This window comes from Paraburkholderia sprentiae WSM5005, assembly GCF_001865575.2.
GTDB classification, from domain to species: Bacteria; Pseudomonadota; Gammaproteobacteria; order Burkholderiales; family Burkholderiaceae; genus Paraburkholderia; species Paraburkholderia sprentiae.
Map to the genome: position 1 here is coordinate 455,011 of NZ_CP017561.2, position 57,671 is coordinate 512,681.

Annotated in this window: 49 protein-coding genes and 1 tRNA gene (2 of these 50 only partly in view); 18 read left to right on the plus strand and 32 right to left on the minus strand. The window is 65.0% G+C overall.

Translation table 11 applies throughout. The features are described from left to right. From yajC to queA, 3 genes are all read right to left on the minus strand, one after another. Positions 1–113, minus strand: partial view of a preprotein translocase subunit YajC gene (gene yajC, locus BJG93_RS02150; protein ID WP_027196730.1) — the 5' portion only. Its footprint begins 217 nt before the window's first position; the window shows 113 of its 330 coding nt (coding positions 1–113); it begins with the start codon at positions 111–113; its stop codon lies off the left edge, out of view. Between the two features lie 193 nt (positions 114–306). Further along, positions 307–1,500, minus strand: coding sequence for a tRNA guanosine(34) transglycosylase Tgt (gene tgt, locus BJG93_RS02155; RefSeq protein ID WP_027196731.1), 1,194 nt, complete (start codon positions 1,498–1,500; stop codon positions 307–309). A gap of 114 nt (positions 1,501–1,614) precedes the next feature. Continuing rightward, positions 1,615–2,673: a tRNA preQ1(34) S-adenosylmethionine ribosyltransferase-isomerase QueA gene (queA, locus tag BJG93_RS02160; protein ID WP_027196732.1), complete on the minus strand. Its 1,059-nt coding sequence runs from the start codon at positions 2,671–2,673 to the stop codon at positions 1,615–1,617. 190 nt (positions 2,674–2,863) lie between these two features. Here queA and recG point away from each other — a divergent pair, with 190 nt between their 5' ends. From recG to ubiA, 6 genes are all read left to right on the plus strand, one after another. Then, entirely contained in the window at positions 2,864–5,218 is a 2,355-nt protein-coding gene (recG, locus tag BJG93_RS02165; protein WP_027196733.1) for an ATP-dependent DNA helicase RecG, read from the plus strand. Between the two features lie 103 nt (positions 5,219–5,321). Next, positions 5,322–6,281: a LysR substrate-binding domain-containing protein gene (locus tag BJG93_RS02170; RefSeq protein ID WP_027196734.1), complete on the plus strand. Its 960-nt coding sequence runs from the start codon at positions 5,322–5,324 to the stop codon at positions 6,279–6,281. A gap of 363 nt (positions 6,282–6,644) precedes the next feature. Beyond that, the gene (locus tag BJG93_RS02175; protein WP_027196735.1) at positions 6,645–8,099 is read left to right on the plus strand and encodes a catalase; all 1,455 of its coding nucleotides are present in this window, start codon (positions 6,645–6,647) and stop codon (positions 8,097–8,099) included. A gap of 29 nt (positions 8,100–8,128) precedes the next feature. After that, positions 8,129–8,290, plus strand: coding sequence for a hypothetical protein (locus BJG93_RS02180; protein ID WP_167544148.1), 162 nt, complete (start codon positions 8,129–8,131; stop codon positions 8,288–8,290). Between the two features lie 154 nt (positions 8,291–8,444). After that, on the plus strand, positions 8,445–8,942 hold the full coding sequence (locus BJG93_RS02185) for a Dps family protein (RefSeq protein ID WP_027196736.1): 498 nt from the start codon (positions 8,445–8,447) through the stop codon (positions 8,940–8,942). Positions 8,943–9,117: 175 nt separating this feature from the next. After that, a complete protein-coding gene (gene ubiA, locus BJG93_RS02190; protein WP_027196737.1) occupies positions 9,118–9,981 on the plus strand; it encodes a 4-hydroxybenzoate octaprenyltransferase in 864 nt (287 codons plus the stop codon). Between the two features lie 60 nt (positions 9,982–10,041). Here ubiA and proC read toward each other — a convergent pair whose 3' ends face one another. The 6 genes from proC to BJG93_RS02220 all read right to left on the minus strand — a co-directional run bounded on the left by proC (position 10,042) and on the right by BJG93_RS02220 (position 17,174). Continuing rightward, the gene (proC, locus tag BJG93_RS02195) at positions 10,042–10,857 is read right to left on the minus strand and encodes a pyrroline-5-carboxylate reductase (protein ID WP_027196738.1); all 816 of its coding nucleotides are present in this window, start codon (positions 10,855–10,857) and stop codon (positions 10,042–10,044) included. A gap of 84 nt (positions 10,858–10,941) precedes the next feature. Further along, positions 10,942–11,664: a YggS family pyridoxal phosphate-dependent enzyme gene (locus BJG93_RS02200; protein ID WP_027196739.1), complete on the minus strand. Its 723-nt coding sequence runs from the start codon at positions 11,662–11,664 to the stop codon at positions 10,942–10,944. Between the two features lie 36 nt (positions 11,665–11,700). Then, positions 11,701–12,927: a glycolate oxidase subunit GlcF gene (gene glcF, locus BJG93_RS02205; protein WP_027196740.1), complete on the minus strand. Its 1,227-nt coding sequence runs from the start codon at positions 12,925–12,927 to the stop codon at positions 11,701–11,703. Between the two features lie 8 nt (positions 12,928–12,935). Continuing rightward, on the minus strand, positions 12,936–14,024 hold the full coding sequence (gene glcE / locus BJG93_RS02210; RefSeq protein ID WP_027196741.1) for a glycolate oxidase subunit GlcE: 1,089 nt from the start codon (positions 14,022–14,024) through the stop codon (positions 12,936–12,938). Between the two features lie 190 nt (positions 14,025–14,214). After that, positions 14,215–15,708 (minus strand): FAD-linked oxidase C-terminal domain-containing protein, encoded by a 1,494-nt coding sequence (locus BJG93_RS02215; RefSeq protein ID WP_027196742.1) that lies wholly within the window; start codon positions 15,706–15,708, stop codon positions 14,215–14,217. A gap of 47 nt (positions 15,709–15,755) precedes the next feature. Then, the gene (locus BJG93_RS02220; RefSeq protein WP_027196743.1) at positions 15,756–17,174 is read right to left on the minus strand and encodes an FAD-linked oxidase C-terminal domain-containing protein; all 1,419 of its coding nucleotides are present in this window, start codon (positions 17,172–17,174) and stop codon (positions 15,756–15,758) included. A 270-nt stretch (positions 17,175–17,444) separates the two neighbouring features. Here BJG93_RS02220 and BJG93_RS02225 point away from each other — a divergent pair, with 270 nt between their 5' ends. Beyond that, positions 17,445–17,999: a cob(I)yrinic acid a,c-diamide adenosyltransferase gene (locus BJG93_RS02225; protein ID WP_027196744.1), complete on the plus strand. Its 555-nt coding sequence runs from the start codon at positions 17,445–17,447 to the stop codon at positions 17,997–17,999. Positions 18,000–18,053: 54 nt separating this feature from the next. Here BJG93_RS02225 and BJG93_RS02230 read toward each other — a convergent pair whose 3' ends face one another. The 6 genes from BJG93_RS02230 to BJG93_RS02255 all read right to left on the minus strand — a co-directional run bounded on the left by BJG93_RS02230 (position 18,054) and on the right by BJG93_RS02255 (position 27,162). Beyond that, complete coding sequence (locus BJG93_RS02230; protein ID WP_008923434.1) at positions 18,054–18,386, minus strand: helix-turn-helix domain-containing protein; 333 nt, start codon at positions 18,384–18,386, stop codon at positions 18,054–18,056. Further along, positions 18,383–18,727, minus strand: a complete 345-nt coding sequence (locus tag BJG93_RS02235; protein ID WP_027196745.1) for a type II toxin-antitoxin system RelE/ParE family toxin — start codon at positions 18,725–18,727, stop codon at positions 18,383–18,385. The genes BJG93_RS02230 and BJG93_RS02235 overlap by 4 nt, the downstream gene beginning before the upstream one ends. Positions 18,728–18,929: 202 nt before the next feature. Continuing rightward, on the minus strand, positions 18,930–20,003 hold the full coding sequence (aroG, locus tag BJG93_RS02240; protein WP_027196746.1) for a 3-deoxy-7-phosphoheptulonate synthase AroG: 1,074 nt from the start codon (positions 20,001–20,003) through the stop codon (positions 18,930–18,932). Positions 20,004–20,328: 325 nt separating this feature from the next. After that, a complete protein-coding gene (tldD, locus tag BJG93_RS02245; protein ID WP_027196747.1) occupies positions 20,329–21,795 on the minus strand; it encodes a metalloprotease TldD in 1,467 nt (488 codons plus the stop codon). A gap of 87 nt (positions 21,796–21,882) precedes the next feature. Further along, on the minus strand, positions 21,883–22,746 hold the full coding sequence (locus tag BJG93_RS02250; protein ID WP_027196748.1) for a carbon-nitrogen hydrolase family protein: 864 nt from the start codon (positions 22,744–22,746) through the stop codon (positions 21,883–21,885). Between the two features lie 153 nt (positions 22,747–22,899). Then, entirely contained in the window at positions 22,900–27,162 is a 4,263-nt protein-coding gene (locus BJG93_RS02255) for a YhdP family phospholipid transporter (RefSeq protein WP_027196749.1), read from the minus strand. A gap of 265 nt (positions 27,163–27,427) precedes the next feature. On the opposite strand from BJG93_RS02255, the gene glnE reads away from it, so the two are divergent. Next, complete coding sequence (gene glnE / locus BJG93_RS02260; RefSeq protein WP_027196750.1) at positions 27,428–30,223, plus strand: bifunctional [glutamate--ammonia ligase]-adenylyl-L-tyrosine phosphorylase/[glutamate--ammonia-ligase] adenylyltransferase; 2,796 nt, start codon at positions 27,428–27,430, stop codon at positions 30,221–30,223. A gap of 106 nt (positions 30,224–30,329) precedes the next feature. On the opposite strand, the gene recN is transcribed toward glnE, so the two are convergent. Next, on the minus strand, positions 30,330–31,997 hold the full coding sequence (gene recN, locus BJG93_RS02265; protein ID WP_027196751.1) for a DNA repair protein RecN: 1,668 nt from the start codon (positions 31,995–31,997) through the stop codon (positions 30,330–30,332). Between the two features lie 67 nt (positions 31,998–32,064). After that, positions 32,065–32,967 carry an NAD kinase gene (locus tag BJG93_RS02270; RefSeq protein ID WP_027196752.1) on the minus strand — a complete coding sequence of 301 codons (903 nt, stop codon included), beginning with the start codon at positions 32,965–32,967 and terminating at the stop codon, positions 32,065–32,067. 210 nt (positions 32,968–33,177) lie between these two features. On the opposite strand from BJG93_RS02270, the gene hrcA reads away from it, so the two are divergent. The 3 genes from hrcA (at position 33,178) to BJG93_RS02285 (ending at position 35,860) form a co-directional block, all read left to right on the plus strand. Continuing rightward, complete coding sequence (gene hrcA / locus BJG93_RS02275; protein ID WP_027196753.1) at positions 33,178–34,197, plus strand: heat-inducible transcriptional repressor HrcA; 1,020 nt, start codon at positions 33,178–33,180, stop codon at positions 34,195–34,197. A 176-nt stretch (positions 34,198–34,373) separates the two neighbouring features. Beyond that, a complete protein-coding gene (gene hemH / locus BJG93_RS02280) occupies positions 34,374–35,444 on the plus strand; it encodes a ferrochelatase (RefSeq protein ID WP_027196754.1) in 1,071 nt (356 codons plus the stop codon). 8 nt (positions 35,445–35,452) lie between these two features. After that, positions 35,453–35,860 (plus strand): RNA-binding S4 domain-containing protein, encoded by a 408-nt coding sequence (locus tag BJG93_RS02285; RefSeq protein WP_027196755.1) that lies wholly within the window; start codon positions 35,453–35,455, stop codon positions 35,858–35,860. Here the strand turns inward: BJG93_RS02285 and BJG93_RS02290 are convergent. Next, positions 35,832–35,993 (minus strand): hypothetical protein, encoded by a 162-nt coding sequence (locus BJG93_RS02290; RefSeq protein ID WP_162842037.1) that lies wholly within the window; start codon positions 35,991–35,993, stop codon positions 35,832–35,834. The two genes, BJG93_RS02285 and BJG93_RS02290, sit on opposite strands and share 29 nt — an antisense overlap. A gap of 372 nt (positions 35,994–36,365) precedes the next feature. Here BJG93_RS02290 and grpE point away from each other — a divergent pair, with 372 nt between their 5' ends. The 4 genes from grpE (at position 36,366) to pabB (ending at position 42,531) form a co-directional block, all read left to right on the plus strand. Then, positions 36,366–36,953: a nucleotide exchange factor GrpE gene (gene grpE / locus BJG93_RS02295; protein ID WP_027196756.1), complete on the plus strand. Its 588-nt coding sequence runs from the start codon at positions 36,366–36,368 to the stop codon at positions 36,951–36,953. A 319-nt stretch (positions 36,954–37,272) separates the two neighbouring features. Continuing rightward, positions 37,273–39,222, plus strand: coding sequence for a molecular chaperone DnaK (dnaK, locus tag BJG93_RS02300; RefSeq protein WP_027196757.1), 1,950 nt, complete (start codon positions 37,273–37,275; stop codon positions 39,220–39,222). Between the two features lie 267 nt (positions 39,223–39,489). Further along, positions 39,490–40,626: a molecular chaperone DnaJ gene (dnaJ, locus tag BJG93_RS02305; RefSeq protein ID WP_027196758.1), complete on the plus strand. Its 1,137-nt coding sequence runs from the start codon at positions 39,490–39,492 to the stop codon at positions 40,624–40,626. Between the two features lie 18 nt (positions 40,627–40,644). Further along, positions 40,645–42,531 carry an aminodeoxychorismate synthase component I gene (gene pabB / locus BJG93_RS02310; protein WP_027196759.1) on the plus strand — a complete coding sequence of 629 codons (1,887 nt, stop codon included), beginning with the start codon at positions 40,645–40,647 and terminating at the stop codon, positions 42,529–42,531. 48 nt (positions 42,532–42,579) lie between these two features. Here the strand turns inward: pabB and panB are convergent, their stop codons facing one another. The 6 genes from panB to hda are packed head-to-tail and all read right to left on the minus strand — an operon-like array spanning position 42,580 to position 47,744. After that, entirely contained in the window at positions 42,580–43,395 is an 816-nt protein-coding gene (gene panB / locus BJG93_RS02315; protein ID WP_027196760.1) for a 3-methyl-2-oxobutanoate hydroxymethyltransferase, read from the minus strand. Between the two features lie 36 nt (positions 43,396–43,431). Further along, entirely contained in the window at positions 43,432–44,112 is a 681-nt protein-coding gene (locus BJG93_RS02320; RefSeq protein WP_027196761.1) for a deoxynucleoside kinase, read from the minus strand. Beyond that, entirely contained in the window at positions 44,109–44,651 is a 543-nt protein-coding gene (gene folK / locus BJG93_RS02325; protein WP_027196762.1) for a 2-amino-4-hydroxy-6-hydroxymethyldihydropteridine diphosphokinase, read from the minus strand. The genes BJG93_RS02320 and folK overlap by 4 nt, the downstream gene beginning before the upstream one ends. A 51-nt stretch (positions 44,652–44,702) precedes the next feature. Further along, positions 44,703–46,316: a polynucleotide adenylyltransferase PcnB gene (gene pcnB / locus BJG93_RS02330; RefSeq protein WP_027196763.1), complete on the minus strand. Its 1,614-nt coding sequence runs from the start codon at positions 46,314–46,316 to the stop codon at positions 44,703–44,705. Continuing rightward, positions 46,313–46,999 (minus strand): histidinol-phosphatase, encoded by a 687-nt coding sequence (locus BJG93_RS02335; RefSeq protein ID WP_027196764.1) that lies wholly within the window; start codon positions 46,997–46,999, stop codon positions 46,313–46,315. The genes pcnB and BJG93_RS02335 overlap by 4 nt, the downstream gene beginning before the upstream one ends. Then, positions 46,992–47,744 (minus strand): DnaA regulatory inactivator Hda, encoded by a 753-nt coding sequence (hda, locus tag BJG93_RS02340; protein WP_027196765.1) that lies wholly within the window; start codon positions 47,742–47,744, stop codon positions 46,992–46,994. The genes BJG93_RS02335 and hda overlap by 8 nt, the downstream gene beginning before the upstream one ends. A 278-nt stretch (positions 47,745–48,022) precedes the next feature. On the opposite strand from hda, the gene purM reads away from it, so the two are divergent. After that, positions 48,023–49,090: a phosphoribosylformylglycinamidine cyclo-ligase gene (gene purM / locus BJG93_RS02345; RefSeq protein ID WP_027196767.1), complete on the plus strand. Its 1,068-nt coding sequence runs from the start codon at positions 48,023–48,025 to the stop codon at positions 49,088–49,090. Between the two features lie 124 nt (positions 49,091–49,214). On the opposite strand, the gene miaA is transcribed toward purM, so the two are convergent. Further along, positions 49,215–50,159 (minus strand): tRNA (adenosine(37)-N6)-dimethylallyltransferase MiaA, encoded by a 945-nt coding sequence (miaA, locus tag BJG93_RS02350; protein WP_027196768.1) that lies wholly within the window; start codon positions 50,157–50,159, stop codon positions 49,215–49,217. Between the two features lie 45 nt (positions 50,160–50,204). Then, on the minus strand, positions 50,205–52,262 hold the full coding sequence (mutL, locus tag BJG93_RS02355) for a DNA mismatch repair endonuclease MutL (protein WP_027196769.1): 2,058 nt from the start codon (positions 52,260–52,262) through the stop codon (positions 50,205–50,207). A 194-nt stretch (positions 52,263–52,456) separates the two neighbouring features. On the opposite strand from mutL, the gene BJG93_RS02360 reads away from it, so the two are divergent. Beyond that, a complete protein-coding gene (locus tag BJG93_RS02360) occupies positions 52,457–53,128 on the plus strand; it encodes a VTT domain-containing protein (RefSeq protein ID WP_027196770.1) in 672 nt (223 codons plus the stop codon). 118 nt (positions 53,129–53,246) lie between these two features. On the opposite strand, the gene BJG93_RS02365 is transcribed toward BJG93_RS02360, so the two are convergent. Continuing rightward, on the minus strand, positions 53,247–54,065 hold the full coding sequence (locus BJG93_RS02365; RefSeq protein WP_027196771.1) for a mechanosensitive ion channel family protein: 819 nt from the start codon (positions 54,063–54,065) through the stop codon (positions 53,247–53,249). Positions 54,066–54,314: 249 nt separating this feature from the next. Then, positions 54,315–54,974, minus strand: a complete 660-nt coding sequence (locus BJG93_RS02370; RefSeq protein ID WP_027196772.1) for a hypothetical protein — start codon at positions 54,972–54,974, stop codon at positions 54,315–54,317. 355 nt (positions 54,975–55,329) lie between these two features. On the opposite strand from BJG93_RS02370, the gene BJG93_RS02375 reads away from it, so the two are divergent. Further along, positions 55,330–55,653 carry a hypothetical protein gene (locus BJG93_RS02375; RefSeq protein ID WP_027196773.1) on the plus strand — a complete coding sequence of 108 codons (324 nt, stop codon included), beginning with the start codon at positions 55,330–55,332 and terminating at the stop codon, positions 55,651–55,653. 273 nt (positions 55,654–55,926) lie between these two features. On the opposite strand, the gene BJG93_RS02380 is transcribed toward BJG93_RS02375, so the two are convergent. The 4 genes from BJG93_RS02380 to tolB form a co-directional block, all read right to left on the minus strand. Then, positions 55,927–56,002 (minus strand) — tRNA-Lys (locus BJG93_RS02380). Positions 56,003–56,186: 184 nt separating this feature from the next. Then, complete coding sequence (gene ybgF / locus BJG93_RS02385; protein ID WP_027196774.1) at positions 56,187–56,936, minus strand: tol-pal system protein YbgF; 750 nt, start codon at positions 56,934–56,936, stop codon at positions 56,187–56,189. 20 nt (positions 56,937–56,956) lie between these two features. After that, entirely contained in the window at positions 56,957–57,463 is a 507-nt protein-coding gene (pal, locus tag BJG93_RS02390; protein ID WP_027196775.1) for a peptidoglycan-associated lipoprotein Pal, read from the minus strand. Positions 57,464–57,495: 32 nt separating this feature from the next. Further along, positions 57,496–57,671: the end of a Tol-Pal system beta propeller repeat protein TolB gene (gene tolB / locus BJG93_RS02395; RefSeq protein ID WP_027196776.1), read on the minus strand. It continues 1,117 nt past the right edge of the window; 176 of the gene's 1,293 nt are visible here — the last part of the coding sequence; the start codon falls outside the window, past its right edge — the gene reads right to left on this strand; it ends in the stop codon at positions 57,496–57,498.

Consider the following 57,671-nt stretch of genomic DNA (forward strand, 5'->3'; position numbering starts at 1 on the left):
ATGATGAAGTACAGCACGCCGAACATCAGGATCAGCGGCAGGAAGCTCATCAGGTTGGATTCGATACCGCCTGCTGCAGCGCCTTGCGCGAAGGCATTTGAAATGAACGACACGTTGGTCTCTCCGTTATCAGTCAAACGAACAAAAAAATCAGCCGATTATTCTACCACCGGCCCTATGCGCGCCGGCGCGGCGAATCGGCTTTGCGATCAACCGTTTAAAGCTCCGACTCCGGCGAATTCAGCGACCGGCGAAAGTAAATTGTAAGTTATCCGCGTGCGACACGCGAATCCGCATGCCGGGTCTTCAGGACGACGGTTCGACGCCGCGCGCGCGGTTTTCGTGGAAGCGCTTGCGGAATGCGTCGAACAGCTTCGCCTCGATCGCATCGCGCATTTCCTGCATCAGTTCCAGGTAGTAATGCAGGTTGTGGATCGTGTTCAGCTGCGCGCCGAGGATTTCGCCGACGCGATGCAGATGGTGCAGATAGCCGCGCGTGAAGTTGCGGCAGGTGTAGCAGCCGCATTGCTCGTCGAGTGGGCGCAGCGAGTTCTTGTGCGTCGCGTTGCGGATCTTGACGTCGCCAAAGCGCGTGAAGAGCCAGCCGTTGCGCGCGTTGCGCGTCGGCATCACGCAGTCGAACATGTCGACGCCGGCCGCGACCCCGGCCACCAGATCTTCCGGCGTGCCGACGCCCATCAGGTAGTGCGGCTTGTCGGCGGGCAGCTTGGGGCCGATGTGGTTCAGGACCCGCATCATGTCTTCCTTCGGTTCGCCGACCGACAGACCGCCGATCGCGAGGCCGTGGAAGTTTTTTTCCGCGAGCCCGGCGAGCGACTCGTCGCGCAGGTCCTCGAACATCCCACCCTGCACGATGCCGAACAGCGCATTCGGATTGCCCAGGCGCTGGAACTCGTCGATCGAGCGTTGCGCCCAGCGCATCGACATGCGCATCGATTCTGCCGCTTCCTTGTGCGAGGTCGGGATGTTGTTGGTCGCGTACGGCGTGCATTCGTCGAACTGCATCACGATGTCCGAGTTCAGCACCTTCTGGATCTGCATCGACACTTCCGGCGACAGGAACAGCCGGTCGCCGTTGATCGGCGACGCGAACGTAACGCCGTCCTCGGTGATCTTGCGCAGATCGCCGAGCGAGAACACCTGGAAGCCGCCCGAGTCGGTCAGGATCGGCTTTTTCCAGCCCATGAAGCCGTGCAGGCCGCCGTGGGCGTCGATCGTTTCGAGGCCGGGGCGCAGCCACAGGTGAAACGTGTTGCCGAGGATGATCTGCGCATGCATTTCATCGAGCTCGCGCGGCTGCACAGCTTTCACGGTGCCGTACGTGCCGACCGGCATGAAGATCGGCGTTTCGACCACGCCGTGATTGAGCGTGACGCGGCCGCGGCGCGCGAGGCCGTCGGTGCCGAGCAGTTCGAATTTGAGGCCATTCTCCGGGCGCTCGTGGGCAGGACGTTGCGACGATGGATGACCAAGGGTCATGGGGATCACTCCTGTGCTACCGGAAGACAGTCCGGCGCAATCGATGAAAACCGCCACGACGAAGCGCGGCGGCTAGGAAAACTGCCGATACGTTGAAACGGTGTCCGCGCCGGCTTATGCATCGCGCCGCGTGAGCAGCATCGCGTCACCGTAACTGAAAAAGCGATAGCGCTCGTCGATCGCATGACGATACGCGGCGCGAATCGTCTCGACGCCCGCGAATGCCGACACCAACATCAGCAGCGTCGACTTCGGCAAATGGAAGTTCGTGACCAGGCGGTCGACCACCCGAAAGCGGTAACCCGGCGTGATGAAGATATCGGTTTCCGCGCTCGCCGCGGCGAGCGGATGGCCGGCGGCTTCGGCGTCGCGCGCGGCGGCTTCGAGCGCGCGCATCGAGGTCGTACCGACCGCGATCACGCGATTGCCGCGCGCTTTCGTCGCGGCGATCTTGTCCGCGAGCGCTTGCGGCAGGTGATACCACTCGCTGTGCATCTTGTGCTCGGCGATGTTCTCGACCCGCACCGGCTGGAACGTGCCCGCGCCGACGTGCAGCGTCAGCGTTGCGCGTTCGACACCGTTTGCGTCAAGCCTGGCGAGCAGCGCGTCGTCGAAGTGCAGGCCGGCGGTCGGCGCGGCGACCGCGCCCGGGTTTTGCGCGAACACGGTCTGATAGCGGGTTTCGTCGGTCGCGTCGGGGTCGTGCTCGATGTAGGGCGGCAGCGGCAGACGGCCGTACTGCTCGATCAGCGTCAGACAGTCGTCGGGGAAATGCAGCGTGTAGAACTGATCGACGCGCTCGCCGACGGTGACGTCGAACGCATCGGCGAGACGGATCGTCGTTCCCGCCTGCGGGCTCTTGCTCGCGCGGACCTGCGCGAGCGCGCTGCGCTCGCCGATCAGGCGCTCGACCAGCACTTCGATCTTGCCGCCGCTCGCTTTCTGGCCGAAGAAACGCGCCTTCAGCACTTTGGTATCGTTGAAGACCAGCAGATCGCCCGGCGCGACGCACTCGGGCAGCTCGGTGAAGCGGCGGTCGATCAGGCGCGCGGCGCCGTCGGCGACGCCTGCGGCGTCCACGTCGAGCAGACGGCTTGCGCTGCGCTCGGGCAACGCGACTTGCGCGATCAGCTCGGGCGGCAGATCGAAATCGAAATCGGAAAGCGTAAACATGCGAACGACTGGAAGCGGGTTGGGACTGATTTGGGACTGAATTGAGCCGAAGCCGGAGCCGGGCGGCTATGATGGCGGGACGCCGAAGCAGCCCGCGCGCGCCGTGAGCCGCGTCCTGCCCACGCTCGATGTGTGAAGCGCGGCACGACTTTTTTCGACAGAAGCCGATATTGTACTTGCGAAGCAGCCCATGCCTTTGTCCGACCGCCGATCGTCCGTTGCCACCCTCGAAGCGGGCGCCGAACCGCGGCGCCGTGGCGCGCGAGCGGAGGCGGGGCAACGGGATCAGGCGCAAGGGGGCGCGCGTCGCGACATGACGGCGGCTGGCCACGATGCCGGTCGCGACGGCGAGCCCACCGGCGCCGCCGCGGGCGACCCGCCGGATGAATTCGCGGCCGACCACGCAAGCGACGATAAACCCGCCGCCAAAGTCAAAGCCACGGCGAAGACCGCCGCCAAACCCGCAGCCAAAACCCCCGTCAAAACCGCCGACAAGCTCGCCAAGCTCGGGCTCACGCGCGACATCGACCTCGTGCTGCATCTGCCGATGCGCTACGAAGACGAAACCTCGCTGACGCCGATCGCTCACCTGCTGCCCGGTGGCATCGCGCAAACCGAGGGCGTGGTGTTCGACAACGAGATCGCCTATCGCCCGCGTCGGCAGCTGCTCGTGAAGCTGCGCGACGCAGACGCCGACGGCGACGAGCTCGTGCTGCGCTTTCTGAATTTCTACGGTTCGCAGGTCAAGCAGATGGCGCCCGGCGCGCGCCTGCGCGTGCGCGGCGACGTGCGCGGCGGCTTTTTCGGCATGGAGATGGTGCACCCGACCGTGCGCGTCGTCGATGAGGACACGCCGCTGCCGCAGGCGCTGACGCCGGTCTACCCGAGCACCGCGGGCGTATCGCAGGCGTATCTGCGCAAGGCGATCGACAACGCGCTCGCGCGCACGTCGCTGCCGGAGCTGCTGCCCGTGCCGGTCGCGCGCGCGTTTCTCGAGCCGCTTGGCGTGCCCGCGCTGATGGACGCGGTGCGCACGCTGCATCATCCGGGCGCGCAGTCGGACGAAACGGCGCTGATCGACGGCACCCATCCGGCCTGGGTGCGCATCAAGTTCGAGGAACTGCTCGCGCAGCAGATGTCGCTCAAGCGCGCGCACGACGAGCGTCGCGCGCGCGCCGCGCCGGCCATGCCGCGCCGCAAGCTCGGCGACGAGTCGGCGCTGGTCGCGCGTCTGCTGAAGGCGCTGCCGTTTTCGCTGACGGCCGCGCAGCAGCGCGTCGGCGGCGAGATCGCGCTCGATCTGACGCAGCCGCATCCGATGCAGCGGCTGTTGCAGGGCGACGTCGGCAGCGGCAAGACGATCGTCGCGGCGCTTGCTGCCGCGCAGGCGATCGACGCCGGCTACCAGGCCGCGCTGATGGCGCCGACCGAAATCCTCGCCGAGCAGCACGCGCGTAAATTGCGCGGCTGGCTGGAGCCGCTCGGCGTGAACGTCGCGTGGCTCGCGGGTAGTCTGAAGACCAGGGAGAAGCGCGCGGCAATCGAAGCGGCCGCGCTCGGCACCGCGCAGCTCGTGATCGGCACGCACGCGATCATCCAGGACGCGGTCGAGTTCGCGCGCCTGGGGCTCGTGATCGTCGACGAGCAGCATCGCTTCGGTGTCGCGCAACGGCTCGCACTGCGCGCGAAGGCGCAGGGCGCCGCCGACGGCGCGCCCGACTTCCAGCCGCATCAGCTGATGATGTCCGCGACGCCGATTCCGCGCACGCTCGCAATGACTTACTACGCTGACCTCGACGTCTCGACGATCGACGAATTGCCGCCCGGCCGCACCCCGATCCTCACCAAGCTCGTGTCCGACGCGCGCCGCGAAGAGGTGATCGGCCGCGTGCGCGAGGCGGCGCTGACGGGGCGTCAGGTGTACTGGGTGTGTCCGCTGATCGAAGAAAGCGAGACCCTGCAGCTGCAAACCGCGGTCGAGACCTACGAGACGCTCGTGGCCGCGCTGCCTGAACTGAAGGTCGGGCTCGTGCACGGGCGCCTCGCGCCCGCTGAAAAGGCCGCGGTCATGGACGCGTTTTCGCGCAACGAGATCCAGTTGCTGGTCGCGACCACGGTGATCGAAGTGGGTGTCGACGTGCCGAACGCGTCGTTGATGGTGATCGAGCATGCGGAGCGCTTCGGTCTCGCGCAGCTACATCAGTTGCGCGGACGGGTGGGGCGCGGCAGCGCCGCGTCGGTTTGCGTACTGCTGTACACCGGACCGCTGTCGATGACCGCCCGCGCCCGCCTGCAAACGATGCGCGAAACCACCGACGGCTTCGAGATCGCCCGCCGCGACCTCGACATCCGCGGGCCCGGCGAATTCCTCGGCGCGCGTCAATCGGGCGCGGCGATGCTGCGTTTCGCCGACCTGCAGAACGATCAGCACCTGATTGAGCCGGCGCGCGAGGCCGCCGCGACGCTGCTCGACCAGTATCCGGACATCGTCATCCAGCATCTGGCGCGCTGGCTCGGCGCGCGCGAGCAATACCTGAAAGCCTGAGCGCGAGCCGCCGGCGCAAGCGGACCGGCTAAAAGGTTGGCGAACCGACCCTATAGGTGTATAACTAGAACCTATCGAATCCTTCATACTGATTGATCCCCGAATGACGCTCACCGAATTGAAATACATCGTTGCGGTGGCCCGCGAGCGGCACTTCGGCCGGGCCGCCGAGGCGTGTTTCGTCAGCCAGCCCACGCTGTCCGTGGCCATCAAGAAGCTCGAAGACGAGCTGAACGTGCAGATCTTCGAGCGCGGCACCAGCGAGGTCAGCGTCACGCCGATCGGCGAACAGATCGTCACGCAGGCGCAACGCGTGCTCGAGCAGACGCTTGCGATCAAGGAAATCGCCAAGCAGGGCAAGGACCCGCTGGTCGGTCCGCTGCGCCTTGGCGTGATCTACACGATCGGGCCGTACCTGCTGCCGACGCTCGTCAAGCAGATGATCCGGCGTGTGCCGCAGATGCCGCTGATGCTGCAGGAAAACTACACGCTCAAGCTGATCGAGCTGCTCAAGCAGGGCGAAATCGACGTCGCGATCATGGCGCTGCCATTTCCCGAAACCGGTCTGACGCTGCGCCCGCTTTACGACGAGCCATTCGTCGTCGCGCTGCCGTCTGGTCACGCGTGGGAAAGCCGCCCGAAGATCGACCCCGACGATCTGAAGCAGGAAACCATGCTGCTGCTCGGCAGCGGCCACTGCTTCCGCGATCATGTGCTCGGCGTGTGTCCCGAACTGATGCGTTTTTCGCAGAACGCGGACGGCATCCAGAAGACCTTCGAGGGCTCGTCGCTCGAAACGATTCGTCATATGGTCGCGAGCGGGGTCGGCATTACCGTGCTGCCGCGCATGTCGGTGCACGAGGTCAAGCCGCACGCGGGCGGGATCGACGCGGGCCTGCTCAGCTACGTCGCGTTCGACGAGCCGGTGCCCGATCGCCGCGTCGTGCTGGCATGGCGCAAGAGCTTCACGCGCATGCCCGCGATCGACGCGATCTGCGAGGCAGTCGCTGCGTGCGACCTGCCTGGCGTCAAAAAGCTCGATCTGCCGACCGCCGTCAACTGATTAACCGTCGTCTCTTACAGCCGTCCTTGGAGCGGGGGCGGCCTGTCAAAAAAGGGCCTCAGCCCTATCGAATAGATTAAATTAATCAACTTCAAATATTCGATAGCAATCGCTATAGTTTCCTCCACGGATCGCCCGATCCCCCTTGGAGGACATCACCATGCAAGCGGTTTCACAACTCATCCACGCCTTTTCTGCGCGACCGTCTGCGACGCTCCCCGCGCCGAGTCTCCGTACGGTCGCGATCTCCTTGCTCGCCGACCGGGTGCTGGCGGCCTGACGCGCCTATCCATAACGGCGTGCGTCGCGCATCGATGCCGCCCGTTTTCCCTTTGATTCGATAAAAACCACACAGGAGTGCCTATGTCCGAACGTAAGCTCACCCATGCCGCCGGCGCGCCCGTCGCCGACAACCAGGACTCGATGACCGCGGGCCCGCGCGGCCCGGTCGTGCTGCAGGACGTCTGGTTGCTCGAAAAGCTCGCGCATTTCGATCGCGAAGTGATTCCTGAGCGTCGCGTGCACGCGAAGGGTTCAGGTGCGTTCGGCACGCTGACGGTGACGCACGATATCTCGCGCTACACGAAGGCGAAGGTATTCGCCCAGGTCGGCAAGGAAACGCCGCTGTTCATGCGCTTTTCGACGGTGGCCGGCGAGCGTGGCGCGGCCGACGCCGAGCGCGACGTGCGCGGCTTCTCGATCAAGTTCTACACCGACGAAGGCAACTGGGACGTGGTCGGCAACAACACGCCGGTGTTCTTCATCCGCGATCCGCTGAAGTTTCCGGACTTCATCCATACGCAAAAGCGTGATCCGTACACGAATCTGCGCAGCAATGTCGCCGCTTGGGATTTCTGGTCGCGTCATCCGGAGTCGCTGCATCAGGTGACGATTTTGATGAGCGATCGCGGCATTCCGAAGAACTACCGGCAGATGCATGGCTTCGGTTCGCACACATACTCGTTCATCAACGCGGACAACGAGCGTTTCTGGGTCAAGTTCCACTTCAAGTCGCAGCAGGGCATCGAGAATTTCACCGACGCGGAAGCCGCCCAGGTGGTCGCCAATGACCGCGAAAGCGCGCAGCGCGATCTGGTGAATAGCATCGACGCGGGCAACTTCCCGAAGTGGCGCTTCGCGATCCAGGTGATGCCCGAAGCGGAAGCGGCGAACTATCGTTTCAACCCGTTCGACATCACGAAGGTATGGTCGCAGAAGGACTATCCGTTGATCGACGTCGGCACGATCGAGCTGAACCGCAACGCGGCGAACTATTTCGCGGACGTGGAACAGGCGGCGTTCACGCCGGCAAATGTGGTGCCGGGCATCGGCTTTTCACCGGACCGTCTGTTGCAGGGACGTCTGTTCTCGTACGGCGATACGCAGCGTTACCGGCTGGGCATCAATCATCATCAGATTCCGGTGAATGCGCCGCGCGCTCCGGGCGCGCATGCGTTTCATCGCGACGGCGCGATGCGCACCGACGGCAATCTCGGCGGCAACGTGAATTACGAGCCGAGTCGCTTCGGCGACTTCGCGCAGGACGGGAACGCGTCGGAGCCGCCGCTCGCGGCGGGCGCGATTGCGCGTTACCCGCATCGCGAGGACGACGACTACTACACGCAGCCGCGCATGCTGTTCGCGCTGTTGGACGACGCGCAGCGCGAGCGTCTGTTCGGCAACATCGCGCGACATATCGACGGCGTGCCGCAGGAGATCGTCGCGCGTCAGATCGAGCATTTCCGCCACGCCGATCCGGCTTACGCGCAAGGGGTGATCGCGGCGCTCGCCGCGTTGCAGGAAGGCAGGAATCGTTAGGCGTCACGATACGCACCGGGAGAACGATCATGATTCAGATGGTGATGGCAAGCATCGGCGGTTCGGCCGCGACGCGAAGCATGCAGGCGCAACCGCAGAGGTTCATGCTGCGCAAGGTGGTGGGCTTGGCGATCGTCGCGAGCGGCTTCGCGGTGATGGCCGCGCAGGCCTTGCACGTGCTGGGCGGCTGAGCGCTGCGCCGCCAGAATGGCGGCGCAGCAAAGCTTTCGGGCACGTCTTGCGCGAACCGCGCGACATTTCACGCTACACTGTCGAACGTTTTATTTGCGATTTCGCAGACCCTCATCTGTCGACCGGTTCGTATCACTCTTCGAAGGAGTCATCATGGCCAAGAAAGAAGCCGCCGCAGCGGTACAGCACGTCAACATCGGCATCAGCGACAAGGATCGCAAGAAGATCGCAGAAGGGCTGTCGCGTCTGCTCGCCGACACTTACACGCTGTATCTGAAGACCCACAACTTTCACTGGAATGTCACGGGTCCGATGTTCAACACGCTGCATCTGATGTTCGAAACGCAGTACAACGAACTGGCGCTCGCGGTCGACTCGATCGCCGAACGCATCCGCGCATTGGGCGTGCATGCGCCGGGCAGCTATAAGGATTTCGCGAAGCTGTCGTCGATTCCCGAAGCGGATGGCGTGCCGCCCGCGGAAGACATGATCCGCCAGTTGGTCGAAGGGCAGGAAGCCGTGGTGCGCACCGCGCGCGCAATCTTCCCGTCGACCGAAGCCGCCAACGACGAGCCGACCGCCGACCTGCTCACGCAACGCATGCAGACGCACGAAAAGACCGCGTGGATGCTGCGCTCGCTGCTCGCTTGATTGGCCGCGGCTGAGCGGTCGAGTCACGTCGGATGCCGGCGCGGGCAAGGCCCAGGCCGTGTCTAGAAACGCACAAGCCTCCCCGCACGGGAGGCTTTGTTTTTTGCGCTGACGCCGCGCGATGCGCTTCCCGTAAAATGGGCACACCGTGTTCGCACTTCACCGAATTCGTCCCATGTTCGCCCGACTTCCCCTGTATCTGCGCCTCGTGCGCATGGACAAGCCGATCGGCAGCCTGCTGCTGCTGTGGCCGACGCTCAATGCACTGTGGATCGCATCCGGCGGTCATCCGTCGTGGCAATTGCTGGTGATCTTCACGCTCGGCACCGTGCTGATGCGCTCGGCTGGCTGTGCGATCAACGACTATGCGGACCGCGATTTCGACCGCCACGTGAAGCGCACCGAAAACCGGCCGCTCACGTCCGGCAAGATCAATGCCTGGGAAGCGGTTCTGCTGGCCACGGTCCTGTCGCTGATCGCGTTTCTGCTAATCCAGTCGCTCAATGCGTTGACCAGGGAGTTGTCGGTGCTGGCGCTATTCGTCGCCGGCACGTATCCGTTCATGAAGCGCTTCTTTGCGATTCCGCAGGCGTATCTGGGCATCGCGTTCGGCTTTGGCATTCCGATGGCGTTCGCCGCGGTACTGGATCACGTGCCGCTGCTCGGGTGGGTGATGCTCGTCGCGAACGTCTTCTGGGCTGTTGCGTACGATACCGAGTATGCGATGGTCGATCGCGACGACGACATCAAGATCGGTATCCGCACATCGGCGCTGACGTTCGGCCGCTTCGACGTGACCGCGGTCATGCTGTGCTATGCGGTGACGCTCGGGATCTACGTCGGTATCGGCCTGGTGCTCCGGTTCGGTCTGCTGTACTGGCTGGGCTGGGCGGTCGCTGTGGGTTGCGCGATCTATCACTACACGCTGATCCGCCATCGCGAGCGGATGCCGTGCTTTGCCGCGTTCCGTCACAACAACTGGCTCGGCGGCGCGTTGTTCGCGGGAATCGCCGCGCATTACGCGGCGGCTTCGCTTTAATTCGCGTCAGCGCTTTTCCGGCCTCAGACCGCCGCTGTTTCTTTCCGACGCCGGCTCGCGTTACTGCTTGCCGAGTTCGTCGCCCATCTCGCGCGCCCGCGCGTCGGCGGCCAATGCGCCGCGCACGATGGCATCCTTGATGCCGCTCGCGTCGAACGACGCGAGCGCCGCCGCCGTCGTGCCGCCCTTCGATGTCACGCGCTCGCGCAGCACACTCGGCGGCTCGTTCGAATTGGCCGCGAGTTGCGCGGCGCCCGTGAAGGTCGCGACCGCGAGCGCGCGGCCCTGCGCTTCGTCCATGCCGAGCTGGCGCGCGGCTTCCTGCAGCGCTTCGATGAAATAGAACACGTAGGCCGGCCCGCTGCCCGAGATCGCGGTCACCGCGTCGATCTTCGCTTCGTCGTCGAACCAGACGGTTTCGCCGACCGCGCCGAGTACCTGCGACGCGAGCGCGCGGCCCGCTTCGTCGACGCTGCTGCTTGCGACGAGGCCGGTCACGCCCATGCCGATCAGCGCCGGCGTATTCGGCATCACGCGCACGATGCGGCTATGGCCGTCGAGCCAGCGCGACATGTCGCCGATGCGAATGCCTGCGACGATGCTGACGATGAGTTGCGACGCGCGCAGATGCGGCGCCGCCGTCGCGGCGACGTTCTTCAGGATCTGCGGCTTCACCGCGAGCACGACCGCGTCGTAATCGGCGAGCGCACCGTCGGTGGCCGCGCCGGTGCGGACGCCAAATTGCTGCTCGTTGCGCTTGCGCGCGTCTTCGTTCGGATCGATCGCGTACAGGTCCGCGGGCGCCACACCGCGCTTGATGAGGCCGCCGATCAACGCCGCGGCCATGTTGCCGCCGCCGATAAACGCAATTTTCATGATGGTCCGGATAGGTTCAGGTGAGATGCGGAAATGCGCTCAGGGCTTTGCGCATCGAGGCGCGCGCGACGCTGTTGGAAAAGCTCAGCGCGAGTAATCGCGCGCGCCGAAGATCGCCGTGCCGGCGCGCACAATCGTCGCGCCTTCGAGCACGGCTGCTTCGAGATCGGCCGACATGCCCATCGACAGCGTATCGAGCGCCAGCCCGTCGTTACACAAGCGCTCGAACAGCTCGCGCAATTGGCGATGCGGCGCGCGTTGCGCGTCGAGCTCGGCGGCCGGTTCGGGAATCGACATCAGTCCGCGCAGCTTCAGCTTTGGCAGCGCGGCGATCTGTTGCGCGATAGCGGCGGCTTCGTCGCGCGCGACGCCGCTCTTTGACGCCTCACCGCTGACGTTGACCTGCAGGCACACGTTGAGCGGCGGCAGGCTGTCGGGGCGCTGTTCCGACAGTCGCTGCGCGATCTTCAACCGATCGACCGAATGTACCCAGTCGAAATGCTCGGCGACGGCCCGCGTCTTGTTCGATTGCAGCGGCCCGATGAAATGCCATTCGAGCGACGCACGCAGATCGGCGAGCGTCTGGATCTTGTCCAGCGCTTCCTGCACGTAGTTCTCGCCGAATGCGCGCTGACCGGCCGCATGAGCGGCGCGCACGGCATCGGCGGGAAACGTCTTGGAGACCGCAAGCAGCTTCACGGACTGCGCGTCGCGGCCGGCCGCTTGCGCGGCCTCGGCGATGCGCTGGTGAACGTCGGCGAGATGGCGAGCCAGGCGCTCGGCGAGATGGTGACGCAGATCGGACATGGAACGAACCGGTGTTCAGCGAAGACGATGCACCGATTATACGGACAGCATGTGCTCGACCAATTCGATCCAGTGCGCGACCGGCGTCGACGTGCCGCTTTGCAGATGCGCGATGCAACCGACGTTCGCCGACACGATCACCTGCGGCTCCTGCGCCTGCAAACGCTCGAGCTTCTGGTCGCGCAGCGCGTACGACAGGCGCGGCTGCAACAGCGAGTAAGTGCCGGCCGAGCCGCAGCACAGATGGCTGTCCGCGGGCAGGCGTACTTCGAGGCCGAGCGCGCCGAGCAGTTGCTCCACCTTGCCGCGGATCTGCTGGCCATGCTGCAGCGTGCAGGGCGGATGAAATGCGACCGTGTGCACGGCGCGGCGGCGCGTGATCGCGACGAGCTGCGCTTCGAACTCAGGCAGGATCTCAGCGACGTCGCGCGTCAGTTCGACGATGCGGCGCGCTTTCTCCGCATAGTCAGGGTCGTGGCGCAGCAGGTGCGCGTATTCCTTGACCGTGGCGCCGCAGCCCGACGCGTTCATCACGATCGCTTCGACACCCTGCTCGACGTAGGGCCACCATGCGTCGATGTTCGCACGCAGGTCGTCGAGCGCTTCGTCGTGGTAGCCGAGGTGCAGGCGGATCGCGCCGCAGCAGCCGGCTTCGGGTGCGACCAGCGTTTCGATGCCGAGCGCATCGAATACGCGCGCAGTCGCGATGTTGACGTTCGGCATCATCGACGGCTGCACGCAGCCCGCGAGCATCAGCACCTTGCGTTCGTGTTTCGCGCTCGGCCATTGGAGCGGGCGTTGACGCGCGGGCACCTTGTCGCGCAGCTTCTTCGGCAGCAGGCCGCGCACCTGCTGGCCCAGGCGCATCGCGGGCGTGAAGATCGCGCTGTTCGGCAGCACGCTCGCGAGCAGGCGCCGCATCAGCCGCTGATTGAGCGGACGCGTGACTTTCGCTTCGGTGAGCTTGCGGCCGATTTCGACGAGCCGCCCGTATTGCACGCCGGACGGGCAGGTCGACTCACAATTGCGACAGGTGAGGCAGCGGTCGAGGTGAACCTGCGTGCTGCGCGTGACCGGCGCGCCTTCGACCATCTGCTTGATCAGATAGATGCGCCCGCGCGGACCGTCGAGCTCGTCGCCGAGCAGTTGATAGGTCGGGCAGGTCGCCGTGCAGAAACCGCAATGTACGCAATTGCGCAGGATGGCGTCGGCTTCGTCGCCATCGGGCGTATTGCGAATGAAGTCCGCGAGGTTGGTTTGCATCGCGTCGCTCAGAAGTCGGGATAGAGGCGGCCGCGGTTGAATATCCGGGCCGGGTCGAATGCGTGTTTAAGGCCGCGATGGATTTTCATCAGCGGCGCGGGCAGCGGTGTAAACACGCCGGCGCTGCGGTCGTAGCCGTGCCCGCTGCGGAAGATCGTCGCGTGGCCGCCGGCCTGCTTCGCGCTGATGCGCACGGTTTGCGCGTCGGTGTCGGTGATCCACCAGCGCTGGCCGCCGCCCCATTCCATCAGTTGCGCGCCGGGCAGTTGCAGCGGCTCGGTGATCGACGGCAACGCGAGACGCCACAGCGCGGCCTTGGGCGGAATGCCCGCAAAAAACGAATCGGTCTGTTCGCGCAGGCCGGCCCAGAAGCGTTCGGCTTCGACTGCGTCGACGACTTCGCCGCCAAGCCCGGTGCGCGCGGCCTTGACCGCGGCTTCCGCACCGCCGAGCCGCACCGCGAGCGTGCCGTTGCGCCAAGCGCTGGCAGTGATCGGCAACGGCCGGCCGCCCCATTCGTTGAGCTTGCGTACCGCGTCGGTGCCGTTCATGTCGAACTTCAGCGTGGCTTCGGCCTGCGGTCGCGGCAGCACTTTGACCGACAGCTCGAGGATCAGCCCGAGCGTGCCGAGCGACCCCGCGAGCAGCCGCGACACGTCGTAGCCCGCGACATTTTTCACGACCTGGCCGCCGAAGTGCAGCACCTGGCCTTGGCCGTTCATCACGACGGCGCCGAGCACGAAGTCGCGCGCGGCGCCGACGGCCGGCCGGCGCGGCCCTGAAATACCAGCGGCGATACAGCCGCCGAAGGTGGCCTGCGGACCGAAGTGCGGCGGCTCGAACGGCAGCATCTGGTCATGCTCGGCGAGCGCGGCTTCGATTTCGAGCAACGGTGTCCCCGCGCGCGCGGTGATCACGAGTTCGGCCGGATCGTACGCGATGATGCCGCGATAAGCGCGCGTGTCGAGGATCTCACCTTCCAGCGTCTGGCCATACCAGTCCTTGGTGCCGCCGCCACGGATGCGCAACGCCCGCGCCTCCGCGCTGGCCGAACCCACGCGTTCGGACCATACCGCGACGATGTCGTCCTCTTCCATGGTGTCCTGCTCGTTGTGTTTCGTTTGATTGTACCGGGCGATGGCTCGCTGGCAAGCCGGAGCGCACCCGCATGCCGAGGCGCCGGGCATCGGGCTGGAGGGGACGGCGCAGAGCGCCGCGCAGCCCGCGCCGACGCGGGGATCGGCGCGGGTTCGGCGAACGGTGGGCGCGCAATGCGAACGCCAGCCGCTAGAAGCGCGGCAGCTCGGGATGAGGCAGCAGCCCGCCGCGCACGTGCATCTTGCCGTACTCCGCACAGCGCGCCCGTGTCGGGATGCCCTTGTCGGGATTCAGCAGGCCGGGCGCGTCGAAGGCCCGCTTGACCGCGTGGAACGTGTCGCGCTCCTCGGGCGAGAACTGCACGCACATCGAATTGATTTTCTCGATGCCGACGCCGTGCTCACCCGTCACCGTGCCGCCCAGCTCGACGCAAGCTTCGAGGATGTCGCTACCGAACAACTCGGCGCGGTGCCACTCGTCGCGGTCGTTGCCGTTGAACAGGATCAGCGGATGCATGTTGCCGTCGCCTGCGTGGAACACGTTGATGCAGCGCAACCGGTACGTCTTTTCCATCTCTTCGATGCGCGCGAGCAGCGGCCCGATACTGCGGCGCGGCACGGTGCCGTCCATGCAGTAATAGTCCGGCGAGATGCGGCCGGCGGCCGGGAACGCGTTCTTGCGCCCGGACCAGAAGCGCAGGCGCTCCGCTTCCGTGCGCGAAATCTGGATACGGGTCGCGCCGTGCTCGCGCAGCACCGCGGTCATGCGAACGATCTCGGCCGCGACTTCGTCGGGTGTGCCGTCCGATTCGCACAGCAGGATCGCCGCCGCGTCGAGGTCGTAGCCTGCGTTGACGAATTCCTCGACCGCGCGCGTGGCGGGCTTGTCCATCATCTCGAGGCCGGCCGGAATGATGCCCGCCGCGATGATGCCCGCAACGGCATCGCCGCCTTTGACGACGTCATCGAAGCTGGCCATGATGACCTGCGCCGTTTGCGGCTTCGGGATCAGCTTGACGGTGACCTCGGTGACGATCGCGAACATCCCTTCGCTGCCGATCAGCACCGCGAGCAGATCGAGCCCCGGCGCGTCAGGCGCGAGCGAGCCGAATTCGACGATCTCGCCTTCCATCGTCACCGCTCGCACGCGCAGCACGTTGTGCACGGTAAGGCCGTACTTCAGGCAATGCACGCCGCCCGAATTCTCGGACACGTTGCCGCCGATCGTGCAGGCGATTTGCGACGATGGGTCGGGTGCATAGTAGAGGCCGTACGGTGCCGCGGCCTCCGAGATCGCCAGATTGCGCACGCCGGGCTGTACGGTCGCGATGCGTGCGTACGAGTCGACTTCGACGATCTTGCGAAAGCGTGCGAGCGACACCACCACGCCGTGCCGGATCGGCATCGCGCCGCCGGACAGCCCGGTGCCCGCGCCGCGCGGCACGATGGGCACCTCGAGGCGATGGCAGATCTGCACGATGCGCTGCACCTGCGATTCGGTTTCCGGCAACACGACCGCGAGCGGCAGACGCCGGTACGCGGCGAGGCCGTCGCAGTCGTACGCGACGGTGTCTTCCTCGCGATACAGCAGACAGTGGGTCGGCAACACGGCCATCAGCGCCTGCACGACTTCGCGCTGACGCTGCGCGAGGACTTCGGCCGACAGTTCAGCGGGTGCGTTCATGTGAGTCGTCTCCTGTGGCTTGCCGCGGCCAGCGTTCGCGACGCCGGTCAGGCCGCCGCCCAGGCGAAGATCTTGCCCGGGTTCATCAGATTGCGCGGGTCGAGCGCGTGCTTGATCGAGCGCATCGTGTCGATCGCGACGTCGCCATGCTCCTCGAGTAGAAAGCCCATTTTGTGCAGGCCGATGCCATGCTCGCCGGTGCAGGTGCCGTCCATACGCAGCGCGCGCTGTACGATGCGATGGTTCAGACGCTCGGCTTCCTCGAGCTCTTCGGGCTTGTTCGGGTCGATCAGGATCGCGACGTGGAAGTTGCCGTCGCCGACATGGCCGACGATCGGGCAGGGCAGCGGTGACGCCAACAGATCCCGCTCCGTTTCGACCACGCACTCCGCGAGACGCGAGATCGGTACGCAGACGTCGGTGGTCACCGCGCGCGAGCCGGGCTTCAGTTGCAGCATCGCGAAATAGGCGTTGTGACGCGCGTTCCACAGACGGCTGCGGTCTTCGGGACGCGTCGCCCATTCGAAGCCTTCACCGGCGTTCTGCGCGGCGATTTCCTGCACGAGCTGGGCCTGTTCCTTGACGCCCGCCTCGGTGCCGTGAAATTCGAAGAACAAGGTGGGCGCTTCGCGCAGCGTCAGCTTCGAATGGCGATTGATCGAGCGAATCGCCAGCGAATCGACGAACTCGACGCGCGCGATCGGCACGCCGATCTGGATCGTCTCGATCACCGCGCGCACCGCATCGCCCATCGACGGGAACGTGCAGACCGCGGCCGACACCGCCTCCGGCTGCGGATACAGGCGCACGGTGATTTCGGTAATCACGCCGAGCGTGCCTTCGGAGCCGACGAACAGGCGCGTGAGGTCATACCCCGCCGACGACTTGCGCGCGCGCGAGCCGGTCTTGATCACTCGGCCATCGGCGAGCACGACCGTCAGGCCGAGCACGTTCTCGCGCATCGTGCCGTAGCGCACGGCGTTGGTCCCCGATGCGCGCGTGGCCGACATGCCGCCGATGCTCGCGTCCGCGCCCGGATCGATCGGAAAGAACAGGCCGGTGTCGCGCAGCGCTTCGTTCAGTTGCTTGCGTGAAATGCCGGGCTCGACGGTGACGGTCAGGTCTTCAGCGTTGATCGACAACACCCGGTTCATGTCCGACAGATCGATCGACACGCCGCCGTGCACCGCAAGCAGATGGCCTTCGAGCGACGAGCCATTGCCGTACGGAATGATCGGCACATCGTATTGGCCGCACAGCTTGACGGCGGTTTGCACGTCTTCGGTCGTGCGCGCGAACACGACGGCGTCGGGCAGTTGCGGATCGAATGGCGATTCGTCGCGGCCGTGGTGCGCGCGCACCGCGTCGGCAACGGAGACCCGATCGCCGAAAGCGGCTTTGAGCTGGTTCAGCAATTCGGCGGGAAACGGCCGGCGTAGCGGGGCCGGCGGTACGGGATGGTTCACGCATGTCTCCGGTGTCGACCGGAGTCAGCGCGACAGCGCTTGCTCCGGTCCCATGCTTTAGCTCGATCGGAGTTAGCGCTACTGCGCGTGCTCCGGTCTCGTGAATGTTTCTTTGGCTGCAGCTTGTTTGCAGCAACTGTTTCATTTTACGCCGTTCGCCCGCAAGCCGGCGCTGGACCGGCTTGCGCTCTTATAATGGCGGCGATTTCGCGATGCGTGCAATATGGATAAACGAGGTGGCCGCATCGCCACTGAATGCATGGAGACATCATGGGCAATCGCCTCAGCAAGATCGCCACGCGCACCGGCGACGACGGCACCACCGGTCTCGGCGACGGCCGCCGCGTGCGCAAGGACAGCGCGCGTATCGCCGCGATCGGCGACGTCGACGAACTCAATTCGAATCTCGGCGTGCTGTTGTGCGAGAACCTGCCCGAGAACGTGCGCGCGGCGCTGGTCGCGATCCAGCACGACCTGTTCGATCTTGGCGGCGAGTTGTGCATTCCAGGCCACACGATGATTACCGACCGGCATCTCGCGCAGCTCGACGGCTGGCTCGCCGATTACAACGCCGCGCTGCCGCCGCTGAAGGAATTCATTTTGCCGGGCGGTTCGCGCGCGGCCGCGCTTGCGCACGTGTGCCGTACCGTTTGCCGCCGAGCGGAGCGCGCAATCGTCGCGCTCGGCGAGCACGAGGCGCTGAACGCGGCACCGCGTCAGTACGTGAACCGGCTGTCCGATTTGCTGTTCGTGCTGGCGCGCGTGCTCAATCGCGCGGACGGCGGCACCGACGTGCTGTGGCAGCACGATCGCGGCGTGCCTTGAATGGCGACGCGCATGCGCACATAAAGACGCACGCTGCTTTGCGCGAGCCCACGCTCAACCGACGGCGAGCGTGACCGGCTTGCCGATACGGCTGAGCATCTCCACGAGCGTGTCGATCGTGAACTTGGTGGTTTTCTTGTTGACGACGTCGGACACGCGCGGGCGCGACACCATCAGAATTTCCGCCGCCTCGGCCTGCTTCAGATGATGCTGTTCGATCCACGTGGACAGCTCGGTCATCAGCTGTTCCTTGAGCAGCCGCGTGTCGTTGATCTGCTTTTGCGACGCCGCGTGAAGACGCTTCGCTTCCTCGGCGGAAAAACCGAGTTCGAGAAACACGTTCGCGCCGGCTCGCGTTACGTGACGAATGTTGGTGTCGATCGTCATGGCTGGGTGGTCCTGTAATGGGTGATGGCGCGGTAGCGCGTTTCGGCAATTTTTCTGTCGTGCCGGCCAAGCTTCTGCGTCTTCTTCTGAAAGCAATGCAGCACGTACAGCGCTTCGGCGTATTTGGTCACGTACATCACGCGAAAAATGCCGTCTTCATCTTTGATGCGAATTTCGCGCGTTCCCGCGCCGATCGAGTCAATCGGTTTCCAGTCGTCGGGGTCGAGTCCTGACTGAATCTTGTGAAGCTGAAACCCTGCGAGACGACGTGCTTCGTCGGGAAAAGCGAGCAAATCACGGTAGCTGGAGCCTAACCAGCGGATTTCCTTTTGCTGCTCCATCGCCACCTCATGTACAAAATTATATACACAGCCTCCAACCCGGTCAAGTCGTGCGAACGACCAGGCAACGAGCTATGACGATAGCGAGGCGGCAGGCTCAGGACTATTCGTCCGAATGGCCAAGAAAAAAACCCGGTTCGAAATCGAACCGGGTTTTCTACGAACTGCGGACAAGTCGCCGAAGTGGCGACAGGGCGAGTCTTCAGTTGCCGCTGCCGCGCGCGACGCGGCGCTGCCTGACCGCTTCGGCAAGGCCTTCGAGCACCGCGACGCTTTCATCCCAGCCGATGCACGCATCGGTAATGCTCTGGCCGTACGTGAGCTCGCAGCCTTCCTGCAGATCCTGGCGACCCGCGACGAGGTGCGACTCCACCATCACGCCAACGATCCGCTCGTCACCCACGGCGATCTGACGGCCGATGTCCGCGCACACTGGAATCTGATTCTCGTGCTTCTTCGAACTGTTCGCGTGGCTCGCGTCGATCATCAGACGCGCGGCGAGACCCGCCTTGCCGATGTCGGCGCAGGCCGCGTTGACGCTATCGGCGTCGTAGTTCGGCGTTTTACCGCCACGCAGAATCACGTGGCAATCCTCATTACCCGCGGTCGATACGATCGCCGAGTGACCACCCTTCGTGACCGACAGGAAATGGTGCGGCTGCGAGGCGGCCTTGATCGCGTCGACGGCGATCTTCACGTTGCCGTCCGTGCCGTTTTTGAAGCCGACCGGGCACGACAGTCCCGAAGCCAGTTCGCGGTGCACCTGCGATTCGGTCGTGCGCGCGCCGATGGCGCCCCACGAGATCAGATCCGCGATGTACTGCGGACTGATCATGTCGAGGTACTCGGTGCCGGCCGGCAGGCCGAGTTCGTTGATGCGCAGCAGCAGCTCGCGCGCGGTGCGCAGGCCTTCGTTGATCTTGAAGCTGTTGTCCATGTGCGGGTCGTTGATGAGACCCTTCCAGCCTACCGTCGTGCGCGGTTTTTCGAAGTAGACGCGCATCACGACTTCGAGTTCGCCGGCAAACCGCTTGCGCTGCTCGATCAGCCGCCCCGCATATTCGATCGCGGCCTTCGGATCGTGAATCGAGCACGGGCCGATCACGACGATCAGACGGTCGTCCATGCCGTGCAGAATGCGATGCATCGCGGTGCGCGAGTCGTAGATCACGTTGGACACCGTTTCGTCGCAGGCAAATTCGCGGATCAGGTGAGCGGGCGGCGTGAGTTCTTTCAATTCGCGAATGCGGACATCGTCGGTGTTGTGCGGGGGCATGTTGTTCTCCTGAATCGGTTCGTAGCGTGTTCGGGTGAAAAGCGTGAGACGAAAAAAAAACCGCCAGGCTGGCTGGCGGTTTTTCGTGAATTCCTGGTGTCCTGCGTGCACTAACACCCCTCTCGATCCGCCAGCGGTCTGAGATACCAAAAAAAGTAAAAATAGAACTTGGCGGACATGGCGAAATGAAATGCGTCGCTGGTCAAAAAGAGTGAGTGACTTTATAACCCGGCACAGGCTCGGTCGACAAGCCGGGACCGCGAAAAATGCGGAAAATCCGCACATTTCGCACTTCGCATGCATGAAACGTGCATCAATCGCGAAATCAGGCCGTGCCGCCGACCGTCATCCGCTCGATGCGCAGCGTCGGTTGACCGACGCCCACCGGCACGCTCTGGCCTTCCTTGCCGCACACGCCGACGCCCGAATCGAGCTTCATGTCATTGCCGATCATCGTGACGTATTTCAGCGATTCCGGGCCGCTGCCGATCAGCGTTGCGCCTTTGACCGGATACGTGATCTTGCCGTTCTCGATCATGTACGCCTCCGAGGCCGAGAACACAAACTTTCCGTTCGTGATGTCGACCTGGCCGCCGCCGAAGTTCACCGCATACAGGCCGTTCTTCACGGACGCGAGGATTTCCTGCGGGTCCTTGTCGCCGTTGAGCATGTACGTGTTGGTCATGCGCGGCATCGGCAGCGCCGCATACGATTCGCGCCGTGCGTTACCGGTGACCGGCATTTTCATCAGACGCGCGTTCAGCGTGTCCTGAATATAGCCCTTCAGGATGCCGTCCTCGATCAGCGTCGTGCACTGGGTCGGATTGCCTTCGTCGTCGATATTGAGCGAGCCGCGGCGGTTCGGCAGGGTGCCGTCGTCGACCACGGTGACGCCCTTCGCGGCGACCTGCTCGCCGATGCGTCCCGCGAATGCCGACGATCCCTTGCGGTTGAAGTCGCCCTCGAGCCCGTGACCGATCGCCTCGTGCAGCAACACACCTGGCCAGCCCGGCCCGAGCACGACGGTCATTGCGCCAGCCGGCGCCGGCCGCGCGTCGAGATTGACGAGCGCGGCGTGCACCGCGTCGTCGACGTAGCGCGACAGTACCTCATCGGTGAAATAGCCGTAGTCGAAACGCCCGCCGCCGCCGCCGCTGCCGATTTCGCGACGGCCGTTCTGCTCGGCGATCACCGTCACCGACACTCGCACGAGCGGCCGGATGTCGGCCGCGAAGCCGCCGTCGCTACGCGCGACGAGCACCACGTCGTACTCGCCGGCAAGGCCGGCCATCACCTGCTGGATGCGCGGGTCGCGGCCGCGCGCCATCTGCTCGATGCGCTCGAGCAGCTTGACCTTCGCGGTGGCGTCGAGCGAATGCAGCGGGTCGGACGGCAGGTACAGATCGCGCCCGGCGATGCCGGTCAGCGACGACGCCACCTTGATCTTCTGCTTGCCGCCGCCTGCCTTGGCGATCGCGCGCGTGGCGACGGCCGCCTGGCGGATCGCTTCGGGTGACAGGTCGTCCGAGTAAGCGAACGCGGTGCGCTCGCCCGATACGGCGCGCACGCCGACGCCCTGATCGATGCTGAAGCTGCCCGACTTCACGATGCCTTCCTCGAGACTCCATGCTTCGCTGCGGGTGGTCTGAAAGTACAGGTCCGCGTAGTCGACGCGGTGCGTGAAGATTTCGGCGAGCGTGCGCGTGAGCAGCGACTCGTCGAGACCATAGGGCGTGAGGAGGATGTCCTTGGCGGCGGCGAGATTGCGGATACCGGGTTCGATGATGTTCATGCGAAGTATGTTCTGCTCGATACGAAGGGGTCGGGAAGCGCCTGCGTCGCTATATGCGTGGCAGGCACCGCAGTTTCAATGTGGGTGTCAGGTCAGCACGCGATGACGCCATGCCGGCAGGCTCTGCCGCACTTCGTCGATGCGCGCGCGTTCGAGGTTGCCCGCGACCACGCCGGCGCCCTCGTCGCGCACCGCGACGATCTCGCCCCACGGGTCGATCAGCATGCTGTGGCCCCAGGTGCGGCGGCCGTTCTCATGTTTGCCGCCTTGCGCCGCGGCTAGCACGTAGCACTGATTTTCGATTGCGCGGGTGCGCAGCAGCAGCTCCCAATGCGCGCGGCCGGTGGTGTAGGTAAACGCGGACGGCACCACGATCAGCGCGCAGTCGCCCATGCGCCGGTACAGCTCGGGAAAGCGCAGATCGTAGCAGACCGACAGGCCGACCCGGCCGAATGGCGCCTCGAAAGTTTGCACCGCGGTGCCGGGCCGGATCGTGCGCGCTTCGTCGAACGATTCTTCGCCCTTTTCGAAGTTGAACAGATGGATCTTGTCGTAGCGCGCGGCTTCGTTGCCCAGCGGGTCGAACACGAGCGTCGTGTTCAGCACGCGCGACGCCTCAGGCGCGTTCAGCGGCAAGGTGCCGCCGATCACCCAGAGCTGGTGGCGGCGCGCGGCGTCGGCGAGAAAGCGCTGGATCGGGCCATCCCGATGCGGCTCGCGCACGGCGAGCTTGTCGGTGTCCTTGAAGCCCATGAAGCAGAAATACTCGGGCAGCAGCACGAGTTGCGCGCCGTCGGCGGCAGCTTCGGCAATCAGGCGCTGTGCGTCGGCGAGATTGCGATCGGGATCCGGCGTGCTGACCATCTGCAGCGCGGCGACCCGAAACGCGCTGGCCGCCGGCCCGCCGGATGCATGGACGGATGCAGAAGAAGGGACGTGTGTTTCGCTCATGAGCGTGTCGAAAGGCTCCCGGCGGGGCGGCGGCGCGAAGCGCGGCGCCGCATGCATGATTGTGGGCTGGCTCGGCTGCGTTGGCGCATGAATTGGATCAAGCGACGCGAGCGGCCGCGTGGTTCGACATAGCGGCAGCGGAACAACCAAGGCTCAGTGCGCTTCCACGGTCGAAGCCGGAGCGTCAATCTTACCCCGTTCGGTCGTCACCCGCTGGACGTGCGGTTTCGACCACGAACCGGTGATCGTGTAGTCGCGCGCGAACACGTGCGACACGCCGTGCGTGAGCGCGAGATCGGCAAGCAGCGCGCCGAGGCCAATGAACGGATTGACGATCGCCGCCGCGATCACCGCGGAGCCGGCGCTGACGGTCGGCACCACGTGCAGGTGCAGATCCTGGGTCTTCTGTGCGATGTCGACCGAGCCCACCATCTCGGCGCGCGCCGGCGCGGTGACCATCCTGAAGTCTTCCATGCGGGCGATGCCGTCATGAATCTGCGCGGTCCCGGTCACGCTCGAGAACGGCAGGCCCTCGCCGATCACGTCGCGGAAATTGAGCGTGGCGATGCGCGCGAGGCTTTGCAGGCTCAGCACGCCGAGTAGCGTCGCGACGCCCGGATCCACCTTCAGGATCTGGCCGTGGCGCAGATCGAGCGCGAGATTGCCGTTCAGCGTCGAATAATCGATCGTAGTCGGGCCGCCTTGCCACACGGCCTTGCCGGCGATCGAGCCGCTGCCGCTCCTGAGCGTCTTCGGCAGACCGAAGCGATCGAGCATCGCGCCGGCATCCTTGATGTCGAGCTTGAAATCGAACACGGTGCGACGCGGCGTTGCTTCGTCGGCCGAGGTGGGCAGCTCGGTCGACGTGCGCCAGTTCGCGGTCGCGGTGAGCGTTGCGGTGGGGTTCGTCACGTCGAGCTTGTCGAGCTGCCAGACTGGCACGCCGTTTTCTTCGAAGTTGTGAGCGTCGACCTCGAGCCGGCCCACGTTGCGATCATGCACGATCAGTTCGTTCACGATCAGATCGATCGACGGCATGTTCAGCGCGGGCGCCGACATCGCCGGGCCGAGCAGATCCCTGTCCGCGACCGACGGAATCACGACGCGCGCAAAGCGCGCCTGCAGCTCGCCCGGCGATTCACGGGTCGCGCCCGGCAGCCACGATACGTGGCCGGACACCTGATTCGACGCGATGTTCGCCTGCCACGTGCGGTCGGTGTGTGACGCGCCGACGATCACGTTCTCCCAGTGCCGCTTGAGCAGCGTCAGCGTGTCGACGTGCAGCGCGAAGCGATTCGGCAGGAACTGCGTGAGCATCGGATTGGGCGCGGCGGCGGGGGTGGCCGCGCTGCCCGCGTTGTTGGCGCCGCTGGCGGTATTGCCGCCGTTCGCAGCGCCGTTCACGCTGTTCGCTCCGGCCGCGCCCGCGCGCAGTTGCGCGGCAAGTGCGCGCCAGGCATCGGCATTGAACTCCTTGATGTCGACCGCGGCGACCACGCCCTCGGACGGCAGATCGGCCGGCCGGTTCACGCCGATCGCGCCGCGCACGACGGCCGGTGGCGTATTCGGCTGGAGCTTCGGCTGATAGCGCAGCAGATACGCGGCGGCGACCGGCCCGAACGTCAGATCGGCGCGTTCGAGGCCCGCTTCGCCCGGCGCCGTCGACGGATTGACCGAGAAGCGCAGCGGCATCGGCGTCCCGACCGGCTTGTTGAACGGCGCGGGAAAATCGAGCGCGATGCCGCTCAGATCGGAGTTGGCTCTGACTTCCGGCAGGCGGCCCTTCGCGCCGGTGACGTTCAGCGCATAAGGCGCGTTGCCGCTCACATGCGTGAGCATCTGCGCGGCTGCGCCATGCAGGTGCAGCTCGCGCGCGGCATCGACGGCGAGGTGGCCGTTGAGCGCGAGCGCGTACGTGCCGTTCTGACGCAGGCCGCCGTTCGCATGCACGTCGCCGCCGAGGAATCGCCCGGAGAGCCGGTCGAGCTCCGCCGTGTGCTCGGTGAAGCGCACCCGACCGTTCAGTTGCGACAGCGGCGGCACGTTGCTCATGCTCAGGCGATTGTTCTGGAAGCCGAGCGCGCCTTCCACACCGACGTGCGGCTTCGGCGTGCGCGGGATCGTCAGCTTCAGCGCGAGCGCCGCGGGCCCTTCGGCGCGAATCCTTTCGGTCTGATGCCGCGCCATGATGCCGAGCGAGCTGGCGTTCACGTAGTCGAGCATGTCGGCAAGCGGCCCGCGGCCGTTGCCCTGAATGATCAGGTTCGACGCTTTGGTGCCGAGGTCGTCGATGCGGCCATTGACATCAGTCAGTGCGACGCGCTTGTAACGTCCGCGGTCGATGTCGAAGCGCAGTACGTTCTGTTTCAGCTCGAACACGCCGTCGATGCCGTCGAGCGGCGGCCAAACGTTTGGCGTGCCGTTGCGCATATTGCGCGGCGGAAAGGGCGTGGGATCGAACTTGCCGCCGGTGAACGGCGCGACGATGTGGAAAATGCCGGCCTCGGGATCGCGCGCGTAAGGGAACTTGGTCAGGTCGCCGTGCACTTCGATCGTGCCGCCACGCGACACGCCGGCCTGCAAGCCGTGGCCTAGGTAAATGCGCAGCTTTTCGCTGACCGCCGTCGGCAGATAGCGGGCGATGTGCGGCACCTGCGCGCGCTGGAAGTCGGCTTTCAGGTCGAGCGAGCCGCGGCCATGGCCGGGATTGCTGTAACTTGCTGTCGCGGTCGCCTCGACGTCGGGATTCGATACACCGAAATCGTTGAGCTTGACCGTGAACGGGGGACGAGTCTCGCCCGACGCCTTCGCGCCCAGCGTCCACTCGGCGCGGCCGTGCATATGCGCGAGCGTGAGGCGCGGATCGTCGAACACGCCCGGCAGCGTGATCGCCACGTTGGACGTATCGAGGTTCGCGTGGCCGCCTTTTTCGTCGGCGTCGACCGTGCCCCACAGGTTTTCGATGCCGGGAATGCCGGCTCGCGGATGGCCGCGCGGCGTGAGGCCCGGTCCCGGCTCCTGCGCGGCGAAGCTGATGCCCTGCAGGTCGCCCTTGAAGCGATAACGCTCGATCGGTTCGGCACCCGTCGGCCGGCGGTCGCCGCCGACCTCGCCGGATTCCGGCTTGCCGCGCTCGACTTCGATCACGTAGTTCGCGACGAGCCCGCGCGGATTGATGCGCACCAGTTCGTTCAGAAAGCGCCTCGGCAGCGGCAGCGCACGGCTGAATTCCGCGAGGATGCCGAGATCGACGCGATCACCGCTGACGCTCAATAGCTGACCGTGCTGTTGCGACGCGGTCCGGTAGCGGCTGTCGAGGGTCCGGAAGCGCAGGATGCGCGTGAGCGGCGTGCCGTCTTCGAGTGGCGGCTGGCCGAGTTCGGCGCGCAGGTCCGACAGCTGCAGCCTGTAGTCGTCTTGGTTTGCCTCGACGCGCCACAGAAAGTGGGCGACCGGCACGAGCAGCTTTGGCTGGGTCGGGCGCATGCGCATCGCGACGTCGTTGCCGCTCAACTGGCCGGTCGCCTCGGTCATGCGGCCTTCGCTGAAGTCGATCCAGATTGCATTGCCGATGCGGCCGGCGAATGTCTCGATCGGGAATTTGACGTAGCGCGCGAGGGCCGGCAGATCGACCGGGCCCGTCGACATGTAGACCTGGCCGCTCCAGTTGATCGGCTTGCCGATCGCGGAGAGCGGCGCGTGGCGGAAATGCGTGCGGAAGTCGAGCGGGCCTTTCAGCACCAGGCCGTCGGGCGGCGCCTGCAGCGCCATGCGGTGGTCGCGGCCGTCGTTGAGGATCGCGATGCGGATGTCGCGCAGCGCCAGCTCGGGTTCGCTGCGCGTCGCGTCACGCCAGCGCAGCACGCCGCCGCGCACGACGATCGCCTGCTGGCGCAACAGCCAGGTGGACAGCGCGTCGTTGCCGCTGTGGCGCGTCGGCACCGGCACGCCCGCGACCGACAGCACGCCGTCATCACCACGCGAAACCAGCACGTCCGGCTGATCGACGATCAGGCTCGACAGCGCAGGATGAAATTCCCACAGCGAACGCCAGGATACCGTCGCAGTGGCGTGCGGAATGGTCAGCGCGGGTCGGCCTTCGTGGTCGCGGATGACAAGATTCGTAACATCGAGCCCTGGCTGGAAGCCGCTCCAATGCGGCGCGAGCCGGCCGATCGTGAATGGGGTGCGCAGCTTGTCGGAGACTGCGGCTTCGATGCGCGGGCGGAACAGGTCGGCGCGCGGCAGCACCACGTAGCGCAAACCCAGAAACAGGCCGGTCGCGATGAAATATAGGATGAGCGCGAGCGTGGCAAGCACGCGCAACGTCCGACGCAGCACGATGTGGTCGCTTCCGCTCACATGCCGGGCCTGCGATGGGGCTTGCGGGTCGGCGGATTCGTTTCGCTCGGACATGCTGCGGCGGGTGGGCGTATGGTAGTTTTGCGATTCAACGACGAAATGTAACACACGGGAAAGCGTCGGCGGACCTCCTGCAAACCCTGTCCGACGGCCCGCAACGGGGTTTGGCAAGGCCGTCCGCCACGGCGTTCGGCCCGCTGGTCGCCGTGTGCCGATGGCGCAACGGAACGACAAGACGACGACGCGGGAACGACACCCGGATACCGTCAGATACCGCCGGACAAATTCGATCAAGCAACGCGAGCGAGCCAGATTTTCGATGACTGACGCCACCCTCCTGAGTTCCAGCTATTCGCACTATGCCGCGCGCGCCGCCGCGGCCCGCCCGCAACTCGTCGCGCAGGTCAGCGCGCTGGCCGACGAACCGCTGACGCGCGAGCGCATCGACGCGCGTCTCGATGTGCTGTGCGCCGAGGCGGCGGGCCGAGCCGGTGAGCCGGTCGATGAAGACGCGCTGAAGCGCGCGCTGCGCCAGCTGCGCACCGAAGTATTCTGCGCGGTGATGGAGCGCGACCTGGCCGGAGAGGCCGATATCGCCGAAGTCACCGGCGCGATGACCGATCTCGCGGAAACGACGATTCAGCGGGCGCTGGCGGTGCTGAGCGCTGAGCTCGAAGCGTTGTATGGCGAGCCGCGCGGCCAGCAGGGCGAGCGGCTCACGCTCGGCGTGGTCGGCATGGGCAAGCTCGGCGGGCGCGAGCTGAACGTGTCGTCGGATATCGACCTGATCTTTGTTTACGAGGACGACGGCGAGACCGTCGGCGGCCAGCGTTCGCCGCTCGCGACCCAGGAGTTCTTCACACGTCTCGGCAAGCGGCTGATCGGCGCGCTCGCCGAAATCACCGCCGACGGCTATGTATTTCGCGTCGATATGCGTCTGCGGCCGAACGGCGATTCGGGGCCGCTCGTGTGCAGCCTCGGCATGCTCGAAGAGTATTTCTACGTGCAGGGCCGCGAGTGGGAGCGCTACGCGTGGATCAAGGGCCGGCTCGTGTCCGAGGGCGCGAGCGCCTCGGCGCAGCGGCTGCAGAAGCAGCTGGACGCGATCGTCACGCCGTTCGTCTATCGGCGCTATCTGGATTTCGGCGTGATCAGCGCGATCCGCGCGCTGCATCTGCAGATTCGCCAGGAGGCGCAGCGACGCGCGTCGATGCGTCCCGACAAGGCCGACGACATCAAGCTCGGCCGTGGCGGCATCCGTGAAATCGAATTCAGCGCGCAGGTGTTCCAGCTGATCCGCGGCGGCCAGGACGCCGGCTTTCGCGTGCGGCCGACGCTCGCCGTGCTGCGCCACGCGGCCACGCATGGGCTGATGGACCCGTCGGTGTGCGTGAAGCTGTCGCAGGCTTATCGCTTTCTGCGTGAGCTCGAGCATCGTTTGCAATATCGCAACGACGCGCAGACCCATGCGATGCCCGTCGATGTCGAAGACCGCATGGCGCTCGCGCGCGCGATGGGCTGCGACGACTACCCGCAATTGATGACGAAGCTCGACGCGCATCGCGAGTTCGTCGAACAGCAGTTCGACCAGATTTTCGCGGCCAAGATGAGCGGCCGCGACGGCTGCGGCGCGCCCGAGGACGGCGCCGCCGCGTGGGTATGGAGCAGCGCGCTCGCCGACGACAGCGCCGACGACGCGTTGCGCGCGCGCCTCGTCGAACTGGGTGTGGCTGAGCCCGGCGAGCTGCTCGCGCGGCTGCAGGCGGTGTGGCGCTCGTCGCGCTACATGGGCCTGAACGAACGTAGCCGGCAGCGTTTCGACATCGTCGCGCAGCGCGCGCTCGAAGCGGCGCGCACGCTGGAGCCGGCCGGGCGGCGCGCCGATACGGTCGCGCGATGTTTCGATCTGCTCGAAGCGGTGAGCCGGCGCGGCGCGTATCTCGCACTGCTGACCGAGTATCCGCAGGCGCTGCACCGGGTGCTGTCGGTGCTAGGCGGTTCGCGCTGGGCGGCGGGCTATCTGATCCGCCATCCGCAACTGCTCGACGAGCTGCTCGACGACGAGGCGATCAACAGCCCGTTCGATTGGGCCGAGTTCAAGCGTGCCTTGCGTTCGAGGCTCGCGGCGGCGGACGGCGTCGAGCAGCAGATGGATTTGCTGCGTCATGCGCATCAGGCCGAGGTGTTCCGCATATTGCTGATCGATCTGGCCGGCAAGCTGTCCGTCGAGCACGTCAGCGACCGGCTGTCCGAACTCGCCGACGCGGTGCTCGACGTGACGATCGAAGCCGTGTGGAAGCAATTGGCCAAACGTCACCGCGACGTGCCGCGCTTCGCGGTGATCGCTTACGGCAAGCTCGGCGGCAAGGAGCTCGGCTACGCGTCGGACCTCGACCTGATCTTTCTGTACGACGATCCCGACGATGCCGCTGCCGACGTCTACGCCACCTACACGCGGCGCCTGATCACGTGGCTGACCACCGCGACCGGCGCCGGCACGCTGTTCGACGTCGATCTGCGGCTGCGGCCCAACGGCGAGTCGGGCCTGCTCGTCACCGACCTCGACGCGTTTCGCCGCTACCAGCTGCGCGAGGGCGACGCGGCCAACACCGCGTGGGTGTGGGAGCATCAGGCGCTCACTCGTGCGCGTTACTGCGCGGGCGATCCGGAGATCGGCGCGAAGTTCGAGGCGATCCGCGAACAGGTGCTGACGACCCCGCGCGAAGCGCCACCGCTCGCGAAGGAGATCGTCGAGATGCGCGCGCGTGTCGAGGCGGGACACCCGAACCATACGCCGGCGCTGTTCGATCTGAAGCACGACCGCGGCGGCATGGTCGATATCGAGTTCACGGTGCAGTACTGGGTGCTGCTGCACGCGGCGCGCGATCCCGAGCTGATCCGTAATACCGGCAATATCGCGCTGTTGCGCGAGGTGTCGCGTTTCGGGCTGATGAGCGAGGCGGAAGCGGAGACGGTCGGCGCCGCGTATCGGCGCTATCGCAAGCTGCAGCACACGCTGCGGCTCGATGGGATGGAGAAGGCGCGGGTCGATCCGGCGCTGGTGAAGACCGAACGCGAGGCGGTGCTGGCGTTGTGGAACAGAGTGTTCGGCTGATGGCGCTGACACGCTTCATGCAGCGCATCGGGCGCGGCCGGGATCGTTATGACGTCCCGGCCAACCCGACACACGCCGTATGCGACGGCCTACGCACCGCGCAAATTCATGCGGCCAGCATTTCCTTCGCGTGTTTGCGCGTGGTCGCCGTGATTTCGAGACCGCCGAGCATCCGCGCGACCTCCTCGATGCGGCTCGCCTTGTCGAGCGAGGTCACGCTGCTGAGCGTGCCGCCCTTGCCGTTGCCGGTCTTCGCGACCTGGAAATGATGATCGCCGCGCGCGGCGACCTGCGGCAGATGGGTCACACACAGTACCTGGCGCGCCTCGCCGAGCTGATGCAATAGCCGCCCGACCACCTCTGCCACGCCGCCGCCGATGCCGGTATCCACTTCGTCGAAGATCAGCGTCGGTGTCGGGCTGGCCGCGCTCGCGATCACCGCGAGCGCGAGACTGATACGCGCGAGTTCGCCGCCCGACGCGACCTTCGCGAGCGGCCGCAGCGGCACGCCGGCATGACCGGCGACGCGGAACTCGATCTGCTCTAGCCCGTGCGCGCCCCCTTCAGGCAGCGGCACCAGCGCGACTTCGAAGCTGCCGCCTTTCATCGACAGTTCCTGCATGCCGGTCGTGACCGCCTCGCCGAGCGCCTTGCCTGCCTTGACGCGTGCCTTCGAGAGTTTTTTCGCCTCGGCGACGAACACTTCCTTCGCTTGTGCCTCGGCGGCGCGTAGGCCGTCGAGATCGGCGGCCGCGTCGAGCGCGGCCAATTGCTGGCGCCGCGCCGCGTGTTCTTCCGGCAGCATCGCCGGTTGCAGGCGGAATTTGCGCGCGGCCGAGTGCAGCGCGTCGAGGCGTTTTTCGACCTGCGCGAGCCGCTGCGGATCGAGCTCGAGTTTCTGCGCGTAGTGGCTCAGCGAATACGCGGCTTCCTGCAACTGGATTTCGGCCGGTTCCAGCGCGGCGAGCACGTCGTTCAGCGCCGGGTCGATGTCCGCGAGGTCGCGCACCTTCGACACGATCGAGCCGAGTTGCGTGATCATCGCGTCGTCCGATTCGGACAGCGCGCCGAGCGCGCCCTGCACGCCGTCGATCAGATTCGCGGAATGCGACAGCCGCCGGTGCTCGGTGTTGACCTCTTCCCATTCGCCGGGCTGCGGCGCGAGCTTGTCCAGCTCGGTGAGCTGCCACGCGAGCCGCTCGCGCTCGAGTTGCAGCTCGCGATCGCGCGTCTGCGCGTGCTCGACCGCCTGCGCCTTGTCGCGCCACGAGCGCCACGCGCGCGTGACGGCGGCGGCCATCTCGGACAGGCCCGCGTGCGTGTCGAACAGTTCGCGCTGCGCGTCCGGGCGCATCAGCAACTGGTGCGCGTGCTGGCCGTGAATGTCGACGAGCATTTCACCGAGCTCGCGTAGCTGCGTGAGCGTGGCCGCCGTGCCGTTGATGAACGCGCGCGAGCGGCCGTTCGCGTCGACCACCCGCCGCAGCATCACGGTGCCGCCGTGCAGGCCGTCGTCGGCCGCGCCGAGCGCCTGCGCGTCGAGCCATTGATCGACCTGCGCGTGCGTTTCGAACTCCGCGGTAATGTCGGCGCGACTTTCACCGGTGCGCACGACGCTCGCCTCGGCGCGCGCGCCTAGCGCGAGCGCGAGCGCGTCGATCAGAATCGATTTGCCGGCGCCGGTTTCGCCCGAGAAAACGGTAAAGCCGCTGTCGAATTCGAGGTCGAGCGCGGCGACGATGACGAAGTCGCGTATCGAGAGATGGCGAAGCATGGGAGTCTTCGGGTGAGCTTGGGATTCGGGTGTCGGCCGCGGCGGTGTGCGCAATTCAGAGCGCCGCTTACGGTCTCGGGTCTTCTTCGTGCGACGGGTACTCGTGCCAGTGCAGCTTCTTGCGCAGCGTCGCGTAATAGCTATAGCCGACCGGATGCAGCATCGGCACCGTGTGGCGCGAACGGCGCACCTCGATCGTGTCGCCGAGCTCCAGCGACGTGAACGACTGCATGTCGAAATTGACGTTCACCTCGCGCCCGGAAACGATCTGGATGCTGACCTTCGATTCGTCCGGCAACACGATCGGCCGGTTCGACAGCGCGTGCGGCGCGATCGGCACGAGCACGATGCCTTGCAGTTGCGGATGCAGGATCGGCCCCTGCGACGACAGCGCGTACGCGGTCGAGCCGGTCGGCGTCGCGACGATCAGGCCGTCCGAGCGCTGGTTGTACATGAAGCGGCCGTCGACCGACACGCGCAGCTCCGCCATACCCGAGAAGCCGCTACGGTTGACCACCACGTCGTTGAACGCGAGCGCGTGGTAGATCGCCGTGCCGTCGCGCACGATGCGCGCTTCGAGCAGCACGCGCTCCTCGCGCTCGAAATTGCCGGACAGCATTTGCGGCACGATCTCGCGCATGTCGGAGATCGGGATGTCCGTGATGAAGCCGAGCCGTCCGTGGTTGATGCCGATCAAGGGCGTGCGATACGGCGCCAGCTGGCGGCCGATGCCGAGCATCGTGCCGTCGCCGCCGAGCACCACGGCGACGTCGGCACGCGCGCCGATCTCGGCGGGACGCAGCGCCGGATAGTCGGTCACGCCGATCTCGGCGGCCGTGTCGGCTTCGAACACGACTTCGAGGCCGAGCTTCGCGATGCACGCGGCGAGCGCGGTCAGCGGCTCGGCGATGCCTGGCGTATTGCTGCGCCCGACGAGCGCGACGGTCTTGAACTGGCTGGTCACTTGCATGCCGGCATTACACCATAGGTAGGGCCTGAAAAGAACCGCCGACCAACCCGGCTGTGGTCCTGCGCACGCAGGGTGTCAGCGCATGTCGCGATTGTCGTTAGAATGGTGAAGACCTGATGACATGCGAGCTGGCCGACGGCGGCGCATTCGCTGGGGGCGGACGCCGCGGGCGCTCGCGGCTGCGGTGCCATTGAGCTAAAATTTTTCGTCATGCTAGATCCTCGCGCACAAACCCTCCTCAAAACGCTGATTGAGCGCTACATCGCCGAAGGTCAGCCGGTCGGTTCGCGCACGCTGTCACGTTATTCGGGCCTCGAACTGAGCCCGGCCACGATCCGCAACGTGATGTCGGACCTCGAGGATCTCGGGCTCGTGATCAGTCCGCATACCTCGGCGGGACGCATTCCGACGCCGCGCGGCTATCGTCTGTTCGTCGACACGATGCTGACGGTCGAATCCGCCGCCGACGAAGAGGCGGTGATGCGCACCGTCAAGACCACGCTGCAAGTGGGCGAACCGCAGAAGATCGTCGCCGCGGCGGCGAGCGTGCTGTCCAACCTGTCGCAGTTCGCCGGCGTTGTGCTCACGCCGCGTCGCAGCCATGTGTTCAAGCAGATCGAATTCATGCGCCTGTCGGACCAACGCATTCTGCTGATCATCGTGACGCCCGAAGGCGACGTGCAAAACCGCATCCTCGCCACCCAGCGCGACTTTTCGCCTTCGCAACTGGTTGAAGCCTCCAATTACATCAACGCGCACTTCGCGGGCCTGTCGTTCGACGAAGTGCGCCGGCGCCTGCGCGAGGAAATCGACGAGCTGCGCGGCGACATGACCTCGCTGATGCACGCGGCCGTCACCGCAAGCACCGACGAATCCGACACCGGTGAGACCGTGCTGATTTCTGGCGAGCGCAATCTGCTCGAAGTTGCCGATCTTTCGTCCGACATGGCGCGCCTGCGCAAGCTGTTCGATGTGTTCGACCAGAAGACCAGCCTCCTTCAGTTGCTCGACGTGTCGAGTCATGCGGCGGGCGTGCAGATTTTCATCGGCGGCGAATCGAATCTGGTGCCGATCGAGGAAATGAGCGTCGTTACCGCGCCGTACGAGGTGAACGGCAAGATCGTCGGCACGCTCGGCGTGATCGGGCCGACCCGCATGGCCTACAACCGCGTGATTCCGATCGTCGACATCACCGCGCGGCTGCTGTCCATCACGCTCAGCCAGCAATAGTCCCCTGCTTCGCGGAGCCGTCATCGCAACCCGTGCCGGCCATGATGCGCGAACGCGCGGCGTCTGCCAATCGTCCGAACGGCCAGGGATGTCTGGCGGCGCCGGGCAGAACCCGCGCCGCTATAATGAATCTCCACTGATCGACTCGCCGCGTGAAGCGGTGATTTCTGTTGCCTATGCGCTTCGACCTCGAGCGGCCTTCCCAGAACGCCACGTCGCATCGCGTCGCGGTCTTGCTGATCAATCTCGGCACGCCCGACGCGCCGACGCCGCGTGCGGTCCGCCGCTACCTCGCGCAGTTCCTGTCCGATCCGCGCGTGGTCGAAATCCCGGCGCTGCTGTGGCAGCTGATTCTGCGTCTGTTGATTCTGCCGTTTCGCGGCCGCAGCTCCGCGAAAAAGTACGCGGCGGTCTGGATGCCCGAGGGCTCGCCGCTACGTGTCCATACCGAGAAGCAGCTGGAGGGTTTGCACCACCTGCTGCAACTGAACGACTACACGGTGCTGGTCGACTACGCGATGCGCTACGGCACCCCCGGCATTCCGGCAATGCTCAATCAACTAAAGCTCGCGGGTGCCGAGCGCGTGTTGCTGGTGCCGATGTATCCGCAATATTCCGCATCGACCACCGCGACCGCTTTCGACGAAGCATTTTCCGCGCTCAAGCGCATGCGCAATCAGCCGGAAATCCGCACGGTGCGCCAGTACGCCGATCACCCGGCATATATCGCGGCGCTCGCCGCGCAGGTGCGTCACTACTGGCATCAGCACGGCCGCCCCGACTTCCCGGCGGGCGACAAACTCGTGCTCAGTTTCCACGGCGTACCCAAGCGCACCCTCGATCTGGGCGATCCGTACCACGAGCAATGCCAGCAGACCGGTGCGCTGCTGACGCAGGCGCTCGAGCTGACGCCGGTCGAATGCCGCATCACGTTCCAGTCGCGCTTCGGCAAGGCCGAATGGCTGCAGCCCTACACAGCGCCGACGCTGAAGGAACTCGGCGCGGCAGGCGTGCGGCGTGCTGACGTGTTTTGCCCGGGTTTCACCGCCGACTGCCTCGAAACGATCGAGGAAATCGGCATGGAAGTGCGCGACGAATTTCTGCGGGCGGGTGGCAAGGAGTTTCACCGGATCGCCTGTCTGAACGCGTCGCAGCCGTGGGTTGCCGCGCTCGGCGAAATCGTCGCGCAGCATCTGCAGGGTTGGCCGGTGCAGGCGATGCCGGTGCCGCACGCGACAGGAGCTTGAATACGCAGATGAACTACCACATTGCAACCGAACCGGGCTCGAAACTGCGCATCGACAAATGGCTGTGGGCCGCGCGCTTTTTCAAGACGCGTTCGCTGGCCGCGGAGGCGGTCGAGAAGGGGCGGGTGCGCATCGGCGGCGCGACGGTGAAGCCGGCGAAGGACGTGCGCGTCGGCGATCTGGTCGACATCGAGATCGAGCGGTATGTGTGGCAGGTGGAGGTGCTGGGCGTCTGCGATGTACGCGGTCCGGCGAGCGTCGCGCAGACGCTTTATGTGGAAACCGCGCAGAGCAAGGCGAAGCGGCAGGTCGAACAGGAGCGGCGCAAGGTCTATCACGAGCCGGCCGCCGCACTGCACGGGCGGCCGACCAAACGCGACCGGCGCACTATCGACAGATTTTCAGGTGGGGATTGAAAAACTGCTCCATGGTGGCGTGCACGCCGCCGTATTCGGTGGTGTGGTCGTTGACTGCACCGGACATGCAGATGGTCGTGGTGCCCGCGATCAGTACCAATGCGACCACCCCGATGGCAAAGGTCAGTTTCACGGTACTCCCTTGGGAAGGTGGTAGGCCGGGACAGGCTATCGGAAGGACTCTCAGGCGACGGTAAGGCTTACGTCAGATTAGGGTTAACGTGGCGTTGACCGGTCCATGATTGGAGAATAGGTCAGTTGCAGGCCGCACTCAATCCCTATCTGATTCCGCCGCGTTAATGCTTGTTACGGCGCATTTCGCCGGCACGTCGGCGGTGCGAAAAAACCCACGGAGCCGCTTGAAACGGCTTTTTCAGGCCCCATCTGGGGACAGGTCTGGCGGCTCGGCGCGAAGACGCACGACGCGATTTAGCAAGCACACATCGCCGCGTGTCGGAACGGCTTTCGCCGCCTTTGGCTTTTACCTTTAACGACTTTCAGCGACATGGAAAACACGCAAGAGAACCCGACGAGCCAGAATCCCACGCCCGCCGACGAAGCCGCGCGCCAGGCCGCCGAGGCCGCCGAGGCCGCCGCTCAACAGCAGGACCCCGGCGCGCCCGCTGAACCGGCCCAGGGTGCCGACGAGCAGGCGCTGGCCGACGCTCAGGCGAAGATCGCCGAACTGCAGGAAAGCTTCCTGCGCGCGAAGGCCGAAACCGAAAACGTGCGTCGTCGCGCTCAGGAAGACGTCGCCAAGGCGCACAAGTTTGCGATCGAGAGCTTCGCCGAGCATCTGCTGCCAGTGGTCGACAGTCTCGAGGCGGCCGTTGCCCACTCATCCGACGACCTGCAGAAGGTCCGCGAAGGCGTCGAGCTCACGCTGCGTCAGTTGAGCGGCGCGCTCGAGAAGGGCCGCGTCGTGGCCATCAATCCGGTCGGCGAAAAGTTCGACCCGCATCGCCATCAGGCTATTTCGATGGTGCCGGCCGACCAGGAGCCGAATACCGTCGTCGCGGTGCTGCAAAAGGGCTTCGTGATCGCGGATCGCGTGCTGCGTCCCGCGCTCGTCACCGTCGCGGCGCCGAAGTAAGCACGGCGACGTGCGCTTCGGGCGTGCGCGGCCGAAGCGTCCGCATCCTCGCTTCGTGTCGCAAAAGATCCCGTCGATTCAGGCACTTGCTGCGGGGCGCGCCGGAGCGCCGCGCAGGCTGACGGAGCGGACTCGGACCGAAGAGTCACGAAGCCGTCGCGCGATTGAAAAAATTAAAGACCGCATCGCAAAAGAGGTCTTGAAAACGATGTTGCCGCACTTATTTTGAGTGCAGGTATGAATTGAGAGCGGATCGTCCCGCCGCCAGTTGGGCCAACCGGGCGCTTTCCGCAGCGATCAAAGTCAGGAGATTTACAAAATGGGCAAAATTATCGGCATCGACCTCGGCACGACCAACTCGTGCGTGGCGATCATGGAAGGCAATTCGGTCAAGGTCATCGAGAACTCGGAAGGCGCGCGCACCACGCCGTCGATCATCGCTTACATGGAAGACAGCGAGATCCTGGTTGGCGCGCCGGCCAAGCGTCAGTCGGTCACGAACCCGAAGAACACGCTGTTCGCGGTCAAGCGCCTGATCGGCCGCCGCTTCGAAGAGAAAGAAGTGCAGAAGGACATCGGCCTGATGCCCTACAAGATCATCAAGGCCGACAACGGTGACGCATGGGTCGAAGTGCGCGACCAGAAACTCGCGCCGCCGCAAATCTCCGCCGAAGTGCTGCGCAAGATGAAGAAGACCGCTGAGGACTACCTCGGCGAGACCGTCACGGAAGCCGTGATCACGGTGCCGGCGTACTTCAACGACAGCCAGCGTCAGGCGACCAAGGACGCTGGCCGCATCGCCGGTCTGGAAGTCAAGCGGATCATCAACGAACCGACCGCCGCGGCTCTGGCCTTTGGTCTGGACAAGGCTGAAAAGGGCGACCGCAAGATCGCGGTGTACGACCTGGGCGGCGGTACGTTCGACGTGTCGATCATCGAAATCGCGGATGTCGACGGTGAAATGCAGTTCGAAGTGCTGTCCACGAACGGCGATACGTTCCTTGGCGGGGAAGACTTCGACCAGCGCATCATCGACTACATCATCGGCGAGTTCAAGAAGGAGCAGGGCGTCGATCTGTCGAAAGACGTGCTCGCGCTGCAGCGCCTGAAGGAATCGGCTGAAAAGGCCAAGATCGAGCTGTCGTCGAGCCAGCAGACCGAAATCAACCTGCCGTACATCACGGCGGACGCATCGGGTCCGAAGCACCTGAACCTGAAGATCACGCGCGCCAAGCTGGAAGCGCTGGTCGAAGACCTGATCGAACGCACCATCGAGCCGTGCCGCGTCGCGATCAAGGACGCGGGCGTGAAGGTCGGCGAAGTCGACGACGTGATCCTGGTCGGCGGTATGACCCGTATGCCGAAGGTGCAGGAAAAGGTGAAGGAATTCTTCGGCAAGGATCCGCGCCGTGACGTGAACCCGGACGAAGCCGTGGCCGTTGGTGCCGCGATCCAGGGCCAGGTTCTGTCGGGCGACCGCAAGGACGTTCTGCTGCTCGACGTGACCCCGCTGTCGCTCGGCATCGAAACGCTCGGCGGCGTGATGACGAAGATGATCAACAAGAACACGACCATCCCGACCAAGCACGCGCAGGTCTACTCGACGGCTGACGACAACCAGAGCGCCGTGACGATCAAGGTGTTCCAGGGCGAACGCGAAATGGCAGCGGGCAACAAGCTGCTCGGCGAGTTCAACCTCGAAGGCATTCCGCCCGCACCGCGCGGCGTGCCGCAGATCGAAGTGAGCTTCGACATCGACGCGAACGGCATTCTGCACGTCGGCGCGAAGGACAAGGCGACCGGCAAGGAAAACCGCATCACGATCAAGGCGAACTCGGGTCTGTCCGAAGCCGAAATCGAGAAGATGGTGAAGGATGCCGAAGCGAACGCGGAAGAAGATCACAAGCTGCGTGAGCTGGCCGACGCGCGCAACCAGGGTGACGCGCTCGTCCACAGCACGAAGAAGGCGCTGACCGAGTACGGCGACAAGCTCGAAGCTGGCGAGAAGGACAAGATCGAAGCCGCGTTGAAGGATCTCGAAGACACGCTGAAGAGCAACTCGAGCGACAAAGCCGCGATCGAAGCGAAGATCGAAGCGGTGGCCACGGCCTCGCAGAAGATGGGCGAGAAGATGTACGCCGACATGCAGGCTGCGCAAGGTGCCGAAGCGGCAGCGGGCGCGGCGGGCGGTGCCGGTGCATCGGCGGGCGCGAGCCAGCAGGCCGACGACGTGGTCGACGCTGACTTCAAGGAAGTGAAGAAGGATTAAAGCCAGGTCGGCATCCGACCGTAAAGCCGTGCACAGCAATGTGCGCGGCCCGGCTGCACGAAAAGGGATCCTTGGGGCGCCCAAAGTGCAAGAGCGGTTTTCGCGCCTGGCGAGCCTTTTGGGGCTCTCCGGGCACGTTCGTTTTATGGAGGGCGTTGTTTTGAACCGTGCCTTGGCGCGGCGCAGACAGCGGCCGCACGAGTCGTCAGACTCCACAGCATTCACAAGGAGCTACCGCGTCGCTTTGCGCGGCGGCGTTGAACCGATATGGCGAAACGGGATTACTACGAGGTTCTGGGCGTCGCAAAGAACTCGAGCGACGACGAAATCAAGAAGGCTTATCGCAAGCTCGCGATGAAGCATCACCCCGACCGCAATCCGGGCAACAAGGATGCGGAAGAGCATTTCAAGGAGGTGAAGGAAGCCTATGAAATGCTGTCGGATTCGCAAAAGCGCGCCGCATACGATCAGTACGGTCACGCGGGCGTCGATCCGAACATGGGTGGGGCGGGCGCGCAAGGTTTCGGCGGCTTTGCCGATGCGTTCGGCGACATCTTTGGCGACATCTTCGGCCAGGCGGCCGGCGGCGCACGCGGAGGCGGCCGCGCGGGCCCGCAGGTGTATCGTGGCGCCGATCTGCGCTACAGCATGGAAATCACGCTCGAACAGGCTGCGCACGGCTACGACACGCAAATTCGCGTGCCGAGCTGGGTCTCGTGCGAAGTCTGTCACGGCTCCGGTGCAAAGCCGGGCACCAAGCCGGAAACCTGCCCGACCTGTAGCGGCTCGGGTTCGGTACGCATGTCGCAGGGTTTCTTCAGCATCCAGCAGACTTGCCCGAAGTGCCACGGCACCGGCACCTACATTCCCGAGCCGTGCAATCACTGCCACGGCGCGGGCAAGGTGAAGGAAACCAAGACACTCGAAGTGAAGATTCCGGCCGGTATCGACGACGGCATGCGTATCCGCTCGGCCGGCAACGGCGAGCCGGGCATCAACGGCGGTCCGTCGGGCGATCTGTACGTCGAGATTCATATCAAGCAGCACTCGGTGTTCGAGCGTGACGGCGACGATCTGCATTGCCAGATGCCGATCCCGTTCACTACCGCGGCGCTCGGCGGCGATATCGAGGTGCCGACGCTCGCTGGTCGCGCGAGCTTCACGGTGCCGGAAGGCACGCAGTCGGGCAAGACCTTCCGTTTGCGGGGCAAGGGCATCAAGGGGCTGCGTTCGAGCATTGCCGGCGATCTGTACGTGCACGTGCAGGTCGAAACGCCGGTCAAGCTCACCGAAGCGCAGCGCGATCTGCTCAAGCAGTTCGAAAAGGCGCTGGTGGAAGGCGGTTCGCGGCATAGTCCGCAAAGCAAGAGCTGGTTCGATCGCGTGAAGAGCTTTTTCGATTGATTTGATTTGGCGGTCAGCATGACGGCGGACAGGCGCAGCGCGGTCTTCGCGCTGCTCGACGATTGCGGTGCAACGGCGGCGCGTCCGTCGAGCCGCTTGTACACGGGTTTCGTGCGCGAGCGGGTCTGCACCGAGGCGGCGCAGCTCGAAGCGGTGTGCGACAGCGTCGCGGCGGATACCCGCAACGGTTTGCACGCCGTCGTGCTCGCCGACTATGAATTTGGCCGTGCGTTGATGGGTCTCGACGCGCGTCGGTCTTCTGAAACGCAGCATGGCAATGCCACGCTGCGTTTTTTATTGTTCGAACGCTGCGCGAAGCTTTCGCGCGACGAGGTCGACGGGTGGCTGATGACGCGCGACAACGACGCGCTGGAGCCCTCGGTCGCGGGCACCGCGAACGTGCGCGAGAGCGTCGATCGTGCGCAGTTCGACGCGGCGATCGACGCGATTCACGCCGCCCTGTGCGCGGGCGACTCCTATCAGGTCAACTACACGTACCGGCTCGGCTTCGACGTGTTCGGCTCGCCGCTCGCGTTCTATCGGCGCTTGCGCGCGCGCCAGCCGGTGCCGTTCGGCGCGCTGATCGCGTTGCCGGACGATGCGTGGGTGCTGTCGTGTTCGCCCGAACTGTTCGTCGAAAAGCACGGCGCGACGTTGCGTGCGCGGCCAATGAAGGGCACCGCGCCGCGCTCGTGTGATGCTGCCACCGACCGGGGTAACGCCGAGTTCCTCGCCAACGATCCGAAAAACCGCGCCGAGAACGTGATGATTGTCGATCTGTTGCGCAACGATCTGTCGCGGGTCGCGCGGATAGGGTCGGTCAACGTGCCGGCGCTGTTTTCGGTCGAGCCGTATGCTTCGGTGTGGCAAATGACCTCGACGGTGGAGGCGACGTTGCTCGGCGGCACCTCGTTCGCGACGATCCTGCGCGCGCTGTTTCCCTGCGGCTCGATTACCGGTGCGCCGAAGCATCGCACGATGCAGTTGATCGACGAACTGGAAAGCACGCCGCGCGGGCTTTATACCGGCGCGATCGGCTGGCTCGATGCGCCTGGCGCTGATCACGATTGCGGCGACTTCTGCATGTCGGTCGCGATCCGCACGCTGACGTTGACCGCGTCGCCGGCGCCAGACGGTGGCACCGACGGTCTGCGCGGCAGCATGGGCATCGGCGCGGGCATCGTGCTCGACAGCGTGGCCGCCGACGAGCACGAGGAGTGTCGATTGAAAGGACGGTTTCTGACGGGGGCCGAGCCGGGCTTCGATCTGTTCGAAACGATGTACGCGACGCGGGAAGACGGCGTGCGGCATCTCGAGCGGCATCTGCGGCGCTTGGCGTCGAGCGCCGCGACGCTTGGTTTCGAGTTCGACGAGAGGCGCGTACATGACGAAATTTCAGCGCAGTGCGTGAGGCTGCAGGCGCAGACGCCGCATCGTGTGCGTGTTGCTTTGAGCAAGCACGGCGCGACGCAGATCACAGCGGCGGTACTTGCGCCGTTAGCGGATGCGATCGTTGGCGTTCTGCTCGGCTCCGAAGCGCGGTTCGCGCCGACCCGCGCCGCCGATCCGCTGCTGCGCCACAAGACCACGCGCCGTGCCGACTACGACCGCGGCTGGCGCGAAGCCGAGGCGAAGGGCGCCTTCGACACGCTGTTCTTCAACGAACGCGGCGAGCTGACCGAAGGCGGTAGATCGAACGTGTTCGTGAAGCTCGCGGGACAGTGGTGGACCCCCCCGCTCGCGTCAGGCGTGTTGCCGGGTGTAATGCGAAGCGTGTTGCTCGACGACGGGTCGGGCCTGCGGGCAGGTGAAAAAGTGCTAACGCAGGCCGATGTGCTGAACGCCGAAGCGCTGCTCGTGTGCAACGCATTGCGCGGCGCGCTGCCGGCACGGGTTGTGGGTTAGCGCACTGAAACATACCGGTATGCCGCGCGCTCGCGCGGCAAAGAAGCATCAGAACGTGTGCTCGGCGCCGGGAAACGTCCCGTCCTTCACCGCCTGCACATACGCCTCGACGGCCGCCTGAATGTTCGGCTGTCCCTGCATGAAATCCTTCACGAAGCGCGGCCGCTTGCCAGGGAAAATCCCGAGCATGTCGTGCAGCACGAGCACCTGACCCGAGCAATCGAGGCCCGCGCCGATCCCGATCGTCGGAATGCGCAACTGCTGCGTGACCTCGCGCGCAAGTTGCGACGGGATGGCTTCCATCACGATCAATTGCGCGCCGGCTTGCTGCACAGCAAGCGAATCGCGCAGCAGCTGGCTCGCGCCCGCTTCGGTCTTGCCTTGCACCTTGAAGCCGCCGAACGCATGCACCGACTGCGGCGTGAGACCCACGTGCGCGCACACCGGGATCGAGCGCTCGACCAGAAACCGCACCGTGTCCGCGACCCATTCGCCACCTTCGAGCTTGACCATCTGCGCGCCTGCGCGCATCAGTTCGACCGCGCTCCTGAATGCATCTTCGCGCGTGCCGTACGTGCCGAACGGCAAGTCAGCGACGATCAGCGCCGCCGGCCTCGCGCGCGCGACGCTCGCCGTGTGATACGCAACGTCGGCAAGCGACACCGGCAGCGTGGTCGCCTGGCCTTGCAGCACGTTGCCGAGCGAGTCGCCGATCAGCAGGACGTCGACGCCCGCGCGATCGAGCAGCGCGGCGAAGCTCGCGTCATAACAGGTGAGCATGGCGATCTTTTCGCCGGCGTCGCGCATTGCCTGCAGTTTCGGCACGGTGATCGCGCTCCGGCTCGCTTCCTGCAAATAAGTCATGGTCAATCCAGTGAGGAAAACGGTGGGCCGCGCCGCTTACAGCGACGTGCCTTTGACAAAGAATTCCTTGCGGCCGCGCATCGTCTCGATGCGTTCGACGAGCAACGCAAGGTCCGCGTCGGAGTCGAGCGGATTCAGGTGTTCGGCGTTGACCGTCAGCACCGGTGTGCGGTCGTAGTGGTAGAAGAATTCGTTGTATGCGTCGCACAGCGCGCGCAGATACGCATCGGAAATCTGCAGCTCCATCGGCACCGCCCGTTTTTGGATGCGCGCGAACAGCACCTCGGGGCTCGCCTGCAGATAGACGACGAAGTCGGGCGCCGGCGCGCTGACGTCGAGGCGCGCGGCAAGCGCGCGGTACAGTTGCCACTCGTCGTCCTGCAAGATCAGACGCGCGAAGATGTCGTTTCGCTGCGTGATGAAGTCGGCGATCAGCGGCGTGCCGCTCGCCTGCGCGGCACTCACTTCCTGTGCCTGCTGCGCGCGTTGCAGCGCGAAATGCAGCTGCACGGGCAGCGCATAGCGCGCGGTGTCGCGATAGAAACGTTCCAGAAACGGGTTGTCTTGCGAGCGCTCGAACAACTCGTGCATCGACCAGCGTTGCGCGAGGCGCCGGGCGAGTGAGGTCTTGCCGACGCCGATCGGCCCCTCGATCGCGATATAGCCGAACGGCGGGTGCAACTGCGGCGCGGTGACCGTGAGCGGCGCGGAATTCATTCGCAGCGGCCTTTATCGGCGGAATTGCCGCTCAGCGCATCGAGCATCGGACACTGGCAGGGCGACTTCACCTTCTCGATGCGCTGATCGCTGACGCTGTCGAGCAGCGCGGCGGCTCGGCCATGTTGCGGAATGACGATCGCCGCGTCGATCTCGACGAGCGGCACCAGCGCAAACGCACGCTCGACGAGGCGAGGATGCGGCACGATCAGATCGGCTTCGTCGATCGATTGTTCGCCATACAGCAGGATGTCGAGATCGAGCGTGCGCGGCGCATTGCGGAACGGCCGCTCACGGCCGAACTGATGCTCGATCTTGTGGCACAGCGCGAGCAGATGCCGCACGGGGAGTGTCGTTTCAAGTTTCACGACGCAGTTGAAATAGTCGTCGCCGCCCGCGTCGATCGGGGCAGTACGATACAGGCTCGATTTGGCGAGCACGGTGATGGTGCGCTGTTGTGCTAGGCACACCACCGCGTCTTTCAGGGTCTGGCGCGCGTCCCCGAGATTCGCGCCGAGGCCAAGATAAGCAACCGTCATGGCATAACTTCCTGCAACTATCGTTTTGACGGCCTTTCCGCGAACGCCGCGTCAGTCTTCGTGCGAGCCTTCGAGGCCCGCGTCGTTGTCCGTGCGTTCGGCGGACGAGCCGCCCTCCACTCCGTCACCTGGTTTGCGGTTTCTGGCGCCACCGCGCCGCCGTCGCTTTCTAGGGCTCCGGTCCTTCCCGCCCTGCGTGAGCAATGTCTCGCGCGCGGCGGCGTCTCCTTCGATGAACTCCGTCCACCACGCACCGACCGACTCGTCGAGTTCGCCCGATGCGCAGCGCAACAGGAGGAAATCATACCCCGCTCTAAATCTTTGGTGTTCGAGCAGCTTCAGCGCGGTGCGGCCCGAGCGTTTCTCGAGGCGCAGTTGCAAGCCCCAGATCTCGCGCATGTCGGCCGAGAAGCGCTTGTGGATCGCCAGCTTTTCGGTCTGCATGTCGAGCACTTCGTCCATCGCGCGATGCAGCGCGGGCACCGGATACTCGCCTTCGGCCTCGAACTTCTGCCAGCGTTGCTGCACGTCGTGCCACAACAGCGTCGCGAACAGGAAGCCTGGCGAAACCGGCTTGCCGGCGAGCACGCGTGCGTCGGTGTTGGAGAGTGCCAGCGAAATGAATTTTTCGCCGGTCGGCTGTTCGAGCACCACGTCGAGCAGCGGCAGCAGCCCATGATGCAGGCCTTCCTGGCGCAGCCGCTTCAGGCACGCGAGCGCGTGGCCCGACAGCATCAGCTTCAGCATTTCGTCGAACAGACGGGCAGCGGGTACGTTATTGATCAGATCGGCCATCTTCTCGATCGGCGCGCGCGTCGTCTCGTCGATGTCGAAGTCGAGCTTGGCGGCGAAGCGCACCACGCGCAGCATGCGCACCGGATCCTCGCGATAGCGCGTAGCCGGGTCGCCGATCATGCGCAACAGGCGGGCGCGCATGTCGGCCATGCCGCTGTGGTAGTCCAGCACGGTTTGCGTGGCCGGATCGTAGTACATCGCGTTGATCGTGAAGTCGCGGCGGGTGGCGTCCTCGTGCTGCTCGCCCCACACGTTGTCGCGCAACACGCGGCCGCTGGCGTCGACCGCGTGGGTACGGCGGTCGAGTTCGTCGCGCTTCAGACGCTTCGCCGGCGGCGCGTCGGCCGCGGGCGGATCGACCAGCGCGCGGAACGTCGAGGTTTCGATGATTTCCTGGCCGAACTGCACATGCACGATCTGAAAGCGCCGGCCGATGATGCGCGCGCGGCGGAACAGCTTCTGCACCTGTTCGGGCGTCGCGTCGGTTGCGACGTCGAAGTCTTTCGGCTTCACGCCGAACAGCAGGTCGCGCACCGCCCCGCCGACGATGAACGCGCGGAAGCCCGCCTGTTGCAGGCCCTCGGTCACGCGGATAGCGTTGCGCGAGATCAGCGTGGGGTCGATGCCGTGCACGTCGTGCGGAATGATGACCGGTACGTCCGGTTCGCGCGGCGCTTGCGCGGCGGCAGCGGCGCCGGCGGACTTGCGACGCGGCCGTGCGGTCGTGCCGGAAGCGGACTTGCCGCGCGCCGGCGGATCGTCATTAGCGTTGCTGTCGGCGCTGGCCTCGGCATGGGTGTCGGTGGAGAGCGTGTCGTCAGCGGTCGCCGCGTCTTGGCCGAATAGCTTGCGGATGAGTTTCTTGATCACGAGGGTTGGAAAAGTTCGAGGATGCGCCAGCCTTTGGCCTGCGCATGGGCACGCAACGTGTCGTCCGGATTGGTCGCGATGGGATCGGTGACTTTTTCGAGCAGCGGGATGTCGTTGTGCGAGTCGCTGTAGAAATAGCTGTGCTCGAAGTCGCTCCAGCTCTTGCCGAGCGACGCGAGCCACATTTCGGTGCGCACGATCTTGCCTTCCTTATAGCTGGGCGTGCCGGTCGGTCGGCCGGTGTAGGCGCCGTGCGGCTCGCCGCCGACGGTCTCCGCCTCGCAGGCGATCAGCGTGTCGACGCCGAACGCCTGCGCGATCGGCCGCGTGATGAACTCGTTGGTCGCAGTGACGACGCAGCACAGGTCGCCCGCCTCGCGATGCTGTTTCACGAGCTCGAGCGCCACCGGCTGGATGGCCGGCGTGATGACCTCGTGCATGTACTGCGCGTGCAAGTCGGCAAGCTGCGCGCGCGTGTACTTCGCGAGCGGCGTCAGCATGGCGTTCAGATAAGCGTGAATGTCGAGCTTGCCGGCCTTGTAGTCGGCGTAGAAGCGGTCGTTCTCACGGGCGAAATTTTCGGCGTCGACCATGCCTTTTTTCACCATGAAGCGACCCCATTCGTGGTCGCTGTCGGTCGGAATGAGCGTGTGGTCGAGATCGAAGAGTGCAAGGTTAGCCATGGGGGCCTATTTTACTTGAAGCGGGAAGAGCGGCGTGTGAACCCGGCGTGGCGGCCGGGTCGGGTGACGCGAGCATTGTGCGCAACAGCGGCAGCGTGACCGCGCGCTTCTGTTCGAGCGAGAAGCGGTCGAGCGCGTCGAGCAGCGCCATCAGGCTCGGCATGTCGCGGCGAAAGTGCGTGAGCAGATGGGCCGGCACGTCGTCGGCGAGCATGATGCCGCGCTCGCGCGCCGCGCGTTTCAGCGCCGCGGCCTTCGCGTCATCGGGCAGCGGCGCGAGGTGAAACACGAGACCCCAGCCGAGGCGCGTGCGCAAATCCTCGCGCACGGTCATGCCGATCGGCGCCGCGTTGCCCGCGGCGACGAGCGCGCTGGTGGGATGCGCGCGCACTTCGTTGAACAGGTTGAACACGGCGATCTGCTGCGCGGCCGACAACCCGTCGCAATCATCGATCGCATACAGCGCGACGCGCGGATCGAAGCCGAAGGCCGCGAGGCTGCTTTGCGGACCGGCGTAACGCGCATGTCCCGGCGGCGCTTCGTGGACGAGCGCCTGCAGCAGGTGCGTGCGGCCGCTGCCGGCTTCGCCCCAGATGTAAAAGGTGCGATCGGCGACCGGCCCGGCGGCGAGCGCGTTGTCGAGCTCACGTAGGCGCGTGACCAGTTCGGCGTTCGCGCCGGCGAAGAAATTGTCGAATGTCGATGGCGGCGGGGTGCCGAGATCGAGCGTCAGTTGACGAAGCACAGTAGGTTAATGCCGAAAATGAGGCTCAGGCCGTGAAGGGCCCAAACCCCGGCGCCTGGAACGTCGCCAGGCGGTCAGTTGTCGTAAAGCGTGCTCGCCGGGTAGTGAGGCCGCGAGGGTCGCGAAGCGCGGTGGACGGAATCGCGCGGCCCGGCGGCGCCGGAATCGGGGCGTCATGCTGCAAAGTCGTTTCCAGGGTCTCGTCGGAACGCGCCAATTCCAGCCAGGCGGCCAGCATCGGGTAAAATCGCATTTTACCGACCTTCGAGCTTTTCCCCATGAATCAACCGAAATCCGCCGAGCCTTCAACCGATTCGGCCCAAGGTTTGTCGTATCGCGACGCCGGCGTGGACATCGATGCGGGCGACGCCCTCGTCGACGCCATCAAGCCCTTTGCCAAGAAGACCCTGCGCGACGGCGTGCTGGGCGGCATCGGTGGATTCGGCGCGCTGTTCGAAGTGCCGAAGAAGTACAAGGAACCGGTGCTCGTGTCCGGCACCGACGGCGTCGGCACCAAGCTGCGTCTGGCGTTCCAGCTGAACAAGCATGACACGGTCGGCCAGGATCTGGTCGCGATGAGCGTCAACGACATCCTCGTGCAGGGCGCCGAGCCGCTGTTTTTCCTCGACTACTTCGCCTGCGGCAAGCTCGACGTCGGCACGGCGGCGACCGTCGTGAAGGGCATTGCGCAAGGCTGCGAGCTGTCGGGCTGCGCGCTGATCGGCGGCGAAACCGCGGAAATGCCGGGCATGTACCCGGACGGCGAATACGACCTGGCGGGTTTCGCGGTCGGCGCGGTGGAAAAGAGCAAGCTCATCGACGGCAGCAAGATCGCTCCGGGCGACGTAGTGCTCGGTCTCGCGTCGAGCGGCATCCATTCGAACGGTTTTTCGCTGGTGCGCAAGATCATCGAGCGCGCCAATCCCGACCTGAGCGCGGACTTCGACGGCCGGCCGCTCGCCGACGCGCTGATGGCGCCGACGCGCATCTACGTGAAGCCGCTGCTGGCGCTGATGCAGCAGATCGAGGTCAAGGGCATGGCGCACATTACGGGCGGCGGCCTCGTCGAGAACATTCCGCGCGTGCTGCGCGAGGGTCTGACGGCCGAGCTCGATCATCGCGGGTGGCCGCTGCCGCCGCTGTTCTCGTGGCTGCAGAAGCACGGCGGTGTCGCCGATGCGGAAATGCACCGTGTATTCAACTGCGGTATCGGTATGGCGGTGATCGTGTCGGCGGCGGATGCCGAAGTGGCGATCGGTCTGCTGTCCGCGGCGGGCGAGCAGGTCTGGAAGATCGGCACGGTCCGTGAAAGCGCGGCGGGCGAAGCGCAGACGGTCGTGGTCTAAAGATCGACAAGGGCTCGCGTGGCGTGCCGCAATGGTGCGCGGCGCGAGCTTCGAGTGCTGCTTCACATCCCCCGCTTTAAATCCCCGCTCCGCTTCCTCTGATTCGCTCACGCCGATCGGCGCCTCAAACCAGCGCCTCGATCAACTCCACCACCCGCGCCGTCGCCTGCGGATCGCAGCAATCCACCACCTGTCTTTCCGGCATGCTCCGCAGCCACGTAAGCTGCCGTTTGCAGAGTTGCCGGGTCGCGAAGACGCCCTTGTCGCGCATGGTCCGATAGTCGACCGCGCCATCGAGGTATTCCCACACCTGCCGATACCCGACGCAGCGCATCGACGGCATCTCGGGTAGCAGATCGCCGCGCCCGCGCAGCCGCATCACTTCATCGACGAAACCGTGCGCGAGCATCGAATCGAAACGCTGCTCGATGCGCGCATGCAGCACGCCACGCTCGGACGGCTCGAGCGCGACCGGCACGAAGCGCCATGCCGACGCGACGTCGTCGGTGCGCGCGGGCGCGGCGAGCAGCGTTGACATCGGCTGGCCAGTCAGCATGAACACTTCGAGTGCGCGCTGGATGCGTTGCGAATCGTTCGGCGCGAGACGCGCGGCCGTGACCGGATCGAACGCGGCGAGCCGCGCGTGAAGCGCCGGCCAGCCGTCGCGGGCCGCGTCGGCGTCGAGCGTCGCGCGGACTTCGGCATCGGCGCCGGGCAGCTCGTTGAGCCCTTGCGTGAGCGCCTTGTAATACAGCATGGTGCCGCCGACCAGCAGCGGCAGTCGCCCGCGCGCATGAATCTCGCCGACGAGCCGCAGCGTATCGGCGCGAAACTGGGCGGCCGAGTACGAGTCGGCCGGATCGACGATATCGATCAGATGATGCGGCGCAACCGCGCGTTCTTTCGCGGTCGGCTTCGCGGTGCCGATGTCCATCTCGCGATAGACGAGCGCTGAATCGACGCTGATGATTTCGACCGGCCGCCGCGCGGCGAGCGCGAGCGCGGCGGCTGTCTTGCCGGATGCGGTCGGGCCGAGCAGGCACGGGACGGAGGTAGGGCGTGGGGTCATGGACAAGCGGGCGGGCGGCGCAACGGTGCGATTCAACGCGGCGCGTTACTGGCCGCGCATGAACAGCCGATCCAGATCGGCCAGCGTCAACTGATACCAGGTCGGACGCCCGTGGTTGCATTGGTCGGCGCGCTCGGTCGCTTCCATCTGGCGCAACAGCGCGTTCATTTCGTCGAGCGTCAGACGACGGTTCGCCCGCACCGCGTGATGGCACGCGAGCGTGCCGAGCAGTTCGTGCTGACGCTCGGTCAGCACGCGCGAGCCGCCAAACGCGTGCAGGTCGGACAGCACCGCGCGCGCGAGCGCTTGCAGGTCGGCGTCCTTCAGCAACGCGGGGACCGCTCGGATCGCGAGCGTGGTCGGTGACAGGACCGCGAGGTCGAAGCCGAGCGCATCGAGCGTGTCGCGCTCTTCTTCGACCGTGCCGATTTCGACCGGGTCGGCTTGCATCGTCTGCGGGATCAGCAGCGGCTGCACGGCGATTGTGCGGTCGGCGAGCGCGTTCTTGAATTGTTCGTACAGGATTCGCTCGTGTGCGGCATGCATATCGACGATCACGAGCCCGTGCCGGTTCTGTGCGAGCACATAGATGCCGTGGACCTGGCCGAGCGCGAAGCCGAGCGGCTGGTCGTCGGTGGCGTCGAATGCGGGGGAGGGCGGGCGCGACGGGAACGGCGCTGCGTCGTACCGCGACGTCGTGTCGGTTGCGGAGTCGCGTACTTCGAACAGCGACGCGCCTTCGATCCGGCCGGCAAGCGGATCCTTGCGCCCGAACAGCGCGTCGTAACCGGCGAGCGGTTGCGCGACCGGCAGCGTGCCTTGCGTCATGCGCGCCTCGCGCATCCACGTGTTGCCCGGCTGCGCTGCGCCGAAGCCACTGAATCCGCCGCCGCTCAAGCCGCCGCGGCTTCCCGCGCCAATGCCGCCGCCGACGCCGCTTATACCACCGAGCGGCGCGGAACCAGACGAAGCCGGTCCACCGGCCGACGGCTCCAGATGCGCGGCATGCCCGCCCGCCGTCGTTTCCGGCGACGCGCCAGCATGCCGCGCGAGCGCGCGCTGCACCGCATGGAATACGAATTGATGAATCGAGCGCGAATCGCGGAAACGCACTTCGATTTTCGACGGGTGCACGTTCACGTCGACGCCTTCGGGCGGCAGATCGAGAAACAGCACGTACGATGGAAAGCGTTCGCCGTGCAGCACGTCTTCATAGGCGGCGCGCACTGCGTGAGTGAGCAACTTGTCGCGCACGAAGCGGCCGTTGACGAAGAAATACTGCTGATCGGCGCGGCCGCGGCTCGCGGTGGGCAGGCCGGCGCAGCCGTAGATCGCGAGCGGACCGGCGGATTCGTCGAGCGGCAGATGGGCGGTCGCGAACGTCTCGCCGAGAATCTTCGCGACACGCGCGGGCGGCTCGCTGGCGTTCCAATGTTCGACGGCCTTGCCGTTGTGCAGCACCGAAATCGCGACGTCGGGGCGCGCGAGCGCGGCGCGGCGGATCTGTTCGAGGCAGTGGCCGAGTTCGGTCTGTTCGCTCTTCAGGAATTTGCGGCGCGCGGGCGTGTTGAAGTACAGCTCGCGAACTTCGATCGTCGTGCCTTGCGTGCCGGCCGCGGGGCTCAGCACGCCGGTCTGCGCGTCGATGCGCACCGCGTGCGGCACGTCGGCGGTGCGGCTCGTGATGCTCATCTGCGCGACCGACGCGATCGACGCCAGCGCTTCGCCGCGGAAGCCGAGCGTCGCGACCGCTTCGAGTTCGGCAAGCGAGCGGATCTTGCTGGTCGCATGGCGCGTCAGTGCGAGCACGAGTTCATTCTCGGGGATGCCGCAGCCATCGTCGGTGATCGAGATGCGTTTGACGCCGCCTTCGTCGAGCAGGATGCGCAGCGTCTGCGCGCCCGCGTCGAGCGCATTCTCCAGCAGTTCCTTGACCACCGAGGCCGGCCGCTCGACCACTTCGCCGGCGGCGATCTGGCTGATCAGTTGATCGGGCAGGTTCTGGATTGCGCGCAACGGACGCGGTGCGGGCGCCACGCGGGAGGCGTCGGCGGGTGCGGTCGCGGCCGCGGTACCCGCGGGCGTTTCGGAGAATTCGGACATGGCGAAATTATAGCGACTCGGCGCGTGCCCCCAGCGCATGCACGCAAGCAGCAGATTTTTAATCGACGCCAGGCACTTTCTGTATCATGTCGCGGTCAATTGGCAGCGGTCGGCCCGCCGCTTGCTGTTCCTGTTCCAGGGTCGCGCGGCGACCGTTTTCCCTCTACGCACACACTGGTTTAAAAGGACGTTCCTTGGATACGTTGCTACATTTCGCCAACCTTGTCCTGCACATCGACAAGTTTCTCGGGGACTTCATTCAGGTCTACGGCGCCTGGGTCTACGCGGTGCTCTTCGTGATCGTGTTCGCCGAAACGGGGCTCGTGGTTCTGCCGTTTCTGCCGGGCGATTCGCTGCTGTTTATCGGCGGCGCATTCAGCGCGACCGGGCAGATGCATCTCGGACTGCTGATCCTGTTGCTGCTGGTGGCGGCGGTCGCCGGCAATACGACCAACTATCTGATCGGCCGTGCAATCGGACCGCGCGTGTTCAATTCGCACATTCCGGTGCTCGAGCGCTTTCTCGATCGCGCCGCGCTGCAAAAGACTCACGACTTCTATGAGAAGCATGGCGGCAAGACGATCGTGCTCGCGCGTTTCATCCCGGTGGTGCGGACCTTTGCGCCGTTTGTCGCGGGCGCATCGTCGATGACGTGGAGCCGCTTTCAGATGTTCAACGTCGTCGGTGCGTTGTTGTGGGTGCTGCTGCTGACGCTGCTCGGCTACTTCTTCGGCAACATCCCGTTCATCCGTCAGTATCTGAATGTGATCGTGCTGCTCGGTATTGGCGCGGCGATCGTGCCGGTCGTGCTCGGCGCGCTGTGGAAGATGCTGCGCAAGCGTGACGCAAACGCGAGCACGCATTGACACGGGTCGTTTGCCGTCTGCCGGACCTCGCAAACACCAAGGCGTCGCGAATCGCGCGACGCCTTTTTTAATGCTGCGGTACCGACGCGGGCCGGGGGCGCGCTGAGGTTCGATCCGATCAATCGCGTGTGATCGCGCGCGGCGCGAGCGGCGTTTCGGGCGTCGGATAGCCGGCTTCCTTGAAGGTCTGCACGATCGCGCGATTGGTGTCGAAGTAGACCTGCCAGTAGTTCTGGTTGGACGAGTAAGGGCGCACGCACAGCAGCGGTCCTTCTGGCGTGAAGCTCATGACCTCGACGTCCGGCGCGGGGTTTTCGGCCACGTTCGGAATCTTCGCGACGGCGGCTTTCAAGCGCGCGATTGCATCGGTCGGGTCGACGCCATTGGCGATCTTGGCGGTCAGCTCGACGCGCCGGAATGGCAGCACGCTGTAGTTCGAGATCGTGTCGGAGAAGATCTTGTTGTTGCCGATGATGGTCGTCACGTTGTCTGGCGTGACGATCGTGGTGCCGAACAGGCCCAACTCCGTGACGGTGCCGGTAACGCCCGCGGCCATGACGAAATCGCCGACCTTGAACGGCCGCAGCACCTGCATGAACACGCCGGCCGCGAAGTGCGCGAGCAGGCCACCCCACGCAGTACCGATCGCGAGGCCGAGGCCCGCGAGCAACGCGGCGAACGACGTCGTCTGCACGCCGAAGATTTCCAGGATCGCGAGGACGAGCAGCAGGTTCAGCAACCCGGCGAGAATCGACGCGAGGTAGTGGGCGAGTGTCGGGTCGACCCGGCCGTTGCGTGCGAGCAGCTTGCGCGACAGGTTGGAGATCAGTGAGATGATCCAGCGGCCGACGATCCACAGCACGATTGCGCCGATGACCTTGGTGCCGATGTCGATACCTCGAGTCATGATGAATGCACGTACGGTTTCGATATCCAAGATGTTTCCTCGTTATAGGTTGCCATCAACGGATTGAACGACGGTGGTGCCATGACCTGGAGCGCGCGGTCCTCGGGAGTTATAGCCGACGGCGCCCGCATGCGCAAGGACCGTTCCCGGCCTGCTCGCGGGCGGCGATGCGGGGCGTATGGGCGCAGCCGCGATCCGGAATAGCGAGGCGTGTGGAACAAGCGTGGGGGAAACGCGTTTGCCAATTTGTAGTACTGCGACGTATTCCCGCGCGGCGCGTCAGAAGCGATACGAAATACCGATCTGCAACGTCGGATACCATCGATACGGCGACACCTTATCGCGCAGTTGTCGCAGTCCGGTGTTGATGATCTGCTGACTCATCTGCGGTCCCGCTGCCTGTGACAACGCCGGCGACAGCGTGTACGAGGACTTCGGAATGCCGTAGGCGACACCGAGATCCACCACCAGTCCCCAGCCTCTGGCTCTCGGGTGCAAGCCATAGCCGATGCCGAGGTAGGGCATCGCGGTCGGATATCGAGCGGTCGCCGTCGCGTATTCGCCAGCAAAGGCCGGCGAGGCTTTGCCTTGGAATACGTACATGCCGTTGGTCGGCACCGAGTTGCCGCTGACTTCGTTGTCGGTCAGACGCAGGCCCGCGGTCACGCGAAAGCCGCTGCCGGACCACGGGAACAGATCGCCGTACAGACCGCCCTGACGCAGCCGTATGCCGTCTTCGTAGCGATTGCCGCCAACGTCGAAGTCGTGCGACAGATTGATCGCGTTGAAGTCGGCGTGCACGCCGAACCATGACGTAATGCTCCACGCCGCGCCAACCCCGATGCCTAGCGTGCCGCCTTGCAAATAGATCTCTTGCGCATGCGACGTTTCAATCAAACACGGCAAAGCCACTACCCAGATCACCTTTGCAGCTTTCATGGGTACCCCCTGAGCGGCGGGGGCAGTCCGGTCGTTGCGGGACGCGCTCGCCGTTTTATCGTCTCTTGTTCGTTGCTCTCTGTGTTTCAGAACGCTCGAAGGCGTCGTGAAGCGATCTTGCGAGCAGAGGGCGTAGACGGTCTGTGAGGTGGCGAACCATCCGGTCAAATGAATGGGTCGCAGCGCGTGAGGCCGACCGGGTCTTCAGTGATGCGTCGCATCGCAATACCTGCACCGTGGGGAAAATACCAAATCAGGCCTGTTTCAATTTTGATAAGTCGCGCCGTGCGTTTATACGTGCGAGGATGAAATCGTCAATGTTCCTGACATGAAGATCCAGACTTTCGGGGGCTCCATGACTAGCATTCCGCTCATCTGGGCAGCGGTGCCGCATAACAGCGACGGCGTTGTCTTTCAGATCCGGCTTGGCCGCGGACTTCAGCGATTTCACGTGTCGCGGCGCGTGCTCGAGGATGCGTTCGAACTCGAGCGAAGAGCGTCCGACGCGCGCCAACTCGAGTTGTTCTACGTGCACCTTCAGCGAATCCTCGTGCGCGCCAGCGCAAAGCGTTCGACGGCCTGCTCGGCTACTGTTTCACTACAGGCCGCCGATTTCGGCGTGTCGAACGACAGCGAGCGTTGGGCGAGGCCGAACGGTATCGCGCACGGCCTGATATAGGCGAACCGGCGATTCGCCCGCCACTGCGATCAACCACTGGTCGAAGCGCGGCGTGCTGTTCGCGTGCGGACGCGAGTTCAGCATGAACCGCGTCGTCGACGGCGCGCACGCTCGGAGCGATGCACAAGCGCGCCATCTTGACGGCTTTGCGCACTCGTAGCACAAACATGAATGCAACTACTAAAGGCCAAGAACGTGGCGGTGCGTACCTGTTTTGCGTGCGGAAAAAAGAAAAGGGCTGACATGCATTCGCATGTCAGCCCTCGAATCTTTTGGTAGGCCGTACGGGATTCGAACCTGTGACCAACGGATTAAAAGTCCGCTGCTCTACCAGCTGAGCTAACGACCCAAAAGAGAAGCGAAATTATATCGGCGCACCCATGCCCTGTCAACTCTGCAAGGCCATCAGTCCAAAATGGAAAGCCCGGGCATCACTACCCGGGCTTTCCGGCGAGAGGCGCGCGTGACTATCACTTCGGACACTGCGCGTTACTGCCAACTACATCAAAACATGATCAAGCCAACACCACGAGCTACTTGATCTGCGACAGCTTGCTCTGCGCCGACTGCGCAACGTCCGAGCCGGCGTATTGCGCGACGATCTGTTCGAGCGTCTTTTTCGCCGCGGCCTTCTGGCCTTGTTCGAGCTGATTGTTCGCGATCGCGAGCAGCGCTTCCGGTGCGCGCGGATGCTGCGGATAGTTTTTCACGACACCTTGCCAGATCGCCGTCGAGCCCTTGTAGTCGCGCAGTGCATAGAGCGCGTTGCCGAGCCAGTATTGCGCGGTCGGCTGATAGGGGCTGTTCGGATATTTGGAGATGAAGCTGCGGAACGATGCCGCCGCGTTCTTGAAATCGCCGCTGCGGAATTGCTGCGAAGCCGCGTTGAACGCCTCGGTTTCACCCGGCTGCACCTCGCCCTGGACGCCGTCCACCGTCTGTTGCTGCGGCTCGAATTTCTTCAGGCGCGTGTCGAGATCGGTGTAGTAGTCCTTCTGCTGCTTTTGCAGCGTCGTCAGCTGGTTCGCCATGTCCTCGTTCTGCCCACGCAGCGTCGCGACCTGCTGGTTCAACTGGTCGAGACGGTTGGACTGATCGAGGATCGTGCGTTGCGCCGCCGACAGCTGGCTCGACAGACTATCGGTCTTCGAGCGCAGATCGAGAATGGCCTGGCGGGCCTGATCGTCGTCGAACATGCCCGCATGGGCGGGCACGGCCGCGAGGGCCGTGCCTGCGACGCAGGCCGCTGCGGCAAACCGCAGCCAGGAGAAACGATGCGTCATTCGGCTCATCACCCGTTGACTTACTGTTGATACACGAGGTCAGCGCGGCGGTTCTGTGCCCACGACGCTTCGTCATGACCCGTTGCCAGCGGCTTTTCCTTGCCGAGGCTCACGGCTTCCATTTGCGAATCCGACACGCCCATCAGCGACAGCGAACGCCGCACGGCTTCAGCACGCTTCTGGCCAAGTGCCAGGTTGTATTCGCTGGTGCCGCGCTCGTCGGTGTTGCCCTGAATCAGGACGTGACGCTGCGGGTGGCTCTTCAGATACTGCGCGTGTTGTTGCAGCAGCGGTTGATAGTCGTCCTTGACCGAGTAGCTGTCGAAGTCGAAGTAGATGCTGCGCTTCGCGAGCGGGCTGTTCGGATCGTTCAGCGGGTCGACGTTGACCGTCGCGACGTCGTTCGGGTTCGGTTGAGCCCCGCCTGCGCCCTTGTTGGCGTTTTCGTCGAGCTTGACGCCCGAGTGACACGCGGCCAATGCGCCGACCATCACGACGGCGAATGCGAAACGAAGTTTGGACATCATTTGATTACTCTCCTTGTGTTATTGCATCAACGTTATTGCATAAACGGGCCCCAGGACGGCTCGCGTACGCTGCCGCCCTGAACGGACAGGACCTGCCGAGTGCGACCATCGGTCGATACTGCGGCCAACACGCCACGGCCGTTCACCTGAGTGGCGTAAAGAATGTACTGACCGTTCGCCGCGAAGCTCGGCGATTCGTCATGTGTCG

Excerpts from the sequence above, each read along its gene's own strand:
- aroG (WP_027196746.1), bottom strand. The coding sequence starts at position 20,003 with ATGCCCCCGCACAACACCGACGATGTCCGCATTCGCGAATTGAAAGAA.
- glnE (WP_027196750.1), top strand. The coding sequence starts at position 27,428 with ATGACTGACGCCACCCTCCTGAGTTCCAGCTATTCGCACTATGCCGCG.
- BJG93_RS02375 (WP_027196773.1), top strand. The coding sequence starts at position 55,330 with ATGACTAGCATTCCGCTCATCTGGGCAGCGGTGCCGCATAACAGCGAC.
- dnaJ (WP_027196758.1), top strand. The coding sequence starts at position 39,490 with ATGGCGAAACGGGATTACTACGAGGTTCTGGGCGTCGCAAAGAACTCG.
- folK (WP_027196762.1), bottom strand. The coding sequence starts at position 44,651 with ATGACGGTTGCTTATCTTGGCCTCGGCGCGAATCTCGGGGACGCGCGC.
- hrcA (WP_027196753.1), top strand. The coding sequence starts at position 33,178 with ATGCTAGATCCTCGCGCACAAACCCTCCTCAAAACGCTGATTGAGCGC.
- hemH (WP_027196754.1), top strand. The coding sequence starts at position 34,374 with ATGCGCTTCGACCTCGAGCGGCCTTCCCAGAACGCCACGTCGCATCGC.
- mutL (WP_027196769.1), bottom strand. The coding sequence starts at position 52,262 with ATGTCCGAATTCTCCGAAACGCCCGCGGGTACCGCGGCCGCGACCGCA.
- pal (WP_027196775.1), bottom strand. The coding sequence starts at position 57,463 with ATGATGTCCAAACTTCGTTTCGCATTCGCCGTCGTGATGGTCGGCGCA.
- proC (WP_027196738.1), bottom strand. The coding sequence starts at position 10,857 with ATGAAAATTGCGTTTATCGGCGGCGGCAACATGGCCGCGGCGTTGATC.
- BJG93_RS02250 (WP_027196748.1), bottom strand. The coding sequence starts at position 22,746 with ATGAGCGAAACACACGTCCCTTCTTCTGCATCCGTCCATGCATCCGGC.
- tgt (WP_027196731.1), bottom strand. The coding sequence starts at position 1,500 with ATGACCCTTGGTCATCCATCGTCGCAACGTCCTGCCCACGAGCGCCCG.
- BJG93_RS02230 (WP_008923434.1), bottom strand. The coding sequence starts at position 18,386 with ATGACGATCGACACCAACATTCGTCACGTAACGCGAGCCGGCGCGAAC.
- grpE (WP_027196756.1), top strand. The coding sequence starts at position 36,366 with ATGGAAAACACGCAAGAGAACCCGACGAGCCAGAATCCCACGCCCGCC.
- recN (WP_027196751.1), bottom strand. The coding sequence starts at position 31,997 with ATGCTTCGCCATCTCTCGATACGCGACTTCGTCATCGTCGCCGCGCTC.
- pabB (WP_027196759.1), top strand. The coding sequence starts at position 40,645 with ATGACGGCGGACAGGCGCAGCGCGGTCTTCGCGCTGCTCGACGATTGC.
- BJG93_RS02180 (WP_167544148.1), top strand. The coding sequence starts at position 8,129 with ATGATTCAGATGGTGATGGCAAGCATCGGCGGTTCGGCCGCGACGCGA.
- BJG93_RS02370 (WP_027196772.1), bottom strand. The coding sequence starts at position 54,974 with ATGAAAGCTGCAAAGGTGATCTGGGTAGTGGCTTTGCCGTGTTTGATT.
- BJG93_RS02225 (WP_027196744.1), top strand. The coding sequence starts at position 17,445 with ATGGGCAATCGCCTCAGCAAGATCGCCACGCGCACCGGCGACGACGGC.
- BJG93_RS02185 (WP_027196736.1), top strand. The coding sequence starts at position 8,445 with ATGGCCAAGAAAGAAGCCGCCGCAGCGGTACAGCACGTCAACATCGGC.
- BJG93_RS02270 (WP_027196752.1), bottom strand. The coding sequence starts at position 32,967 with ATGCAAGTGACCAGCCAGTTCAAGACCGTCGCGCTCGTCGGGCGCAGC.
- glcF (WP_027196740.1), bottom strand. The coding sequence starts at position 12,927 with ATGCAAACCAACCTCGCGGACTTCATTCGCAATACGCCCGATGGCGAC.
- BJG93_RS02335 (WP_027196764.1), bottom strand. The coding sequence starts at position 46,999 with ATGGCTAACCTTGCACTCTTCGATCTCGACCACACGCTCATTCCGACC.
- BJG93_RS02255 (WP_027196749.1), bottom strand. The coding sequence starts at position 27,162 with ATGTCCGAGCGAAACGAATCCGCCGACCCGCAAGCCCCATCGCAGGCC.
- tldD (WP_027196747.1), bottom strand. The coding sequence starts at position 21,795 with ATGAACATCATCGAACCCGGTATCCGCAATCTCGCCGCCGCCAAGGAC.
- ubiA (WP_027196737.1), top strand. The coding sequence starts at position 9,118 with ATGTTCGCCCGACTTCCCCTGTATCTGCGCCTCGTGCGCATGGACAAG.
- ybgF (WP_027196774.1), bottom strand. The coding sequence starts at position 56,936 with ATGACGCATCGTTTCTCCTGGCTGCGGTTTGCCGCAGCGGCCTGCGTC.
- purM (WP_027196767.1), top strand. The coding sequence starts at position 48,023 with ATGAATCAACCGAAATCCGCCGAGCCTTCAACCGATTCGGCCCAAGGT.
- dnaK (WP_027196757.1), top strand. The coding sequence starts at position 37,273 with ATGGGCAAAATTATCGGCATCGACCTCGGCACGACCAACTCGTGCGTG.
- recG (WP_027196733.1), top strand. The coding sequence starts at position 2,864 with ATGCCTTTGTCCGACCGCCGATCGTCCGTTGCCACCCTCGAAGCGGGC.
- BJG93_RS02175 (WP_027196735.1), top strand. The coding sequence starts at position 6,645 with ATGTCCGAACGTAAGCTCACCCATGCCGCCGGCGCGCCCGTCGCCGAC.
- BJG93_RS02170 (WP_027196734.1), top strand. The coding sequence starts at position 5,322 with ATGACGCTCACCGAATTGAAATACATCGTTGCGGTGGCCCGCGAGCGG.
- BJG93_RS02320 (WP_027196761.1), bottom strand. The coding sequence starts at position 44,112 with ATGAATTCCGCGCCGCTCACGGTCACCGCGCCGCAGTTGCACCCGCCG.
- BJG93_RS02235 (WP_027196745.1), bottom strand. The coding sequence starts at position 18,727 with ATGGAGCAGCAAAAGGAAATCCGCTGGTTAGGCTCCAGCTACCGTGAT.
- BJG93_RS02215 (WP_027196742.1), bottom strand. The coding sequence starts at position 15,708 with ATGAACGCACCCGCTGAACTGTCGGCCGAAGTCCTCGCGCAGCGTCAG.
- miaA (WP_027196768.1), bottom strand. The coding sequence starts at position 50,159 with ATGACCCCACGCCCTACCTCCGTCCCGTGCCTGCTCGGCCCGACCGCA.
- glcE (WP_027196741.1), bottom strand. The coding sequence starts at position 14,024 with ATGGAAGAGGACGACATCGTCGCGGTATGGTCCGAACGCGTGGGTTCG.
- BJG93_RS02285 (WP_027196755.1), top strand. The coding sequence starts at position 35,453 with ATGAACTACCACATTGCAACCGAACCGGGCTCGAAACTGCGCATCGAC.
- BJG93_RS02200 (WP_027196739.1), bottom strand. The coding sequence starts at position 11,664 with ATGTCCGATCTGCGTCACCATCTCGCCGAGCGCCTGGCTCGCCATCTC.
- queA (WP_027196732.1), bottom strand. The coding sequence starts at position 2,673 with ATGTTTACGCTTTCCGATTTCGATTTCGATCTGCCGCCCGAGCTGATC.
- panB (WP_027196760.1), bottom strand. The coding sequence starts at position 43,395 with ATGACTTATTTGCAGGAAGCGAGCCGGAGCGCGATCACCGTGCCGAAA.